This is a genomic window from Halobacteriovorax sp. (assembly GCF_048381875.1).
In the GTDB taxonomy this organism is placed as follows: domain Bacteria; phylum Bdellovibrionota; class Bacteriovoracia; order Bacteriovoracales; family Bacteriovoracaceae; genus Halobacteriovorax_A; species Halobacteriovorax_A vibrionivorans.
In genome coordinates, this window is the sequence record NZ_JBLXBP010000002.1 from 806,299 (window position 1) to 863,969 (window position 57,671).

The 57,671-nt window shown below is 35.0% G+C and carries 50 protein-coding genes (2 of these 50 only partly in view); 23 read left to right on the forward strand and 27 right to left on the reverse strand.

Translation table 11 applies throughout. The annotated features are described in order from the left end of the window. The 3 genes from ACN5L8_RS08185 to groES form a co-directional block, all read right to left on the reverse strand. Nucleotides 1-95: the start of a response regulator gene (locus ACN5L8_RS08185; RefSeq protein WP_419172798.1), read on the reverse strand. Its footprint begins 313 nt before the window's first position; only the first 95 of its 408 coding nucleotides appear in the window; it begins with the start codon at nt 93-95; its stop codon lies off the left edge, out of view. 550 nt (nt 96-645) lie between these two features. Continuing rightward, the gene (gene groL, locus ACN5L8_RS08190) at nt 646-2,289 is read right to left on the reverse strand and encodes a chaperonin GroEL (RefSeq protein ID WP_419172799.1); all 1,644 of its coding nucleotides are present in this window, start codon (nt 2,287-2,289) and stop codon (nt 646-648) included. A gap of 28 nt (nt 2,290-2,317) precedes the next feature. Further along, nucleotides 2,318-2,605, reverse strand: a complete 288-nt coding sequence (groES, locus tag ACN5L8_RS08195; protein WP_115362156.1) for a co-chaperone GroES — start codon at nt 2,603-2,605, stop codon at nt 2,318-2,320. 206 nt (nt 2,606-2,811) lie between these two features. On the opposite strand from groES, the gene ACN5L8_RS08200 reads away from it, so the two are divergent. From ACN5L8_RS08200 to ACN5L8_RS08225, 6 genes are all read left to right on the forward strand, one after another. After that, entirely contained in the window at nt 2,812-4,578 is a 1,767-nt protein-coding gene (locus ACN5L8_RS08200; RefSeq protein ID WP_334678734.1) for a chloride channel protein, read from the forward strand. Nucleotides 4,579-4,717: 139 nt separating this feature from the next. Next, nucleotides 4,718-5,884 (forward strand): hypothetical protein, encoded by a 1,167-nt coding sequence (locus ACN5L8_RS08205; protein ID WP_412474043.1) that lies wholly within the window; start codon nt 4,718-4,720, stop codon nt 5,882-5,884. Nucleotides 5,885-5,947: 63 nt separating this feature from the next. Beyond that, nucleotides 5,948-7,588 carry a hypothetical protein gene (locus tag ACN5L8_RS08210; protein WP_419172800.1) on the forward strand — a complete coding sequence of 547 codons (1,641 nt, stop codon included), beginning with the start codon at nt 5,948-5,950 and terminating at the stop codon, nt 7,586-7,588. Between the two features lie 28 nt (nt 7,589-7,616). Next, nucleotides 7,617-8,138: a hypothetical protein gene (locus ACN5L8_RS08215; RefSeq protein ID WP_412474041.1), complete on the forward strand. Its 522-nt coding sequence runs from the start codon at nt 7,617-7,619 to the stop codon at nt 8,136-8,138. Nucleotides 8,139-8,189: 51 nt separating this feature from the next. Continuing rightward, nucleotides 8,190-10,832 carry a hypothetical protein gene (locus tag ACN5L8_RS08220; RefSeq protein ID WP_419172801.1) on the forward strand — a complete coding sequence of 881 codons (2,643 nt, stop codon included), beginning with the start codon at nt 8,190-8,192 and terminating at the stop codon, nt 10,830-10,832. Next, nucleotides 10,814-11,305 carry a hypothetical protein gene (locus tag ACN5L8_RS08225; protein WP_412474039.1) on the forward strand — a complete coding sequence of 164 codons (492 nt, stop codon included), beginning with the start codon at nt 10,814-10,816 and terminating at the stop codon, nt 11,303-11,305. Before ACN5L8_RS08220 ends, ACN5L8_RS08225 begins: the two co-directional genes overlap by 19 nt. 2 nt (nt 11,306-11,307) lie before the next feature. On the opposite strand, the gene polA is transcribed toward ACN5L8_RS08225, so the two are convergent. After that, the gene (gene polA / locus ACN5L8_RS08230; RefSeq protein WP_412474038.1) at nt 11,308-13,974 is read right to left on the reverse strand and encodes a DNA polymerase I; all 2,667 of its coding nucleotides are present in this window, start codon (nt 13,972-13,974) and stop codon (nt 11,308-11,310) included. A 72-nt stretch (nt 13,975-14,046) separates the two neighbouring features. On the opposite strand from polA, the gene ACN5L8_RS08235 reads away from it, so the two are divergent. Continuing rightward, nucleotides 14,047-14,514 carry a GAF domain-containing protein gene (locus ACN5L8_RS08235; protein WP_115362172.1) on the forward strand — a complete coding sequence of 156 codons (468 nt, stop codon included), beginning with the start codon at nt 14,047-14,049 and terminating at the stop codon, nt 14,512-14,514. Here the strand turns inward: ACN5L8_RS08235 and ACN5L8_RS08240 are convergent. Continuing rightward, nucleotides 14,511-15,008 (reverse strand): RDD family protein, encoded by a 498-nt coding sequence (locus ACN5L8_RS08240; RefSeq protein ID WP_115362174.1) that lies wholly within the window; start codon nt 15,006-15,008, stop codon nt 14,511-14,513. The genes ACN5L8_RS08235 and ACN5L8_RS08240 overlap by 4 nt on opposite strands. A 183-nt stretch (nt 15,009-15,191) precedes the next feature. On the opposite strand from ACN5L8_RS08240, the gene trxA reads away from it, so the two are divergent. The 5 genes from trxA (at nt 15,192) to ACN5L8_RS08265 (ending at nt 18,007) form a co-directional block, all read left to right on the forward strand. Continuing rightward, nucleotides 15,192-15,530 carry a thioredoxin gene (gene trxA, locus ACN5L8_RS08245; protein ID WP_330220808.1) on the forward strand — a complete coding sequence of 113 codons (339 nt, stop codon included), beginning with the start codon at nt 15,192-15,194 and terminating at the stop codon, nt 15,528-15,530. A 64-nt stretch (nt 15,531-15,594) separates the two neighbouring features. Continuing rightward, on the forward strand, nt 15,595-16,176 hold the full coding sequence (gene gmhA / locus ACN5L8_RS08250) for a D-sedoheptulose 7-phosphate isomerase (protein ID WP_115362178.1): 582 nt from the start codon (nt 15,595-15,597) through the stop codon (nt 16,174-16,176). 110 nt (nt 16,177-16,286) lie between these two features. Further along, nucleotides 16,287-16,940, forward strand: a complete 654-nt coding sequence (locus ACN5L8_RS08255) for a MotA/TolQ/ExbB proton channel family protein (protein ID WP_115362180.1) — start codon at nt 16,287-16,289, stop codon at nt 16,938-16,940. Nucleotides 16,941-16,954: 14 nt separating this feature from the next. Next, nucleotides 16,955-17,482, forward strand: a complete 528-nt coding sequence (locus ACN5L8_RS08260; protein ID WP_115362182.1) for an ExbD/TolR family protein — start codon at nt 16,955-16,957, stop codon at nt 17,480-17,482. Nucleotides 17,483-17,497: 15 nt separating this feature from the next. Next, nucleotides 17,498-18,007 carry a biopolymer transporter ExbD gene (locus ACN5L8_RS08265; RefSeq protein ID WP_115362184.1) on the forward strand — a complete coding sequence of 170 codons (510 nt, stop codon included), beginning with the start codon at nt 17,498-17,500 and terminating at the stop codon, nt 18,005-18,007. A gap of 58 nt (nt 18,008-18,065) precedes the next feature. On the opposite strand, the gene ACN5L8_RS08270 is transcribed toward ACN5L8_RS08265, so the two are convergent. The 10 genes from ACN5L8_RS08270 to ACN5L8_RS08315 all read right to left on the reverse strand — a co-directional run bounded on the left by ACN5L8_RS08270 (nt 18,066) and on the right by ACN5L8_RS08315 (nt 33,857). After that, nucleotides 18,066-19,349 carry a hypothetical protein gene (locus tag ACN5L8_RS08270; protein ID WP_419172802.1) on the reverse strand — a complete coding sequence of 428 codons (1,284 nt, stop codon included), beginning with the start codon at nt 19,347-19,349 and terminating at the stop codon, nt 18,066-18,068. 1 nt (nt 19,350) lies between these two features. Continuing rightward, the gene (locus ACN5L8_RS08275) at nt 19,351-20,103 is read right to left on the reverse strand and encodes an outer membrane lipoprotein-sorting protein (RefSeq protein WP_115362189.1); all 753 of its coding nucleotides are present in this window, start codon (nt 20,101-20,103) and stop codon (nt 19,351-19,353) included. 158 nt (nt 20,104-20,261) lie between these two features. After that, the gene (locus ACN5L8_RS08280) at nt 20,262-22,160 is read right to left on the reverse strand and encodes an AgmX/PglI C-terminal domain-containing protein (protein WP_419172803.1); all 1,899 of its coding nucleotides are present in this window, start codon (nt 22,158-22,160) and stop codon (nt 20,262-20,264) included. Between the two features lie 9 nt (nt 22,161-22,169). Continuing rightward, the gene (locus ACN5L8_RS08285) at nt 22,170-22,430 is read right to left on the reverse strand and encodes a hypothetical protein (protein ID WP_115362193.1); all 261 of its coding nucleotides are present in this window, start codon (nt 22,428-22,430) and stop codon (nt 22,170-22,172) included. Continuing rightward, nucleotides 22,427-23,326, reverse strand: coding sequence for a hypothetical protein (locus tag ACN5L8_RS08290; protein ID WP_334678727.1), 900 nt, complete (start codon nt 23,324-23,326; stop codon nt 22,427-22,429). The genes ACN5L8_RS08285 and ACN5L8_RS08290 overlap by 4 nt, the downstream gene beginning before the upstream one ends. Further along, entirely contained in the window at nt 23,326-26,154 is a 2,829-nt protein-coding gene (locus ACN5L8_RS08295; RefSeq protein WP_419172804.1) for a hypothetical protein, read from the reverse strand. Before ACN5L8_RS08295 ends, ACN5L8_RS08290 begins: the two co-directional genes overlap by 1 nt. Continuing rightward, entirely contained in the window at nt 26,154-27,545 is a 1,392-nt protein-coding gene (locus ACN5L8_RS08300) for a hypothetical protein (protein ID WP_120404096.1), read from the reverse strand. Before ACN5L8_RS08300 ends, ACN5L8_RS08295 begins: the two co-directional genes overlap by 1 nt. An 11-nt stretch (nt 27,546-27,556) precedes the next feature. Further along, nucleotides 27,557-28,270 carry an outer membrane beta-barrel domain-containing protein gene (locus ACN5L8_RS08305; protein WP_115362201.1) on the reverse strand — a complete coding sequence of 238 codons (714 nt, stop codon included), beginning with the start codon at nt 28,268-28,270 and terminating at the stop codon, nt 27,557-27,559. 77 nt (nt 28,271-28,347) lie between these two features. Continuing rightward, on the reverse strand, nt 28,348-31,551 hold the full coding sequence (locus ACN5L8_RS08310) for a UvrD-helicase domain-containing protein (RefSeq protein ID WP_419172805.1): 3,204 nt from the start codon (nt 31,549-31,551) through the stop codon (nt 28,348-28,350). Further along, entirely contained in the window at nt 31,551-33,857 is a 2,307-nt protein-coding gene (locus ACN5L8_RS08315; RefSeq protein ID WP_419172806.1) for a PD-(D/E)XK nuclease family protein, read from the reverse strand. The genes ACN5L8_RS08310 and ACN5L8_RS08315 overlap by 1 nt, the downstream gene beginning before the upstream one ends. Nucleotides 33,858-33,939: 82 nt before the next feature. Between ACN5L8_RS08315 and ACN5L8_RS08320 the strand changes: the two genes are divergently transcribed. After that, nucleotides 33,940-34,788 (forward strand): Hsp33 family molecular chaperone HslO, encoded by an 849-nt coding sequence (locus ACN5L8_RS08320; protein WP_115362207.1) that lies wholly within the window; start codon nt 33,940-33,942, stop codon nt 34,786-34,788. Between the two features lie 3 nt (nt 34,789-34,791). Here the strand turns inward: ACN5L8_RS08320 and ACN5L8_RS08325 are convergent, their stop codons facing one another. Continuing rightward, entirely contained in the window at nt 34,792-35,634 is an 843-nt protein-coding gene (locus tag ACN5L8_RS08325) for a hypothetical protein (protein WP_412474032.1), read from the reverse strand. Between the two features lie 261 nt (nt 35,635-35,895). Between ACN5L8_RS08325 and ACN5L8_RS08330 the strand changes: the two genes are divergently transcribed. From ACN5L8_RS08330 to ACN5L8_RS08350, 5 genes are all read left to right on the forward strand, one after another. Further along, nucleotides 35,896-37,926 (forward strand): heterodisulfide reductase-related iron-sulfur binding cluster, encoded by a 2,031-nt coding sequence (locus tag ACN5L8_RS08330; protein ID WP_419172807.1) that lies wholly within the window; start codon nt 35,896-35,898, stop codon nt 37,924-37,926. Then, on the forward strand, nt 37,907-39,847 hold the full coding sequence (locus ACN5L8_RS08335; protein ID WP_419172808.1) for a hypothetical protein: 1,941 nt from the start codon (nt 37,907-37,909) through the stop codon (nt 39,845-39,847). Before ACN5L8_RS08330 ends, ACN5L8_RS08335 begins: the two co-directional genes overlap by 20 nt. Next, complete coding sequence (locus ACN5L8_RS08340; protein ID WP_419172809.1) at nt 39,834-40,883, forward strand: hypothetical protein; 1,050 nt, start codon at nt 39,834-39,836, stop codon at nt 40,881-40,883. Before ACN5L8_RS08335 ends, ACN5L8_RS08340 begins: the two co-directional genes overlap by 14 nt. Continuing rightward, a complete protein-coding gene (locus tag ACN5L8_RS08345) occupies nt 40,880-41,638 on the forward strand; it encodes a hypothetical protein (protein WP_419172810.1) in 759 nt (252 codons plus the stop codon). The genes ACN5L8_RS08340 and ACN5L8_RS08345 overlap by 4 nt, the downstream gene beginning before the upstream one ends. Before the next feature lie 117 nt (nt 41,639-41,755). Next, nucleotides 41,756-44,422, forward strand: a complete 2,667-nt coding sequence (locus ACN5L8_RS08350; RefSeq protein ID WP_419172811.1) for a valine--tRNA ligase — start codon at nt 41,756-41,758, stop codon at nt 44,420-44,422. Nucleotides 44,423-44,447: 25 nt separating this feature from the next. Here the strand turns inward: ACN5L8_RS08350 and ACN5L8_RS08355 are convergent, their stop codons facing one another. From ACN5L8_RS08355 to ACN5L8_RS08380, 6 genes are all read right to left on the reverse strand, one after another. Continuing rightward, the gene (locus ACN5L8_RS08355) at nt 44,448-45,401 is read right to left on the reverse strand and encodes a hypothetical protein (protein WP_419172812.1); all 954 of its coding nucleotides are present in this window, start codon (nt 45,399-45,401) and stop codon (nt 44,448-44,450) included. Between the two features lie 36 nt (nt 45,402-45,437). Then, complete coding sequence (locus ACN5L8_RS08360; protein ID WP_419172813.1) at nt 45,438-45,950, reverse strand: hypothetical protein; 513 nt, start codon at nt 45,948-45,950, stop codon at nt 45,438-45,440. 92 nt (nt 45,951-46,042) lie between these two features. Further along, nucleotides 46,043-46,579 carry an N-acetyltransferase family protein gene (locus ACN5L8_RS08365; RefSeq protein WP_419172814.1) on the reverse strand — a complete coding sequence of 179 codons (537 nt, stop codon included), beginning with the start codon at nt 46,577-46,579 and terminating at the stop codon, nt 46,043-46,045. A gap of 51 nt (nt 46,580-46,630) precedes the next feature. Next, nucleotides 46,631-47,563, reverse strand: coding sequence for a hypothetical protein (locus ACN5L8_RS08370; protein WP_120404091.1), 933 nt, complete (start codon nt 47,561-47,563; stop codon nt 46,631-46,633). Continuing rightward, nucleotides 47,544-48,278, reverse strand: a complete 735-nt coding sequence (locus ACN5L8_RS08375; RefSeq protein ID WP_115362226.1) for an EI24 domain-containing protein — start codon at nt 48,276-48,278, stop codon at nt 47,544-47,546. The genes ACN5L8_RS08370 and ACN5L8_RS08375 overlap by 20 nt, the downstream gene beginning before the upstream one ends. 3 nt (nt 48,279-48,281) lie before the next feature. Continuing rightward, nucleotides 48,282-48,692: a DUF309 domain-containing protein gene (locus ACN5L8_RS08380; RefSeq protein WP_120404090.1), complete on the reverse strand. Its 411-nt coding sequence runs from the start codon at nt 48,690-48,692 to the stop codon at nt 48,282-48,284. Nucleotides 48,693-48,822: 130 nt separating this feature from the next. On the opposite strand from ACN5L8_RS08380, the gene hisC reads away from it, so the two are divergent. The 5 genes from hisC (at nt 48,823) to ACN5L8_RS08405 (ending at nt 53,477) form a co-directional block, all read left to right on the forward strand. Beyond that, nucleotides 48,823-49,956 (forward strand): histidinol-phosphate transaminase, encoded by a 1,134-nt coding sequence (gene hisC, locus ACN5L8_RS08385; RefSeq protein ID WP_115362230.1) that lies wholly within the window; start codon nt 48,823-48,825, stop codon nt 49,954-49,956. Beyond that, nucleotides 49,953-50,957 carry a fumarylacetoacetate hydrolase family protein gene (locus ACN5L8_RS08390; protein ID WP_120404089.1) on the forward strand — a complete coding sequence of 335 codons (1,005 nt, stop codon included), beginning with the start codon at nt 49,953-49,955 and terminating at the stop codon, nt 50,955-50,957. The genes hisC and ACN5L8_RS08390 overlap by 4 nt, the downstream gene beginning before the upstream one ends. After that, nucleotides 50,957-52,063: a homogentisate 1,2-dioxygenase gene (locus tag ACN5L8_RS08395; protein ID WP_233500258.1), complete on the forward strand. Its 1,107-nt coding sequence runs from the start codon at nt 50,957-50,959 to the stop codon at nt 52,061-52,063. The genes ACN5L8_RS08390 and ACN5L8_RS08395 overlap by 1 nt, the downstream gene beginning before the upstream one ends. Nucleotides 52,064-52,065: 2 nt before the next feature. Then, nucleotides 52,066-52,695 carry a flavin reductase family protein gene (locus tag ACN5L8_RS08400; protein WP_120404088.1) on the forward strand — a complete coding sequence of 210 codons (630 nt, stop codon included), beginning with the start codon at nt 52,066-52,068 and terminating at the stop codon, nt 52,693-52,695. Between the two features lie 131 nt (nt 52,696-52,826). Continuing rightward, nucleotides 52,827-53,477 carry a hypothetical protein gene (locus tag ACN5L8_RS08405; RefSeq protein ID WP_419172815.1) on the forward strand — a complete coding sequence of 217 codons (651 nt, stop codon included), beginning with the start codon at nt 52,827-52,829 and terminating at the stop codon, nt 53,475-53,477. 34 nt (nt 53,478-53,511) lie between these two features. On the opposite strand, the gene ACN5L8_RS08410 is transcribed toward ACN5L8_RS08405, so the two are convergent. The 5 genes from ACN5L8_RS08410 to pssA all read right to left on the reverse strand — a co-directional run. Further along, nucleotides 53,512-54,258 carry a hypothetical protein gene (locus ACN5L8_RS08410; protein ID WP_419172816.1) on the reverse strand — a complete coding sequence of 249 codons (747 nt, stop codon included), beginning with the start codon at nt 54,256-54,258 and terminating at the stop codon, nt 53,512-53,514. A 95-nt stretch (nt 54,259-54,353) separates the two neighbouring features. Then, nucleotides 54,354-55,634, reverse strand: coding sequence for a trigger factor (gene tig / locus ACN5L8_RS08415; protein WP_120404085.1), 1,281 nt, complete (start codon nt 55,632-55,634; stop codon nt 54,354-54,356). Between the two features lie 111 nt (nt 55,635-55,745). Further along, the gene (truA, locus tag ACN5L8_RS08420; protein WP_120404084.1) at nt 55,746-56,510 is read right to left on the reverse strand and encodes a tRNA pseudouridine(38-40) synthase TruA; all 765 of its coding nucleotides are present in this window, start codon (nt 56,508-56,510) and stop codon (nt 55,746-55,748) included. Continuing rightward, on the reverse strand, nt 56,497-57,468 hold the full coding sequence (locus tag ACN5L8_RS08425) for a hypothetical protein (RefSeq protein ID WP_120404083.1): 972 nt from the start codon (nt 57,466-57,468) through the stop codon (nt 56,497-56,499). Before ACN5L8_RS08425 ends, truA begins: the two co-directional genes overlap by 14 nt. Beyond that, on the reverse strand, nt 57,449-57,671 hold the 3' portion of the coding sequence (gene pssA / locus ACN5L8_RS08430; protein ID WP_158536883.1) for a CDP-diacylglycerol--serine O-phosphatidyltransferase. Its footprint extends 539 nt past the window's final position; the window shows 223 of its 762 coding nt (coding positions 540-762); the start codon falls outside the window, past its right edge — the gene reads right to left on this strand; the stop codon is at nt 57,449-57,451. Before pssA ends, ACN5L8_RS08425 begins: the two co-directional genes overlap by 20 nt.

Sequence of the window (57,671 nt, forward strand, 5' to 3'; positions counted from 1 at the left end):
TTAGTAATTCCCATATCACCAAGCAGGCTTAAGAGTGAACTTCTGATATAATCTAGATCATCAACCACTAAGGCCTTAATATTTGAATAGTTCATTTTTGATTCCCCCAAAAAGAATAGAACGTAATAAAAATTATATCGGAATTCTGGAAAATAACTTTATTTAGTTTAATTAAAGCGTGTAATGCGTTGAAATGATTGAGATTGAAAATTAAGTGTAAAAACATTTTACGCCTCTGGGGGTGGGCGTGGGTTCGATTCTCCGATGTTCGGCTACTTAAGAGAGGTTTTTGCTAACTTTCACTTCGTGAACATCTTGCGGCAAAAGTGCCCCAACGGGCAGTTTTGAAGCAGAGATGGATGTGACTCAAGAAACAAAGAGCGTAGCTCGCGTGTTTCGGTTATATGAGAAAGTATTTTACTCATTTTCACTTCGTGAAAATATCGTTCTTGTTTGCGGATGCTTTCCCATTGCTCCAGAGACAACAGTCAGCTCCGGCTCCTGCCTCTCGCTGACATACAATTCATCCTGAACATAAAAGCCTGCATAAATGCAGGCTTGTTGAAATAGTTTTCTAGCTAAAGACTGGGGAGCTAGCGCCGCAAACAATAGACTGGCCTTAGCCAGTCAATTTTGCGGGGGCGCTTACATCATCCCTGGCATTCCGCCCATTCCACCACCCATTGGTGGCATTGCTGGACCATTATCTTCTTTTGGAAGATCAGCGATCATTGTTTCAGTTGTAAGCATAAGTCCTGCAACTGAAGCAGCATTTTGAAGAGCTGAACGAGTAACCTTAACAGGATCAATGATACCTGCTGCGATTAGATCTTCATATTTTTCTTCACGAGCGTTGAATCCATATTTTGCATCTTCATTCTTTTTAACTTCGTTTACAACTACTGAACCTTCAAGGCCTGCATTTGTAGCGATTTGTCTAAGAGGAGCTTCAACAGCTCTTTGAACGATCTTAATCCCATGCATTTCTTCTTCTCTATCTGTCTTAAGACCTGCAAGAACGTTTGCAGCTTTAACAAGAGCAGATCCACCACCAACAACAATACCTTCTTCAACAGCAGCTCTTGTTGCATTTAGTGCATCTTCAACACGGTCTTTCTTTTCTTTCATTTCTGTTTCAGTTGGAGCACCAACGTTTACAACAGCTACACCACCAGAAAGCTTTGCAAGTCTTTCTTGTAGTTTTTCTCTATCGTAATCAGAAGTTGTCTCAGCAATTTGTCCCTTAATTTGAGAAACACGAGCTTCAACTGCAGATGCTTCACCAGCACCGTCTACGATAGTTGTATTTTCTTTATCAATTGAGATCTTCTTAGCTGAACCAAGGTGTGCAAGGTCAGCAGTCTCAAGGCTCATTCCAAGCTCTTCAGAGATAACTGTACCACCAGTTAGGGCAGCAATATCTTTAAGCATCTCTTTTCTTCTATCACCAAAACCTGGAGCTTTAACAGCTGCAACGTTTAATGTTCCTCTTAGCTTATTAACAACAAGAGTTGTAATTGCTTCACCTTCAACATCTTCAGCGATGATTAAAAGTGGCTTAGAAGTTTGAACAGCTTTTTCAAGGATTGGAAGAAGCTCTTTCATATTTGCAATTTTCTTATCAGTAATAAGGATATTTGCATTATCAAATGAAACTTCCATCTTTTCAGAATTAGTTACGAAGTACGGAGAAAGGTAACCACGGTCAAATTGCATACCTTCAACAACATCTAAAGTTGTTTCAGCAGTCTTTGATTCTTCAATTGTGATAACACCATCTTTTCCAACTCTATCCATAGCTTGCGCAAGAAGTGTTCCGATTTCTTTATCGTTATTTGCAGAGATTGTTCCTACTTGTTCGATCTCTTCATTTGTTTTGATCTCTTTAGAAACATTTCTAAGTTCTGAAACGACTTTTTCAACAGCTGTATCAATCCCTCTTTTAAGATCCATTGGGTTGTGACCAGCAGTTACAAGTTTTGCACCTTCTGTGTAAATTGCTTGAGCTAGAACTGTTGCAGTTGTTGTTCCATCACCTGCATCTTCATTTGTTTTTTGAGCAACCTCTTTAACCATTTGAGCGCCCATATTTTGGAAGTTATTTTCTAATTCAATTTCTTTTGCAACAGAAACACCATCTTTTGTGATGTGTGGAGCTCCAAATGATTTTTGGATTACTACGTTTCTACCTTTTGGCCCTAGAGTAACTCTTACTGCATTAGCAAGTTGGTTAACACCGTCTAGGATTAGTCCTCTTGCTTCTTCTGAATACTTTAATTCTTTTGCCATAATTATCTCCTATATGTAATCGATTCGATTAAACTAAAATTCCTAAGATATCTGATTCTTTCATAATAAGGTACTCTTGACCTTCAAGCTTAACTTCGCTTCCTGAATACTTTCCAAAAAGAACCTTATCTCCTTCTTTTACAGCAAGTTCTGCTACAGATCCATTATCTAAACGGTAACCTGGACCAACAGCAATAACTTCTCCCTGAGCAGGCTTCTCTGAGTGGTTATCAGGAATAATAATCCCTCCAGCTGTCTTCGTTTCGTCTTCAACTCTTTTAATAAGAACTCTATCTTGTAATGGTTTAACTTGCATAATTCCTCCAGTTAAATACATTTTTTGTTTAATTCATAATCTTTATACATAACTTGGTAGCAAACGGATACATGTCAAGGTTATGTATCAACTTTTTTTGATGGCACCAAGCACAATTTCCTTCACGGAATCTTAAGAATATGAGATATTGCGAGAAATTAACAAGTTATCCTATAAAAATAAGGATTGAGACCGATAAATACTGTATGAAGCTAAAGTTTAACCAAAAACTTTTAGGCAAATTCCTGCAGGATGAAACTGCAGAAGAGAGAACATTTTTTGTCCTTACGCTAATTACAGGCGTTTTATCAGCTTTCGTGGCCGTAGGCCTTCAAAAAGGAGTCCACTGGCTCCAACATATACTAAAAACTGATTCAACTTTTACATGGGAATCCGTTCTTCTTGGAGGTGTGGCCCTATTTATATCTGGCTGGATAACCACAAGAAAGTTTCCATTCACAGAGGGTTCTGGAATTCCAAAAGTTCGAGCGGCACTAGTTGTTGATCATGGAAAAATTAGCCTTAGAGACACTTTCGCAAAAACAATTACAACATTAATGGCCCTTGGCTCAGGTGTTTCACTTGGACGAGAAGGACCGACTGTAACAATAGCGGCCGGAATTGCATCTCGCTTAGGTTTTTCATTTCATCTTTCTAAAAAGAAAATAAAGGCCCTCGTTGCCGTAGGTGCAGCTGGTGGTATTGCTGCCGCTTTTGCAACTCCAATTTCCGCTGTTGTTTTTACACTTGAAGAAGTTGTGGGTGATCTAAACGCAAAAGTACTTGGTTCAATTGTTATCTCTTCTGTTGTTGCCTCTGTTACAGGACAGATCTTAACAGGACAAACTCACATGTTTGAGCAACTTTATTATAAGATGCATGATCACCGTGAGTTATTATTCTATTTAACAATTGGTATTGTGTGTGCCTTTATTGGACCACTGTGGATGAAGTCAGTTCTTACCTTTAGAGAATTTAATCGAAAATATATGAAAAGCCATAAGCTAACATATATGATGATTGTCTTTTTAATCATTGCACTTATGACCCAAGTTCACTCTAGCGTAATTGGTAGTGGTCACGGAACGATTGAAGATACTCTACTATCGTTAATTCTTGATCCGAAAATTCTCTTTATCATGTTCTGTCTAAAGTTTCTTGCCACATCACTTTGTTATTCAGCTGGAATATCTGGTGGTCTATTCATGCCAACACTTTTAATGGGAGCAACTCTTGGGAGTTTAATTGGTTCACTTGCCAATGCCTTTTTTCCAGAGATTACAACAAACACTGGAGCTTATGCATTAGTTGGAATGGGAGCTTTTTTTGTAACAGTTATTAGAGCTCCATTTACTTCAATACTCATCGTCTTTGAATTGACGAGAGACTACAATATTATTCTTCCACTTATGATTGCAAATATCATTGCCTATATGCTCTCTTCAAAACCAACAGAGAACGAATCAATCTATGAACAAATATCTGCACAAGATGGAATTCATCTACCAACAAAAGAAGACCTAGAAGTTCTTGATCAACTACATGTTGAAGATGCAATGATTAGAGATATTATTACCTATGGTGCAAGTCTATCTGTTGCAGAAACACTTAAAGACATTGAAGAGCACAATCCAAAACTACAAGGATTTCCCGTTTTAAAAAATGGAAGACTACTTGGAATGATGTCAACATCAGAGCTTCGAGTTCAACACGCTAAGGGCAATGGTGAAATGAAAATTGAACATTGTTGCGAAAAGAAAATTATAAAGATTTATCCTGATCAGAGTTTATATATTGCACTTCATAGACTCAAAAGATTCCATATCTCCCGTCTACCGGTCGTCTCAAGACTTGATGAAAAAAGAATCATTGGAATCCTAACCCCAAAAGATATCGTCAAACAATTTGGTTACCAAATTACAGAAGCGAAAGAATCGGAAGAAGTCTCTAAAGAAAACCTTCAATCTAGTTAAGCAATTCTTAAAAGGCAGTTAATTAAAGTCAAATTCACCTTTCCTAACCTTGACCCCTATCGACTTTCAAAAATTGGGTTGCTACAAATTTCTTCATCAATATTTTTTGTCTAACAACCTAACTAAAAAGGAGAGGGTAATGAAGAAACTTCTACTAGCATCCGCTATGTTTCTAACAACATTCTCGTCGCAAGCGGCGCGAGTACAATTCGATTTTGATGTACTATCATCTGGTGCATCGATTTATCCATGTAATGCTGGTTTAAAGCACAAGCCTCAAAGAGGAAAGATTTGCTACAATCCAGAAACGTTTCAATCTTGTAATCCAGATGGCAATGGTGTAGCTGGTCAGCCAACTAGTGGTCAAAATGGTGGAGGCTTTCCATTCCCAGGCGGTGGAGCAACTGGTGGTCAATTCCCAGGTAATGGCCCATTCCCAGGACAAGGTAACGGACCAGGTCTATTGGCAGATATTGGCTTACAAGAAACTCCTCCACCATCGAATAATTGTGATCCACAAACTGGTGTAGGCTGTGACTGTGTATGTACAGGAGATATGGATGGGGATTACGACAATACTCTTGATGTAATGAAAGCTACGTATACAGCATGGAGAGACCATGGCGACCCAACTTTTGGAATCGATAGAGACCTAGAGGTAATCGCTGGAACTCATAGTTACAATGAATTAGAAGATGAGTATTTTACTGGAAACAAATTTGCAGCAAGACTTAAAGAACTTTCGTTCAATCTAGGTTCAGAAAAGTATGGTTCTAAATACTTTGTTGATATTTGTTTCAGAGCGACTCAAATTGATTACTTAACTGAAAATCAAGATGAATCATTTAACATCAATGTTGATGAAATTGTTAAGTATGCAGATAACAATCAACAAGAGTCTCTAACTCCATTCTACAAAGCAGAAAGAAAAGTTACAGCAACTGACTTAGCAGGTTCTCCTACTATTGATCTAAACTGGGACTTAAACAATGGACCAATCGTATGGTCAGCACACAGCTACCAGTCACTTGCAAATCTACATGTTAAAACAGTTCTATACTGTAAAGACAAAAATGGTGGAAGTATTTTCGTAGATGGGCCATCAGCTTCTCTTGCTAATAATTCAACTGTTAACTTTCCAGATCTACAAGGTCCAGCAGACCTTAGAGGATGTGTGGTTCGTTATGTTTTCAAAGAAAAAAGCGGACACTCTCCTAACATGATTGATCGAGTCAGAAGATGGAAAATGCATGGTGCAAATATTTGTACTGACACAGCAATTACAAGTCTAAATGGCGGATTATAAGAAATAGTTTATTGGGTGAAGTCTAGGCTTCACCCTTTTTTATCAATTTGTGAGGGGGGGAATATGAAAGGAATACTTCTTATATTAGTAACTTTAATTAGCTTTAGAAGCTATGCATGCGTAAATATTAATGCTCCAGAAGCTATTAATGTTTCTCTTTCATTAATTGATAAAAAAGCGATGATTTTTGATGAAGAAGGTATTTTTCAAGATGAAATGCCCTCTCTTCTAGCATCCTCATGTCAAAAGGCTGCAAGCCAAAAAAAGTTCATGATGTTTGCAATTGGTATAGAGAATTTTATATTATCTGATGAGTTTTTATCTTTCAGTATAAATGACACTCTAACGTTTGGCTCCAAAGATCAGTGTAGAATTGAGAATGTCGAAAAAATCAATGGACTAAAAAAAGAAGATCGAAATAAAAGACTTCAAAGAAGAAGATATCTTATTAATCATTGTGTAAGCTTTGATGTAGAAGATAAATCAAAAACAGGATTGGAGCTTCCAGAGGAAGGCCAACCAGGCTGTAAACTAAATCGCATTGATAAAAACAGGGCTAACTTCTTTGGGTTTTTCTGCTTTTTTAAACCAAAGCCAGATTCTCAATTTAAAATTACTCCAAAAATAGCTCAAAAATGCCTTGAAAAAGAATTCTACGATGAGAATAAATTTGCACTACAAGATATCATGGGAACACTTGAACTTTATGCCGCAGGAGATGCCACGGGAAGGTCTGCAAAACTTGAGTTTTTGGAAGATATAAAATTTAGATTTACTCAAAACCCAGATCCTATAGTACCAACAAATAAATCTCGTTACGAGGATATTCCGAAGTGGCCAACACAATGGAAAATAAAAAATACAACAGTAGGAAAAATAAATATAAACAAAATATCGGATGAACTTATAACAATTAAAGCTCCGATTTTGGTCAACAATCAATGTGAAGAATCCAAATGTTTGAATGGAGTTTGCACTTCTTCATGTGATTACAGCCAACCAGTTGCAAGTGAATATGCTCTTTTTGATATCACAAACCCAAAAAAGAAAGAGTATATAAAGTCATGGTTTGATGGTGGTATAGCTCCAGCAGATTGGATCGGAATGATAAGTGGTTTAGGAATATCTCTTAACAAAAACTCTCTTGAAAAAAACCGACGCTATCGTCTTGAAGTCGATATGAACGATATCGAGTATAATTATATGATGTTTAAGGGACAAATTGAAAGTCGCCTGCTCTTAAATCCTAATACAATTCCTAACATTGCACGAGAGGGGCAAACTATTGGTTCAATCAATCCAATTGGAGAAATTCAGCGCTATAATAGCTTACCTAGCTTTCCTGTTTTCGACACAATTAGGTTTACCGGTGAAAACCATGTAGGAGTTAAAAACTCCGTTAACTCAATAAGTAGAGTCTTTAAAAATACAGTATGGCCACCATACTTCACAGACTACTGTGAAAATGGGCAATGTATTCTTAAAAAAGATCATCGTTTATTATTTGCACTAGAGTTTAATATAGATATCGACAAGAACGATAAATATATTATTGAAAATGTTTCATATAAAAAAATATCTAATCATAACAATCAAACAACAATACAGAACTTTAAAGGACCATATTTCACGTGTGAACCTCCTGGATCAGACCAAGATGACGATGGATGGGATGATGATGACTTTGGGGATATTGATTTCTAAAAAAGACTTACTAAAAGAGGAGAATGAAATGAAAAAGTTATTACTAGTATTAATGATTATGACTACTTCAGTATTTGCAAATGATGTCGATGACATGTTTGGGGGAGGTGAAGACCAATTTGAATTCGAAAAATTTTCAAATGAAGAGATATTACTAAAAATTGAAGAAGACATTAAAGTCTCTTGCCGAAAAGGTCTTTGTACTTTATTTGCTTCTGAAAATAAATTTGGAGGATTTGAAGTAGGATTTAATATCGGAGAGGGTATGAATCAGCAAGCTGGTAGTGGTGTGAATATCTACACAGGAGGATACGGTGGACAAATCAATGGTGAATACTGGGGAGTTAACGTTAGATACTACAACGGGAAATGTACTCAGCGCATCAAGGTACCTAAGTCTGTTTATATTGCTATTAATCGCTACATGTATGGCCTACTTGATACAGATGGCAATACTCGCCGCGGTTTCACTCCTGCCGATGAAGCAATGATCCTTTTCTATACGACAATCATTGGAAAATCAGGAAATTGTGGCAAGAGTAATCAATAATTAACTTTTTCTTTAATTGTTAAGAAAAACTCAAAATTATAAAACCTCTCTATGAAGAGAGGTTTTTTTATTGCTTTTATATTTTGGGTCTCACTAAGTACTCTTGCTGGTACGAAGTGGAATGAGTGGAAAAACTTAGATCTTAATGATCTTGATGTGGAGTTAAGTAAGGTTCAGTTAAGAAATCGTGCTTCATGTGCTTTTGATTCCAAAAAGCCAACACGATCCATGTTTATTTTTCTAAACAATACGATTGCAGCAAAGGCGGCATATCGTCTTGCCAATAGAACAGGACAAGATAGAGCAACAATTACCAAAGAACTTATACGAGACTTTCGAAATAAAACAACAAGACTTACACAAGAGATTCATGAGAAATTACTTTCCGGCCAGCTTCCACTCCTCCCACATCTTGATAGTGAAAATAATATTCCTGTTAAGTACCGAACAATGCTTAAAGAATGTTATGGAAAGTTACAATGCCCGCAACTTAATTATTATATTGAAAATATTTGGACTTCTTCCCATCGATTAAAGCATCGTCTTTATGACAGTTTTGAGGATAGTAACTACTTCAACTCTAAGTACATTAAAGATAGTAATACGTACAAATGTTTAAAAGTAAAAAAATTTGGCCCATTACAGGCAAATCTCTTTGGACAAAAGCCAAGTATCCAAGACCTGAATAGGATTGCAAAACAACTTAGCGACATAGGTGAAACAGTAGACGAATGTCGCATGGATGGAATTGATACACTTGAGAACTTACAAGTAGCTGGTTATCAATTTGATATTAAAAATATAAAAGAGCGTTATTGGGATAAAAAAGTTGGCTTTGATTACTGGAATTCGATGAAACTCTACTTTGCATGGGCAATGAAGAATCTGAAAGTCGAAAACACAAAATATGAAAATATAATTCGCAATTCAAACACTCAAGATTATATTCTGTTTTCTCCTAATGGATGTCGTAGTGATATCATGCCTACTTGTAATAATAAGAGACTTGCAGAGAATTCATTCCGCGAGTTTTCTCGTAGAAACTTTGAAAAAGAAGCGCTTGAACTCGATATTCTATCCCCTATTTCAGAAGGCGTTCAAAATGATTTATTAAAAGATCCATTTGCTAATGTTAATAAAGATATCTTAGACCTTGGCTCTTACGATGATGCAGATGCCTGGATTCAACATATATTCAAAAACCAAACACAGACTAAGAATTATGTAAAAAACAAGCTAATTGATGCCTTAACATTTTATACCCTAGTAAGAAAAAGGCTCGATCCAAAAGAAGTTAGAGATCAATTAGATTTTTACTTTCGAAATCTTGATGGAAATATTATTAAAAATGACCTCTACTATCTTTGTGCAGAGGCATCTGTTATATCTGATGATATATTCAGTTTTACGAAAAAGCATATTGAAGGACTTAAAGGAACTGAGTTAATTGATAATCTCGACATTCTCTTTACAGACTCTCCCTACAATAAAATCATTGATTACTACAAAGAACTAATGGATGAGACGAGATCATATTGTAAAGGTCTTAAGCAAAAAGAGATTTGGGATGAAAGTTTTGAAATAGAATATGAAGGTTTTCATCAATGGTATATTGACAAAACTCGTGCTGATCAGTCATTTGAAACCTTTCCAGACAAGCATTATGAAAGTGACGCTCTTTCACAAGACTTCATCATCTACAAAAATGGTGACATTATTTGTCGATCAATTAGTCACTGTTTAAGAAAATCAATCATCAGTATCATTGAAACATCTCGTGCTACTTACTATGGTGACTTATTTTGGAAATCAAAATTCTCACAGCCATCTTCAGACCTCTTCAATCCCTATGCTGAAAGGGTTGCTTGTAAAGTCTACGACCCTTACTTTAAAACAAAACAAGTTATGACTCGATTTGTATCCGATATTGGCCAAGGACTCATGAGCTGGTTTACTCCAGGTGTACTTTACACTCGTGTAAGTCTAACTCCTGGTTACGTTACTTCATTTAATAAAATGATCGAAGATGGACAAATTGAATTTAATAAAGAATATGAAAAATCTAAGGTTAATGTAGAATTGATTACTGAATTTGGTCCTCTAATTGGTGTACCATGTGCAGTATCAATTACAGGAAGTAATAAAAGCCCTACAAATCTATATCACTTTCGAGGAATATCAGTGGGTGCATGTGTTGACCGCCAAGGTGGTGATATTATCGCCAACAGTGGTTCCGATATTAGTGATAAACAAACAGATGGTGTCGCGGCATGTGCTGCATGTAGAATTAACTTTGAAGGTATTTCAAATACACTAACTTACTTCAACTCTAAACTTGGTCCATTTTTCTATATCGCTCGGGCACTATACAGCCTCTATCAGGGACTCACTGATTTTGATAATATTCCAAGAAGATGGGAACTTGACCTGAACAAATTAAAAACGACATACCAACGCTATGGCGAGATTCCAAAAAGCTGCCGTTCAACTCTTTTAAATGGTCGAAATTGTCTTAAAGATAAAGAAGAACTCGCAGCTGTCGAACTCATACAAAGGAATGAATTAACAATCCTAGCATCTAAAAAGATTATAAACGGATATAAGTTTAAGGTTCAAGAATGTAACAATGAACTTACCGTCATGATTGATAAACATTTCACAAGGCTATTTTCAAAATGCAAAAGAAAGCATTAATACTTCTATTCATGCTTCTTACAATCTCAAATGCTTTTGCAATAAAGCTTGATATTGTTTGGACAGAAAATTTTGAAAAAGAAATACATCTTGAATGTAGGGAGCCGGGGTGTCTTGATGGTTCGAGTCGAGGTATCATTTTCGAATCAATATGCGATGAATGTTTTTCTGACTCTATTAATGCAACTTTCATCTTTAATGACATCACAACGTATCTACATCGTGGTGAACTTATAAGCACAGATGAATTTATTAATTATTTATTTGAAGAGGAATACATAACTATCCAATACGATACTCCATACGATGTTGTATCAAGTAGATCTAAAGAAATCAAAAAGCTCCTATTTCAAAACTTATGTCCAAATGAATATGATGCTATTATTTTCTTTGAAAGAGGCTATGGAAATATGTTTTCCTCCCCACAATTAATTTACTGTGGAGAGGAAGTTTACTCGGCTTTATTATTTTAGAGTTATTTTAAGTCGTACCAGTTAACACCAAGAGAAGGCTCAACTTTTAATGGTACTTTAAGCTTAACAACGTTTTCCATTCCCTCTTTTACTAATGTCTTCATTTCATTTAATTCGTTTTCAGGTACATCAAATATAAGCTCATCGTGTACTTGAAGAAGCATTTTCGATTTTAATCCACGCTTTTGAATTTCTTCATGGATATTAATCATTGCACACTTAATTATGTCAGCAGCAGTACCTTGAATTGGTGAGTTAATCGCCATTCTTTCAGCATTTGCTTTTACCGTACGATTATTAGAGTGAATGTCTGGTAAAAAACGCTTTCTACCATACATTGTAATCGAATACCCTGTCTTTTCTGCATCTTCCTTAAGCCCATCTAAGAAGCCCTTAATTTTAGAAAATCTTTCAAAGTATTTTTCAATATAGGCCTTAGCATCTTTTCTTGAAATCTTAAGTGCTGAGGCCAATCCAAAAGATGATTGTCCATACATTAGACCGAAGTTTACGGCCTTGGCCTTCGATCTTTCATCCGAAGTTACATCTTCTAAAGCAATATCATTAATTTCACTTGCTGTTTGTGCGTGAATATCTTTGTCCTCATTAAATGCCTTTATCATTGTTGGGTCTTCACTGTAATGAGCAAGAATTCTTAGTTCAACTTGAGAATAGTCGGCAGCTAGTAGCATATTTCCAGGTGTTGCGATAAATGCCTTTCTTACAAGTCTTCCTGTTTCTGAACGAATAGGAATATTTTGAAGATTCGGATTCACACTAGATAATCTTCCAGTTTGGGCAACATGCTGATTAAAACTTGTATGCACCTTTCCAGTCTTCTCATTAACGATTTCAGGAAGAGCCTTAACGTATGTTGATAAGATCTTACCTAGTTCACGATATTGTAAAATCAAGCCTGGTACTTCATTTATATTCTTCGCTGCAAGTTCTTCTAAAACCGAAGAGTCTGTTGAGTAGCCAGTTTTTGTTTTCTTTACAACAGGAAATGATAATTCGTTAAATAGAAACTCTCCTACTTGTTTTGGAGAATTTAAATTAATCGTGTCATTTACAGAGAATGAATCAACTTTCTTTTGAATAACTGAAAGCTTCTCCTCTAAGTCTTTCGCCATATCATAAAGGAATTCTTTATTTAGACACACTCCCTCGAACTCCATCTCTGCAAGAATAGGAATTAGCTTATTATCAATATCTTCATAAACAGAAACAAGCTCTTTTTCTTTAAGCTCTTCTTTTAAAAGATTTGCTAGTCTAAATATAGCAATTGAGCGAAGGCCACTATAAGTAGATCTTTCTTCAATTGTTTCAAGAGAAGTTATATATGGATTCTTCTTATCAAGCGTTGTGACATTAACATTTACATTAGTGCAAATAGCCTCAATATTATGCCTCATACTTGGACTTACATTATAATGGGCTTGAACGATATCAAAATTCTTTGCCTTAAATGAAACCTTATGCCTGAATAAATGCGAATAATCCCTCTTTGAATGTTCACTATAAACTTCTTTTGAGTCATCACTATAAATTAACTCTAAGTATTCTTTTTCATTCTTTTGGTCAACTTCGAGAAAGTACGACTTGTTATCATCAAATGAAAGGTTTAAGGCCACGAGATTACGAGCATGAATATCTGAACTATCAAACTCAGTCTGCACTGCAAGTTTCTTGCTCTCTTTAATTAACTTTTTAAACTCATCTTCTTTAATATCTTTTCCAACAATTAGATGTTCGAAAGGAGATGCGACTTCACCTTCTTCACCTTCACCATCAGCAATAGAAAGCTGATACTTTAGATCCTCCATTCTTTTAATCATGGAATTCATTCCAAGCTCTTTTAAGAATGCAAGTAACTCATCTGTAGGATAGAACTTTAATTCGGAATCTTCTGACTTACATTTTAAATCGATATCTGTAACAATCTTAATTAAATCACGTGATAATTTTGCATCATCAACATATTCAGTAAAGGCAGTTGTTAATTTTTTACCTTTAAACGTATCTGAAATCTCAAAGCACTTATCTAATGTATCGTGTTCTGCCAGAAGCTTTGCCGCTCCCTTTGCTCCGATCCCACGCATACCAGGGATATTATCTGATGTATCTCCAACCATTGATAAGTAATCTACAATTTGGTCAGGGCGAACACCCATCTTTTCAAAGACGCCTTTTTCATCGTAGGTAACATCTTTCATCGTATCCAGCATCTTAATATTGCCACCTACAAATTGCATTAAATCCTTATCACCTGAGGCTATAAGAATTTCATCAAAATCATCCTTCCACTGAGTCACAGATGAGCCGATAATATCATCAGCTTCATAATTTTCATCTGCAACATTTAGAAGTCCCATTTTATCAATTAACTCTTTAATAAGAGAAAATTGAGGAACTAAATCCTCTGGTGGTTCTGAGCGATTGGCCTTGTACTCTTCATACATTTCATTACGAAATGATCCTCCCGATGTATCTCGAGCTAAGAGCATATGAGTCGGCCTATAATTGGCCATAATTTTAAGAAGCATTGAAAGAACACCATACGTTGCATTAACAGGTGTACCATTTGGTGCCGTCATTGGACGGATTGCGAAAAACGCACGGAATATAAAGTTACTGACGTCGACGACGATTAATCTTTTCTTTGACATATAATCTCCAATTTATGCTATAAATCTAGCCAATTATGTTGAATCTGTTAATGATTAATATAGGACCAAGTTATGGACAATGCACAAAAACAAGAGCTGTATAATAATGTAAAAAGAGATATCTTTGCGATTTGCGAAGGTGAATCGAATACAATTGCAAAAATGGCCACAATCTCTTGTGTATTAAAGCAGGCTTTTCCACACTTTTATTGGTGTGGGTTCTATAATGTTGATAACTCAAAAGAATCTGAACTCGTTGTTGGCCCTTATCAAGGAACTCTTGGCTGTTTACGTATTCCATTTGGTAAAGGAGTGTGCGGAACAGCTGCTCAATCTTTAGAAACACAAATTGTTGAAGATGTTTATGCAATTGAAAATCACATCACTTGTGATCCTAAGAGCCAGTCTGAAATTGTCGTGCCTGTTTTAGAAAATGGAAAGCTAATCTCAGTGTTAGATATTGATAGTGATGTGAAAGCAAGTTTCAATGATATAGATAAAGAAAACCTCGAAGAGATAATTAACAGAGTATTTAATTAGGTTGGAGTTCCTTGATCTTCAAACCAATTCGCCTGTCTCTTTTTAATAGCGAGCATCGTGTCATCATTGGCCATAACTGTAGTATCGGCCATAACATCACCTAATCTGTGACCTGAATCTAGTTTATATAAAAGATATAATTCAATTCCGACCATTGGAATACCAATTATCACGGCCATAAACCAACCCAGAACTGGAATAATGGCAAAAATAAGTGGAATAATAAAAGGCAGATTACGAACAAAGCTCTGCTTCAATGAACAAGGTGTTCCATCAACAAGAGAGATAACGCGAAAGCCAATAAACTTCTTTCCTACCGATTGACCATTTTGGATCGCATCTGCAAAAGTTAAATAAACAATGGAAAAAAGAATACCGATTGGATAGAGAAATAGCGACAACACAAGAACAATAAATAGGTCTATTGCCTTTGCTAATATCCTTGAAAAACGTGCAACCTTTATGGCCGACTTCAATAAGTACTTTCTATCCATAATAAATATCTTATCCTATGAATTTTATTAGAAAACAAGGCATTTTTTGCACCACGTTCAAATAAGGAATATTAAGTAAAGAAATACTTTAACTTCTCTATAGACCAATAGATGATCACTAATAGCCAAAAATAATATTTTAAGTTATAAATGTAGACTGAAAGAAAGAAGAGCAAAAAAGCTCTGGAGGATAATTATATGAGTACTGTTGGTAAAACTGACGTAGCAAATTTTGAATCTGATGTATTAAAGAACGCAAAGCCAGTTCTAGTTGATTTTTGGGCAGAATGGTGTGGACCTTGTAAAACTCTAGGGCCAGTTCTAGACGAAGTTGCATCAGAAATTGGTGAAGGTGCAAGCATCGTTAAAGTTAACGTTGATGATAATGGTGAGCTTGCTCAACAATATGGAATCCGTGGGATCCCAACAATGATTTTCTTCAAAGATGGACAAGCAACAAAGACACTTGTTGGTGTTCAGACGAAAGAAGAAATTAAAAAGTCTTTAGAAGAATTAATGTAATATAAAGCCTCTATCAAAGAGGCTTTTCTTTTATCTTTATCAAGGATCGAAAAGGTATTTAATAATGAATGATTTTATTTCTCACGCTTTTAATCACGCTCAAGAAACATTAACAAAGTTTATTGCTAACGAAGATAATTTCAAAGTTATGCAAGATGCAATTGATGAAATGGTTTCAGCTATTAAAAACAATGGCCGAGTAATTAGCTGTGGAAATGGTGGTTCAATGTGCGATGCCATGCACTTTGCAGAAGAGCTGACTGGGCGTTTTCGTAAAGATCGTCCCGCGATGCCAGCAATGGCGGTAGCAGATCCTTCACACATTACTTGTGTTGCAAATGATTACGGATTTGAGTATATCTTTTCAAAATATGTTGAAGCACATGGACACAAGGGTGATGTTCTTCTTGCAATTTCAACTTCTGGAAATTCTCCAAATTGTCTTGAAGCAGTTAAATCGGCTCACGCAAAGGGAATGAAAGTTGTTGGCCTACTTGGAAAAGGTGGTGGAAAGATGAAAGACCTTGTGGACTTCCCTCTTGTGATTGAAGCTGATCTTTCTGATCGAATTCAAGAAATGCACATTAAAATTATTCATACGTTTATCGAAGGTATTGAAAGACAAGTTTTCCCAGAAAACTACTAAACAATTCAAACAAAACCGGCACAAACTTCCAAGTCTTTAAAATCAAGTATTTGACGCGATTATGAGTTAAAATAATCTTAAGTTAGTACACAATTTTAAGGAGCTATATAATGGAAGGCACTGCTGTATCATCCGTAAACACAATCGCTGCTTTTTTTCAAAACGGCGGACTTTTCATGTGGATCATTCTATTCATCTGGGCCGTAGGTCTGGCAATTGGATTAGAGAGATTCTTTAAATTAAGTTTTAAATTTGATGTTGATGGAGCTTCTTTTATGAATGAACTTCGTCGCTACATCATGGCAAATGATGTTGAAGGTGCTTCACGTGTTTGCTCTGGATCGAACGCGGCCCTACCAAAAGTTCTAAGAAGTGGACTTGAAAGAGCGTCAGCAAAACCAGAACAAATTCAAAATGCAATTGATGCTACTGCACTTGAAGTTATCCCTAAGGTTGAACTTAGACTTAACTATCTTCAGTTAATTGCAAATATCTCAACTCTATTTGGGCTACTGGGAACAATTCAAGGTCTAATCGCTTCATTCGCAGCTGTTGCTGCAGCTGATCCTACACAAAAAGCAGAACTACTTGCTAAAGGGATCTCACAAGCGATGAATACGACTTTCCTAGGTCTACTTGTTGCCATCACAATTATGATCATTCACTCTTTCCTAAGTTCAAAGTCTGAAAAGATCATTAATGAAATCGATGAATATTCTGTAAAGCTAATGGATATCCTAAGCACAGAAGAAAGTAAGCAGTAAGAAAGAAATTAATTATGTATAGAAAACCGAGTCGAAAATATAAGAATAAGAAAGTTGAGAGGCTGAATCTAATTCCAATTTTAGATTCGGTCTTCATCTTTATCTTCTTCCTTCTTATGTCTGCTAACTTTGTTAGAATCTATGAGATTGGCTCTGATGTTCCAATTATCTCAAATAGCCAACCTCCAAAAACAGATAAGAAGAGACTTGATCTTACTTTAAAGATCAATCAAAGCAATATTAGCCTCCACTCTGGACCTAATGAAAGACGAATCTTCAGCGCAGGTAAAACCGCCAGCGGAGAATATGATCTTTTCAAACTTCGTCAAAAGCTCATCGAATTAAAGAAAAGCTATGTTGATGAAAAAGAAGTCATCTTTATCCCTAATGCAAATATTACTTATGAAGAACTCATTAAGATTATGGATGCAGTACGCGATCTAAAGAAAACAGATCCAGAGATCTGGACGAAGAGAAATGGCGAAGACACAAAAGTCACTGAGTTATTTAATAATATTATCTTTGGTGACACGCAGTCTTAAGACAATAGGTAAAGTATGAGAAAACGTTCGATAAGAAATAGAGGAATAAGAAGAAAGAAGGAACCACTTGATATTGATATCACTTCCCTTCTTGATATCCTTGTTATCTTACTTGTATTCCTAATTAGAAGTTACGATACAACTGGTGTAATTTTAAATATTCCAAAAGATATTACAATTCCTCACTCAGTTTCTAAATCAATTAACGAGCAAGGAGTTGTTGTACAAGTTTCACCTAAGGTCATTTGGGTTGATGACAAAGAAGTTCACAACACTGAAACTTACAAGGGACGTCTCTACTCTCAAGGCGGAAGATTAATTCTTCCTCTCTACAACGAGTTAGTGGCCAAAAAGAAAGAAATTGATGATATTGCAAAGACGACACCTAATGCGAAGAATTTCTCAGGTATAGTTAATCTCGTAATTGATAAGTCTTTGAAGTACAACTATATCAAAAAACTCATGCATACTGCTGCTGAGGCAGGGTTTCAAAAGTATAAATTCGTTGTCCTTGGACAAGAATAGAATAAAAAAAGGCTCCGTAAAGAGCCTTTTTATTTTCATTAATACTATTTTGATAAATCTAAAAGAAACGAGTTAGGGTAACACCTAATTCATCATCTCCATCTAGGATATAGAGACCACGACGATCACTTTCTGCATCATCTCCAATTGTAACTCCTCTAAAGTTAACTTTGGCCTTCCATGCATTATTTAGGCGTCTCTCATAGCTTAAGTAATACAAAGCTTCACCGTTTCTTTCAAGGTCAATATACAGCCCAAGTGTAAACTCATTTGAATAAGCATCATTTAAAGCAAAACGATGACCGATGAAGAGATCATTTTGAAAAATCTGGGCCTGGCCTCTCTTCTCTTTTCCAACTCCTAGAACGTATTGATATTCAGTATAAAAACTAGAACTCCAATTATTAGCGTAGTTATGAGTATATTCATGACCTATAGAAGCTAATTGATAATCAAAAACTTCTCTCGTTCCACCTGTATAATCGAGAATAGCAACTGAGTCATCTGCATTAAAATCAGAGTAGAGGTATTCAAATTTAAAAGTTTGCTCACCCCAAAAAAATGTTGCGGCCGCTCCAATATCTAAAACATCAACATAGAATGCTTCAAGCGTTGTCGGTGTTGATGGCCTAGCGCCAAAAATAGGTCTCGTTCGATCAATATGATCCATGGCAAATACAGTTAGATCGAGATCTCCAAACTGATGAGCGTAATAGACTGCGAATTGATTATACTGATCTTCTTCGTCACTACTTTTAACTTCATTTCCTGAAACGACATTCTGCCTTACCGGCTCAAGCCCATCAAAAATTCTCATTAATGGATCAGGATAAAAGCCTTCCGTAAAATATGGCATATAGATGAACTTCATCGTACCGATACTTGTATAATGACTGGCAACAATGGACTTCTCACCAAGCTTTTCAAATCGCTCAATATTTCCATCATTTATACGCGAGTTAAGAACATCAACAACATGATATGCCTCTAAGCGAGACCACATGAACATGTGATAACCAGCAGAGAATTGCCAATTACCAAGACTGCGTCCAATATTTAACTCATTAAAGTCCACATAACTATTTTCTTGATATTTTTCATCGGCACGAGCAACTAGAGAAAGATTGTATTCCCACCCTTTCCAATCATCACGTTCCTCAAGACTTAACTTAACAAACTTCAAATCAGTGGGCTGTTTCTCATTTCCCAATAAAACATCAGTATACTTCTTTTGAGTATAGTAACGATAATTTAACGATATCTCTCCCCTGCCATCTGCATATGCAGTTTCAGATACTAGAGAGAGGGCCCCAATAATTACTGTAAAAAATATATTCTTCAATTTACTTCAACTTCCTCTTAGTAAGATCGTTCTCATTTACTTTCTTACCAATAACTCTATTTTTCCATTTAAATATTGATTTCTTCTTATTATTTAAATTAACCATATCAATTTGGTTAGCTCGCCACATCTTTCTTTTTCCAACTGTGTAAGATTTAAACTCACTCATTGTCGAAGTCTTAATATGTTCATTTCTTTTGTTGTAGTACTCAGTTTTTACTGGCGCTAAATACTTCTTTGATACATGTAGAATAACTCTTAGATAAGAACTCTTTCCCTTTGCTTTACGCTCTAGAGTCCAAGTATTCTTATCTTCACTTAAGAACTTATAATTATATTTTTCGATTGTTTGACCACCGATATCTTCGAATGAAAACTCAGATCCCATAAATGAGCTCCCCTTAGATCGAGAGTTGATTTTCTTTACTCTTCTTAGAGAAGGTAAGTATAACCACTGGTCATCATCTTTATCAGAACTCTTCCATGTCCAAGTTAAAAGCTTTGTCCCTTTTACATCTAATGGCTTTCTAAACTCCATAAGACTTTTATCAACGCCTTCAAATTCACCAGATGTACCAAGCATTTCTCTAACAATCTCAACGCCACTTGTATCAACTAAAATAAGCTCCATTGTCGATGTGTCACCGATATAACCTTTATTGGCCGCATCCATCTTCTTTGCAATCTCAAGACCTTTCTCATCTGCAAGAACTGCAAGAGAAAACATTATTAAGAAAAATTTAACAAATTTCATTATCCTACCTCATTATCGTTGGTCTATTTCCACAAGATACTATCATTCACATCACAATGATTGAATATTTAGTATTGATAATAGTAATGGATTCATTAAATAGCTGAAAATATGCCCCTTATTTACAACAAGGGGCGTCATGCATTGATTAAATATACTTAGTAAGAGCTTGGATTTAGGTTAAGAGGTACGTGAACAGCAACCTCAGCTCCACCTTTTGGCCTTGGAAATTGAATTGTTTTAAGGTGATTTGCAACACAATTCTTAACACTGCGTGGCACGGCCTTATCTGCTTTCGTCACCTTAGCTCTTGTAACATTCCCTGATGCACCAATGACAAAGTCCATAGCAAGAACACCTGAAATGGCCTTTTGCTGAACATCTAATTCCTTTTGGTAGCAGTAACGGAATTGAGGAACGTTCTCCATTAGAATTCTCATAATATCATTACGATCCATTGATCCAAGAATAACTTCACGGTAAGGGACACCAGCAATATAAACCTTCTTTTTATGAACTAGTCCATCTGTACCAAACGAAGAAGAAAGTTTTCCTCGAGTCTTACTACTTAGCGAGCCAACCTCTGCTTTAACATCAGCCTTTTGAACTTGGGCCGACTCCCCCGTTGAAAGAGCATTACTATCATCTTTAAAACTTTCAGTCGTACCAGCATCAGCAAAAGAACTTAGTGATCCGCCCTTTGCCATCAAAGAGTTCATTGAAGATGTGAAAGACGGTGACTTATATACATCGACTTTTCCTCTACTCTTTCTGTTATTAGAAAGCTTCTTAACTTTAGAGGCCTTCTTAGTTGTTCGAGAAGGTTTACCTGCTTTTTTATTGGACTTTCTCACAACCTTTTTCTCATTTGTTGGTCCCTTCTTAGGAGCAGCTTTTTTTGGAGTAGAATTTGAAGCCTTAGCAGTTCGGTCCCCCCTACTCTTTGAAGGCTTCTGCTCTTTAGGAGTATTTGAAACCTCTTGCTTAACTGGTGCCTTCTTTTGTACTTTCTTTGGTGTTTCCTTCTTAATGACATTTTTCTTTTTAGTCACTCTAAGCTGTTTTGGCTTATATAAGATTTTTGCAATTCTTTCAGGAACTTTCTCTTTCTCAATCTCTTTATCGACTTGGAAGTTAAGCATTCCCCCCATAAAAACAGCGAATACTAGTACACAAAAAATCAGGTACTTTCTTAATTCCTTATCTCTTCTAAAGATTGGTGCCGATTTTACAATTGGAGGTGCTTCAGTACCTCTGATAAATACTTTTAAATTATCTTTTTCAAAAATATGAATATCATCACGACGTAATGAATTTTTAGCATTTTTATTATTTAAAAATGTACGATGTTCAAATCCAGGAATTCTTCCTACGGCAACATCATTTTTCTTTATATCTAATAGCTCAACTTTATCTTTTTTTCCTAAATATGGAAATTCAATATCATTGCCACGTGGGTTCATTCCAACGAGATTATACTTTCCGTCTTTATGTGGAATATAATCGAGTCCAACAATCTTTCCATTAAAAAGAATAATTACTTCAGCAGCTTCTTTATCGACACTGTATTTAAAGATTGGATAAATCTCATCTGGTTCTTCAAAAATATACTCAGAGAACTTAACATTATCATCCATACTTAAAGGATAATTTAATTGGTAATCACTATCCTTTTGATTCTTTTGAATGACTTCATCGTTAAACTTAGGTTGTTTCGGTAAGTTTCTAACAACTTCTTGTGGATGTATTAATTGCTGAGGAGGTAGTTCACTACTTTCACCAAAGGTAAAAGAGTAATTACCAATTGTAATAGTCTCTCCCCCTCTAAGTTCACACGTTACGACTTCTTCATTATTTATTTTGACGGGATTCTTCGTCGACATACTATATATTGATGTCTTATCTTGTGCGAATTCAATAAGACAATGAATATCATCTATTCCTGCCCCTCTCATTCTTACATCACAAGAGTCACTTGCCCCTAGGATAATTCTATTCTTACGAGGTAGACGTATATCCTTTTTACCTTTTAAATAAAATGATCTTCCTTGATCCACGAGGTCTCCCTATCTAATTCGATCTAATCCCTTCATCATTTCAAGATGAAAATTAGGTTTCGATGGTAGTTTATTTTTAAATTGTCTAAGATAACGACTTGAAACAGTGATTTCGCCAGGAGCACCAAGCTCACCATCGACACTAATTTCATCTAAATTAAATTTCTCAAACTTCTTGTACTTATAAATAACTTTATCGTTTACAGATTTTTGACCAAACGATGCTTGTGACAACAAGATAAATAAGGCCGTTGTTATAATTCTTTTCATATTGTTAACCCTTTAATCTGCTGAAAGATTGTTTTATCTTTTGCATTTAAATCCATATCTTCGATATCTTCTCTTACCCTCTTAGCGTGTTCGCTTTTAAGTTGTTTTAGAGAATAATATAAAGCGATTTTAAGACTTGGAATTTCAAAGTAATCAGAATTCATTTCTTTTAAAATCGTATAAGCAAACTTAGGTTTCCCATCAAACAAATAAGAATAAACCAGCGAATTTATCACATCGCGATCTTTTTTATTAACGCGATATAAGTTCTTAAGCATTGCTGTTGATTTACTATAAAGCCCATACTTGATGTATATATTTGAAAGATTAAACATTGCTGTCTTATTGTTTCTCTTAATTAAAAGAACTTGTTTAAAAGCTGCAATGGCCTTGCGATCTTTACCTTCATCAACTGAGATAACACCAATATTATTAATAGCTGGAATATACTTACTATTTAAAGCGACAGCTTTATTAAAATATACCTTCGCTAATCTCTTATTACCTGTTTTATAAGAGCAAATCCCCTGCTGATTCCAATATGCAGGATTCTTCTTATTTTTTTCATAAAGAGAGTCAAGCTTCGCAAGACCTTCTTTTGTATTTCCAAGATAACAAAGTCCAACTAGGCCTGTTTTCTTCTCATCAATGCTTTCTAATCTTTCCTTAGACACCTTATCTAAAGATTCATCCTCTAAAACATCATCAACTAGATCATTAATAAGATGATAATCGGCATCAGCATTATAACGAACTTGCTTCTTCGGTTTAAAATCTTCATTTGATAGGTTTTCAATTTGCTCAGCTTCTTCGCCACCTAATTTCTGTACAGTCTTTCCACCAGATGCGCATGATGCCAAAAGTAATATCAAAAGAGAAATATTTAAAAATTTCATTACTGATTCCCCCTCTTATCCATTAAGACAGCACCTGTCATCGATGGAAGGCTTAACCCCTGTCGAGAAAGTGTTCCAAAGTTTACTGTTAGAACATCATTCTTATTAATCAAAGAATCTAGTTCTCTTTTTAATTGTCTTGATTTTGAAGCGAGGTTTGCTGATACATTTTGCATACTTCCCTTAAAAGAGTTTACATATTCCTGAGACTTCCCAGTCGGTGTAAAAGTAGCGACATCTTTTGAGAACTTATCATATGAACTAATAAGTAATGAGTAACTCTTAACCATCGCTTCACCAGAGCCCATGGCCACAATCTTTGTTACTTGATTTTGGATACTTTCAAGACGTGCAAACTTGCCTTTCATAGTGTTATTGAATTTATTCTCAGGAAAGCTTAACTCAATTGCATTAAAGCTATTAACAGCTCTTTCTACATCTGCAACTTCAGCGAGGGCAACTTCATCGATCGTCTCAATTGCAAGGTTTTTCTTATTTTTAACCCTACGATAAATATAATTAAGCTCATTGTTGTAACGAGAGCTATTACCTTGTTCACGAGATAACTTTGCTAACTTTCCAACATATTCAGACTTACGATATAGATTTTTTGTATATGCTGACAATCTTTCACGATAAATCTTATCTGCATTAGTAATTTGTTTAAAGTCTATATAGTAGTCAAAGATTTGTTCATAAGAAGCTAGCATCGTTGAATTATTAAATCGACATTTTGATTGTTGATCGACAAATGCTACGGCCTTGGAATCATTACGAGTTGCTAGTCCCATAACGATATAGTTCTTTAGAAGTTTTTCTTTATTCTTATTATTGATACCACATGTCTTACCGAGTAACTTTTGTGTTAATGACATTCCATCAGCAACTCTCTGTCTCAAAAATAGTTCACTTATAATACTATTAAAAGATTCATAGAATTTTACTAATTCAGTAGTGGTCATTTCCTCAATTGCTCGATCCAACCATTTAGCAGTTAAGCCGACATTTCCTGACTCATAAAAAAGAACGGCAATATTATAAGCAGCGTTTCTCTTAGCATCTGCGGTACTTTCTGGATCTTTATAAATGAAAAGATATCCCTTTAACGCAGTGATCTTATCACCACTTTTATTGGCCTTTTGAATATCTGAAAATTGTGCAACAAGAATAATCTTATTTAGATGATTTACAAATCCTCTCTTTAAAGGAATTCCCTGACCTTTTAGCTCCCCAACAAAGGACATAAGTCCCTTTTTATTTTTTTGGGTTTTATACATGTCTACAATACGGCCAATCATTGCTTCATTTTTAGATATATTTCTTGGATTCTCTTTTGCATACACAAAGAATGTCTGTTTTGCTTTTTCAACATCTTTCTTTTCATCTACGTAGAAAGAAAATAGTTTTTCTACTGCTTTATTCTTTTTCGATTTAGATTCTTCTGTTTTGATATAGTTTGTGAAGATTGTTTCAAAATACTTATTACGTGTTGATTTAGAAATCTTACGATCATTTAGGACAATCATCATCCCCGCTAGAGATCTTTTATAATAAGTTGAACCTGGTTGAGCAGTAGATAAGACTTTATCATACATATAAAGTGCCTCAGGATATTCATTAGCTGCATAATATGACTCACCAGCAAAAAAGAGTGCTCTTTCACTTAGCTTAGGATCAATTTGTTGTGAAATAAAATATAACTCAGCAGCTGTTTTACCCTTAGACTTCATTACCTTGGGACGCTTCTTATTATGAGACATCTCTAATTCTTTTTGGAGTTGTGCCGCTCTTTTCGTAACAAAATATAGTGCTTCTTTCTTTTGTTCTGCATTTAATGGCGACTTTGTTATCGCTCTTGCATATCTAAGGAAATATGAATTATTCCCATATTTATCGTAAATCATTAATAGCTGAACTAATGACATTGCTTTATACTTTGGATTTTTGCCATTAAATGCTCTTCCAAACATATCTGCAGCTTGAGAATATTTTTGTTTTCCTATCAGGATCATTCCCATATCATAGAAGTTTTTCTCGGCATCTGTATTTTGATTCTGATAAAACTTCAGAGCCTTATTTGTTTTACCGCTTTCTGCGTAGAAATAACCGACATCACGTGATGCCATATCTTGTTTATCTATATATTTAGGACTTTTAGAAAGTTCAAAAACCTGCTCCATTTGCTTTACCGCAGTATTTTTTCGCCCTACCCTAAAGTTTGACCATGCAAGGTTATAAAGATACTTCGTATACCATTTATCGTCTCTAATTTTACCAATTGCTGTATTGTAATACTGTCTAGATTTATTAAAATCACCTTCACGATAGTAAATATCACCTAGAGCAAGTCGAGACTTAGTTTCGATGAAGTCACCTTTGGGAGCTGATCTTACTGATTTTACAAATAACGACTTTGCATCTTCCATGTTTACATTCTCTAATTCATTATAAGCAAGAATGTAGTAGATATGAGAGCGGGCCCTTCTGTTAGGTTTTTTCTTTAAAATAGAAATACCTATTCCACGAGCTTTCTTATAGTATGAGTCAGAAACAGAAAAAAACTTTTTTCTATCGATTTGATTCTTTTGTTTTGGAGTTAGTTTAAAAAAGTTTTCATTTTCTTGTTCACGAATGATACGACCTTTTTCAAGGTTTAGTTCGGCCATTCTAAGATCTAAAGTATTATCCCTCTTTGTATAACGCTTCATTCTACTAATTTCTTTAAGTTCCATATCGATAACAGAGACGATACGGTCCCTTTTTGGACTTAATTTAATTCCATAGGAACTGAAGCTTATAAGAGATGCTAGTAATAATACTTTAATCATTATTGACACTCCGATCGAAGAGCAAATACATAGTCACCCATTTCATCGGCCCAAAACTCACCGTTAAATGACCAAAAGTATTGCTTCGAATTTCTTTTTAAATATTTAATATCGCCACGTGCACCTGTATCAGCAATCCCACTATACAACTTAGCCTTTCTTGCATTTAAAGCTTCAAGTCTTAAATAACTTAGACCAATGAATGACTTTTCAAGTTGTGCTGAAACTAACTTAAATGTTCTCTTAGTATATGAACCAATAAGTTTTTGTTGAAGCATCAGAGAGTCTTTAAGGTTTATAGCAAGAATCTTTCTAAGGCGACGATTACGTACTTTTTTGATATTTGATATTTCTCTTAAGCCAGCTTTATAACTTTGAAAAAGCTGTATAAATGCTGGGTCTTTAGAAACATTTCTAAGAACTTTATTTGTTAAAGGATCATAGTATTTCTTTCCATCAACAAATGAATTAATAAAGTTAAAATACCATTCAAGAGAATGCTTACGGGCAATCATCTTATCAATGACTTGTTTAGATTTATCAAACTCCGCATAGTGATCATCAATAATCTTAGACATATCATCGTATAAACAAAGTTTAAAATAACTCAAAGCCTTTAAAACATTAATTTCTGGATTAACTATATAGTTAAGTACCGGTGCTTTATATGTAACTAACTTACCAAGCGTTCTATTGTAGTCACCCTTGTAATAACTATTCCAAGCCTCCTCAATTAGAAGCTCAGGCCAAATATATGATCTCTTATCGACATCAATGAATGATAATTCTGCATCATCTAACTTTTTCTGCTCATATTTAACACGAGCAATACCTGCTAAACAATAGTCATGATTTATTTGTAATTGTCTGGCCCTCACCTCATCATCACTTGAAGTGGACATATCAACACATCTTTCAAAAGCTGAAATAGCGGCGCGGAAACCTCGTTGCATTGTAAACGCCATCCCTTCAAGGTGAAGAGAGAATGCTTTTACAGGATGCCCTGCTGGAATCGTTCCATTTAATGTTTGTAGGGCCTCTTTATACTTTCTTCTCTTTAATAGTTTTTTTGCAAGTAAGTACTTTAAAGTCGGAGAATCAATCTTGCTAAGATATTGCTCAGGTAAAAGAACAAATTGTCTATCACCTACTTTAGAGACAACCTTTTCAAAAAGTCTTTCAAAGTCTTTATTAGTACGTCCCTTATATGTAACCAAGTACTCTTTCACATATGGAACAGCAGTATGATACATTTCCTTTTCGATTAGGAGTTTAATAATATGGGGATATCGTGCGATGCGATTTCGAGATTTGGTTAAGTCTGTCCAAATAGACTCGAGAGCAAAGACTTGCCCCATGAGTAAAAATGCAATGATCGATTTCTTTAACACAACAGCTTCCCTTAAATATCAAATTGAACAGAAAAAGTTAGATCAATATTTGAATATAGTTGATCTGACTCTGATCCCGCTTCTCTAGCAGGTGCCGCTTGATATAAGATTCCGTTAATATCTGCTCTAACACTCCAAGAAGTGTTTACATAAAACTTAGATGAAACATTCCACATTAATCCAGTATGCGACTCATCAACCGTTAGACCAGGGTTTGGTGAACCAGCTCTAACTTCAGGACCATTATTTGTTTCGTTCAGTTTTGCAAAACCAAGACCGAAGATCCAATCAACGTAGACAATAGAGTTAAATGTATTAATTTTTGAATAAAATGGTGACCACAGAGCCATCGCACCGATGTAATCATTTACAATGCGACGAAATGGAATAGACCCACTTCCTCCTCCATTACTATTACGTACTGAAGCGGCCGTATCATTTTCTTCACCTGAGTTAGAAGCGTAAATAAACTCTGCCCCCCACTCTTCATGAAAGAAATAACCAGCTCTTAATTGTAGAGATGTAGAATCAACGAAAGCACCTGATAGTGTTTTCCCAAAACCTCCACTAACGTAGAAACGATTTACTTTTTTAAATTTACGATTTTGTAAAACATAAATTTCTTTATCTTTATCAAGCCATGAAAAATTATAAAGATCCGTTTCTGCCGCGAAAGTTTTCATCGTTAGAAAAGTTAAAAATAATACAAAGATCATCCTAATCATTTTAGCGTCCTGCCTTTCAAATAGTTGGATTTACAGAGATTATTTTAACATAAGATGTTAAGTACTAATTAAGTCGCTTATTGGTGGCATAAATTTCCATACAAACAAGATGAACAGTGCTTAATTCTTTTTCCGACCAAATCACTTAGTGTTCTCCACACTTCGAAGAGATCATTCTCAACATTACTGATTTCAATTTTCTCTTCAATAATTCTCTTCTCATCAAGGGCCAAAACTTTAAGATTTATAGTACTTGCCATATTTTCATTGATTAATTTCAGACCAAAAGCATAGGTTTTTAACTGGAAGAAATATGATCTCAGCTTATCCTCATCAATTAGACCTGACTTAAAATCCCAGATCTCCACTACTTGATTATTTTGATAAACTAAAGCATCTATAATCCCAGTTATCATCTGGCCAAAGAAAGAAAACTTAATTTGATGCTCACTTAGAATCTTTTCATGGGCCGATTTTTGAATATATTCATTTACCCACTCCACAATCTCTTGTTCCTGAGGACTGTTAAATTTTAAGTCCTTGCCCTTAATTAAATTTTCAACAAGAAAATGCAGACGATTTCCACGGTCTACATCAGAAACACCGAATGCAGAAGGAGTTTCAATTTCATTCTCTTTTGTGAATTCTTTAAAGTCTTCATCTAATTTCAATACTTGGTTTAAGTAAAACTTTCGTGAGCACAAGGCCAGTTCAGATAACTTTGTAACTGATAATTCTGAGATTAGTCCTAGCTTTGTAGTTGATTCAACATTTTTAATTCCAAGTGCATCCATGAAATAGATTGGTGGACGATTTGACGAGCTAACTTCATATGCAACTGAAAAGTCATCACATTCTACTTCGTTTAGACGATGAGTCCGAAGAGGTACAATCCAGCTATTATCTGAATGCTTTACTTCCTTCCCATTTACACTGATATCAAAATACTCAATATTTTCAACGGCCCGAGTACAGGCAACATAGAATAGTCGTTTTGATTCTGAAAACTCTTTTTGCTTTTTGATTAGTTTTTCTAGAATTAAATTAGGAGACGAGTTTAACTTCTTTGTATGTATATCAGCTCCCCAAGACAAGGCCCCAGGAAGTGAACCAAACTTTGATGTATCAACAACAGTACGTCCATTAGTATGAATACCACCTAATATAATTGTATCAAATTCAAGACCCTTTGAAGCGTGAGTCGTCATAATTCTTACATTCGCATTAGATAGATATGAAAAGCTTGCACTATAAGAGTCTTTTTCAAGAGACTTCAAGATTTTATAAATTTGATCAATATCTCCTTTAGCGCCGCCGATAATTCCATTTATCTTCTCTGAATTATTCTTATATGTAGAACTCGATAGTCCCAGGTCAAATACAAAAGACCAAAATGCATACTCCACATTACTATTCTTGTACGTACCCTTCATCTTAGCGAGATCTTCAATTGTAAACTCTCGATACTCGTCGTAGTAATGTCGACATACTCCATTAATTATAAAATTATAATAACGAGCAATGGCCTGCAACCTCTTTGAATCCGCCCCTTCTTTATCTGCTTCAATCAAGAAATTAATAAAAGCCTTAAAGATAATTACCAACGGATCTTCACCATATGGAATCTTAACCTGAGCAACAAACGGTATTTTCTTACTCATCAAATTTGAAATCAATTGCTTTGACGGGGCCAGAGTACGATAAAGAATACAAATTTGTTCTTGTGGATTTTCCTTGAACTTCTTTTCAATTAATTCAGCAATTGAGCTGGCTTCAATATCGTCATATACAGTAGAGGTAAGTCTTCCTTCGACCTCCATTTCAAGATCAACAATATGCCCTTTGACACTACCTAGAGCGGACTCTTTCACATCGGCTGGAAAGTTTTGATAATCGACCTTTACACTATATTGATCGTGCCCTTGGTATTTTTCACCCAAACCAAAGATGGTATCAAAGAATTGGTTATTAAATTTAACAACTGCTTCTTCTGATCGATAGTTATTAGACATATAGAGATTTTGAGGAATCAGTTTTTCTGTTTGATTAAAGACGGCAATCTCACCTCCACGAAAACCGTAGATGGCCTGCTTCCTGTCACCAACACACATAAGCTTTTTAAAATTATCACCTATTGCATGACGTATTATTTGGAATTGTCCTGGTGAAGTATCTTGATACTCATCAACAATAATATAATCAAAATTTTCCTGACAGAGCCTTCTTGACTCTTCTGACTCCTCTAAAGATTTCAAAGTTAAATATTCAATATCTGAGAAGTCCATACCGGGGTAATTATAATAATGTTCCTGAATATAATTAAATAGTTCTTTATATAAGATTAACCACTCACGATATATATTTTCATTAGCAAAAAATTGATCGAAGTTTTCACCTTCTTTTTCAACAAACTTTAGTAATTTATTTGCATCTTCAATTAACTCACCAACTTCAAGTGGTATCCCCCTGGATTTACGTGGCTTATTTGCCTTATAGACTTCGCAAAACTTTTTAATATTTTCCCAATCATACTTATTAGAAGAAAAGAATGACTCGCTTGCATTTAAATGCTTCCACCATGCTTTTTTTGCGTGTTCTTCTGAATAGGTATCACTCGAGTAATGACATTTAAAAATTTCGGAACATCCCAAAAGACCTAAAATATTTTCAAAGTATTCTTCTTCATTAAATTCAACATGATCAACATCAAGTGTTTGCCACTCATATCGTAACTCAGGACTAGCAAATACAAATTGCATAGAACTAGTAAGTGCATCAATATTTTTTAGAAATATTTCTATTTTTGGATTATTAAGATTTCGATTAAACCACTGCTTTGTAAGCTCTTCTATTTTTACATTTATTTTAAAGCGATCGACGATATCAAGATTAGCAGGTGCACCAAAGATATAGCCTCTCTTGATTAGTTTTAAACAGAAGCTATGGATCGTTGAAATACCTAAGGATTCGAGGGCCTCATCGATTATTTTCTTCTTATTTTTATCCTCAACATCGTTAAAGCGATCAAACATACGAGATTGAAGCTCACCAGCGGCTTCTTTTGTGAATGTCATAACAACTATTTTAGAAAGATAAGCTTTCAAGTATTGACCAATATCAGGAACCTGTTGTTCTTCCAAAGCCGTATACTTTTCCTCTATTAAATAAGCCAAGTGTTCGATAATTACTCGTGTTTTCCCTGATCCTGCACCAGCGTTTAGAAGAACACCACCATCATGCTTTACTGCTTTTTCTTGTTCTACATTTAATTGAATGGCCATTATTGCATCTCTCCTTTTGCACAGACAGGATTAGCGACACAGAAAGTACATGTTTGATTACTCATTGGTCTTGCAGGCCAAGTCTCTACCGAGCCCATTTCTTTAATAATTTCTTTCATATGATCCTGGAATTCATCAAGATCAACTTCTTCGATCTGTTTAGACTTTGAATGAAACTCTCCAAAGAAAACTTCATCCCCAATAAAGAATGAGTCCTTCAAGTTTTCAAGACAGAGATATCCGCCACCTTTTAATGAATGTTCACGTGACCATGCTCTATAATATGCTATAAGCTGAATTTTTCGATAATCAACGATATCTGTTTTATTAGGTATTGAACCTCCAGATGTCTTAAAGTCATAAATATAAAAGTCATTTCCTTTTTTAATTAGAAGATCAATGAAACCTTTATACTCTTCATTAACTTTTGAAATATCTCTTTCAAAAATTAATTCGACATCTTTGTCTTTCTTTATTTCTAACAACTTTATAATAATAGACGAACAATATGATTCAATCGCAAGCCTTAAACTTTCAATATCAATTCTTTCTGGAAGTAGCGAGTTCTCAACAATAAAACGATTCAATGTGTTTTTAATTAACTCTCTCAATATAGATTCACTAAAGCTTTCATGTTTTTCAACATACGCTTCAATTACACTGTGATTAATTGTTCCAATATATCTTCTATCAATGAACGCCGAAGATGAAACATCAAGATCAACCCCTTGTGCATATTTCAAGTGCCACTTCTTTGGACAATCAATATAAGTTTGAATAAATGAAGGTGACAACTTCTCACCGACACTCGCTTTTTGCTGGGCCCTCTTTTCAAAGCTCAGTCTCTTACTTACTTCTAAATTATAATCGTTAAGATTTACGCCATCAAAAAGAGACTCTGCTATAGAGTTACCGTGGAGCAAACCTTCCTCAAGAATGAGCTTTCCACCACTTTGAATAAATTGTCTTATCAATGATCTCAAACTTGCAATATCTAAGGCCTTACTTTGAAGAGGACCAAAAGCACTAAAGATAACTAAGACATCATTTGAGAATCTTTGTGCTGTTGTTAAAGCTCCTAAGTCATCCTTTGAAATATAAAGATATTTATTTTCACAATCTTCTAAACTTAAAAGATTATCTCTTATTCCAATCGTTCCCGTGTCATCTTTAGTTAAATTAACAACAGATGTTCTTGGAAGATTTAGCCCTAATACTTCTTTAATTAACTTTAGATCTGAGCTTCTGAGTTCTTCGTTAATCGTCGCTTTTTCTGAGTAAGCCTTAATTTCATTTTTAAAAGACAGGATTGTTTTCAATTTAATAAAATTATCTTCATTGAAATTTAGAAGACTTAATTTAGTTAAAAACTTTTGAATATCATCACAACTTAAAACTCCACCATTGAGATTTAGTTGTTCTTGGATTTTTGAAGTAATTTGATCAACGCTACTAAAAAATAATGCAAAATCAGTTTTAAACCTTTTTTCAGGTATCAGTAACGAATTGACTTGAGATAGATCTAAGCTGTTTGAAAAACTAATTAATTGTTTGTCCTGCCTTATCAGTTCACTAAAATACTCTGCACTTCGTCCAGATGGAATTGAAATATATTCGCAATCAATATTTTCAAACTCAATTTCCTCTTTCAACTGTTGCGTCTCTATCCAATTTGGCCAAAAGACTTTACCATCACATTGGTTGAAGACCTCCTTACTAATTGGAACATAGACCTCTGCTTTATTCCCCATCCCTTTCAACATATCTATTTGATTTGCATTAAGGTGATCAAATCCAATAAAGATATATCCGATATTCTCTTCGGCCCTAAATTGCTCACTTACTAATTGATACGATTTTTGTTCATCTACTATATTGAAATTTTCAACATATGTATAAAATCTCATCAGCCCAGCAATACACTCCTTCTCCAGGGTCTCTAACTGACCTAATTCTTCAATAAGATTTTGACTTAGATCATAAGAGCGTACTTCAGTGAAGAGTTCGAAACTAAAATGAAATTTTTCGTAGTCATCATTTACAGCAGACTTCCAAAAAGTCCATAGGTCTACCATTAATTCAGATTTTGATAATTTTGTTTGAGATTCACTAAGTTCTAGGTGATCTGATAAGAATTTTGCAATTGTTATGGTTTCACAAGTGGAAGCGAGTCCGCGACGAATAAGAATATCTCGGTAGAGATCGGCCCTTTGTGGTGAAGGACAGATAATTTGCCAATTTTTAATGTTCTCATTGCTGGCCAGCAATTCATCGAATTGATTCTCGTATAAGTAGAGATTTAACACGTAACGTTACCTTTTTTTAAGCTTCCTAATGACACTTTACTCGAAAAACGATATATAAAGCGCATACAAGGAGAATTTTACTGTGATTAAAGAAAGTCGTCTATTCAACTTCATTAATAAAGAAAAAACATTTGCAATCTCTTTCTTAGAGGGGCAGAAGGTTATTCACGATCTTGCACTAATTCACGGTGTCAACCAGCAAGGCTTTGCATTTTTAAGAGATATTACTCTTTCAATTCTTCCAATGATCAACTTTCTTAAGCCACAGGAAAATATGGGGATCTTTTTAGATTCACAAGAACCATATTTTAGATTCAAACTTGAAATGAATCAGGCAGGCTTCTTTAGAACTCTAATTCTTCCAGAAGAGTTACCAGAGATGCCAAAAAAGATCTCAGGACACCTTAGAACTGCTAAGCAATTTCCTCATTCTAAATCTCCTTATACAAGTATCATTGAAGTTAAAAATAAAAATGTAAATGGAATCATTAATGACTTTTTTAAAAGATCATATCAAATGAATTCAGCAATTATTCTTAGTGAGGATAGTGACCAAGTTGCACTGATAACAAAACTTCCAGAAGTAAATGTCGATAAGGAAGAAGTTATTGAGTCTGTCAGCCTTGATCAATTTCTTGCTGAAAACAAAGAGTCTTTAGATACAATATTCAAAGAAGCACTTAATGAAGAAGGTCCAATTCAAGAGAAGTTTGAATCACTAGGTTATGATTACCTTACTTCAACTGAGATTAAATTTAAGTGCAGCTGTTCTCGTGATCGTATGGTAACAGGAGTGGCCAGTGTTGTAAGATCAAGTGGCTTTGACGATGTTTTCCACGAAGACCTATCGGTAGAAACAAAATGTGACTACTGTAAAACTGCATACCTTATTACAAAAGAAGAAGTTACAAACTTACTTAATCTACAATAGAGCTTAAAACGGTAATGTCGTTTCTTCTGAACGCCAGAAGAAGCGGCGATTCAAGTCAGACTCTAAATATAGTCCACAAAAATTTTCTGCCAAAGCGCCATCTGCCCAAACAGGGGACATTAACTGTGACTTTTTATTTGTAGCGATAGGAATACTTCTCCATTTTTTATTAATTCTTTTCCAATCAATGGCCTTTGGAGAAGCCGAACTAACGACAATTAAATAATCGTTTGTTTTACTAATTCTCTTTCTTACTTGGATAAGAAAGTTATTTAGATTAGACATATAAGAGGTAAACCCTTTCACATCTTGCTTATTCAAAATATTAAGTAATTCGTAATCAACAATATTAATGAAGCGACGATTCGAATCATTCATCGCAGTTAGGACATGATTAAATAAATCTGTTGTTGTTGAGAAGCACTTATCTCTTTTGCACGATTTATCGTAGTAAGTACTGCCTTTTTGATATTCTTTCTTTTGTTGAAAGTGAAAAGTTTCTTTATCACTTGCAACTTTTTCTTTGGCCCCTGAGACGAATAGTCGAGTATTTTTGTAGAAATTTGTATTACATTTATCAATTTCTTTAAATTTAGGAGTTTTGCCACGATAAATAACCGAAGAACTATAGCCAGATCCATTTAAAACATCCCAAATTGCTCTTCTCTGATATTTTTCACAACTATTACTTGGAAGTGAATATCCATTTAGCTGTGTTAGAAGCTGGTCGTCGATGTCTGGAGTTACTGTCATCATATTATAAGACCACATCTTTCCAAAACAAGAATACTTTTCAAGCTCTGTTTGAGCATTGAAATTTAAGTTCTTAAAGTGCAAGTAGCCCATGTGCTCTTCACTCAGGCCAGGTATCTGAATAAAAACTAAATTTGAGGGATAGTTATTGAAAGAATGATTTTTTAAATTAATGGTTTTTACTCTTGAACAAGAAAAAAATAAGCCGAAGAGTATTAATAATATTAAGTTTTTTTTATTGTACAACATAATTTCTGACTCTTTAAATAAGGATACTTATGGTATATTACCATATATATAAGATTGAAATTATTAAAAATGTTATTCACCTACAAAAAGTAAGCGAGGGAAGAAATGAATCAAACTCTTGATGCTGCTACGCGAGAAATATTTTGGAATATTCCATACTCGTTTAAGGTTGTCATGTACATCCTATTTTTTGCAGCGGTCTTTGTTATGTTCAAAGGGCTTTATGAAAAAGCCAAATTTATTACAGGTAAGAAAGGATTCGATGCTGTAAAAGGCTTAAAAGATCTTTTCCCTGAAAAGTTAAACTGGAGTTCGTTTTTCAAAACGATGCTTCTAACAGGAAAAGTGCCTCGTTTCTTAAATGTTGCAATCTTCCACGGCCTTATTTTCTGGGGATTTGTAATTCTCTGGATTGCTACTGACCTAGTTGCAATTCATGCCGATACACCTTTTAAAATCTATAAAGGTAATGTTTACATCGTAATCTCATTCCTCGCTGATATTGCAGGTCTAATGGTTCTTACCGGAATCGCTCTTGCATACAAAAGAAGATATATTGATAAGCCTGACTACTTAAAAGCGACTAAGCCAAAGCAAGAATTATTTATGTACAGTATGCTAATTGCTCTTGTCGTTCTTGGTTACTTAATTGAAGGTGTAAGAATCATGGGAACAGGTATGCCTATTGGTGAAGCAACATGGTCTCCTGTTGGATGGTTCCTTGCTACATTATTCCAAGGCATTCCACTTTCAGAGAAAGCTTGGGCATATACTTATCGTGGAATGTGGATGGTTCACATGGCAAATACAATGCTATTTGTTGCTGCTTGTGGAACAACTAAATTTTCTCATATTTTTGTTCTACCATTTGCTGCCCTTGTTACACCAAAAAGACGCGGGGCCCTTCTTGATCCAATGGACTTTGAAGATGAAACAGCAGAAACATTTGGTTTAGGTAAACTTTCTGAGTTAACAATTAAAAACAAGCTTGATCTTCTAGCATGTGTTGAATGTGGGCGTTGTACACAAGTATGTCCGGCCAATATCGCAGAAAGACCACTAGATCCAAAAACAATTATCACAAAAGCACGTGATCTTGCTTTTGATACAGCAGCTAAAGGTGAAACTGATGCTGATTTCTGGGAAAACTCGACTTACTCAGCAATCGAGCTAGACTCTTGTACAACTTGTGGTGCCTGTATGGAAGAATGTCCTGCAAATATCGAGCACGTTGACATCATCATGGGTGCAAAGAGATATAAGACTCTTACACTTGGTGAAGTTCCAGCAGATGCTGCGACAGCTGTTCAAAAGGTTCAAATCAATGGAAACCCTTGGGGGATCTCACAAGATGATCGCTTTAAGTGGGCAGATGGACTTGATGTTCCTGTAATCGAAGCTGGAAAGAAAGTTGATTATTTATACTATGTTGGTTGTGCTGGTTCATACGATGCATCTAACCAAAAAGTAGTTCAAGATACTGTTAAACTCCTAAAGAAGGCAGGCGTAGACTTTGCTGTAATGGGGAAAACTGAAAAATGTAATGGTGACCCAATCAGAAGAATTGGTGATGAATACTCTTTCTTTGAAATCGCAATTGAGAATATTGCCAACATGAATCAATATGACTTTGATAAGGTTGTAACTCACTGCCCTCACTGTCTTCATACTATTGGTAAAGAATACGCGAAATTTGATGATGGTGACTTCGATACAGTTCACCACACAGAACTTCTCGCAGACCTTCTACGCTCAGGAAAACTAAAGCCAGAGAAAAAAGTAGAAGAGAATCTTACTTTCCATGATCCTTGCTACCTTGGTCGCCATCACGGTGAATACAACGCACCAAGACAAATCCTTGAAGCAACAGGTGTTGAAATCAAGGAAATGGATAAGACTAAAGACACTGCTCTATGCTGCGGTATGGGTGGTGGAAACATGTGGTACGAAGTTGAGGAAGGAAATGATCCTGCCGTTAACAGACTTGCCCATGTTGGAGAGAAGAAAGTTGAGAAATTAGCTACGGCCTGCTCTTTCTGTATGATAAACTTTAAGGGTGGAATTAGCGAAAAGACAGGTACAGAAAACCTTGAGATTGAGGACGTTGCCTCAATTCTTGCAAAAACTATCGATTAAATTAATTATACTAGGCTCAGTACTAACTGGGCCTAGTCTATATGCTCAATCAAATACACCTCAAAAAACAAAAGCCAAATTAACATTACCAGAGAAAGGACTCCTTGAATCATTTGAGGAAAAGCTAAACCTGTATCGTCAGGAAATAGGTCAAAAAATTTTAAATCCTTCTAATGAAGAGAAAATAAGACAAATCTTTAAAGATGAAGAAAGAATTGAACTATCAACACGCCAAATAAATACAATTCTTCTTTATTCACCAGACTATTACAAAGAACTGTATCGTATTAATAATTGTTCAATCTATACTCTATTAAAAAACCGACTTATCAACATTAACGGAACTCCCCTATTAAACGTGGAAGCTACGGTAACAGAAGGAGAGAAAAAGACAAAGGCAATTGTCCCGATTGATTCTTTCTTATCTCACTATTATAAAAGTAACTGTCGACTTTCTTTTAAACAAAGTCGTGTATTTGAAAAAGGACTCCTAGCAGATACTTTCAAAAAAATTACACCAAAGTTTCCAACTTCCAAAGGACAATGCTTAGATCAATATAATAATTTAAGTGCAAATATAAATGTCGATCATATTTGTAGTGCCCCCTATACAATTGATCTTGCCTCTAAACTTAGTCAAAATTTAACAGAAAATGATCTTTCAATTAGAGAAAGAAGTTATATAAACTCACTTAGAAGACAAGCAAAGACTTATACTGAAGAAATTAAGGAAAAAGATCTTCTATACTTTAGAAACTTCTGTTCTAACCTAAATCGAAAAGAAAAATTCTGTAATAATTATGCTCAGCAAGACTTTTGGGCATTAATAAGAAATAAACAAAGATCAAGAGATTATATTAAGCAAAGATGTCAGAACATCTTTAAGAAAGAAGACTTAAAAGATGTTGAATATATAAAATGTATAAAGCTATTAAGACAAAAACCTGAAGTATGTGAAACGAAAGGACCTAGAGAAGGAAGTGTTCTCTATCCGATGCCAGACTGTCAAAAAGTCTCTGAGACATTAATGGTTTCGAGATTAAAAAACAATTTTAATGATTGTCCAAAGTTCATAGGAAATCTTGCCATTGTAAATGGAGCAAGAGTGATAAAGCACTTTGCAACAAATGATATAAAAAGCAATGACTGTGTATTTCCAAGCTATGAAAAGATTTATGGGCTCTATCTTGAGTCAGATGAAGAAGATAAGTGGCCTCTAAAGATTTGTTATACTTCGATAAGTAAGGAGAAAAAATGTCTTCCTTATATTCCAGGTAACTCAAAAGAAAATTACAATGCTTTAAATATGGTTGTAGCTAATATGCTCTATCAAACCAAAACTGTATCAAATAGAATAAAATGCCAAGAAGTTTCCAAAAAAGAATACAATCCCCTTCGCTTAAAATATAAAGCAGGATGTTGGATTGTTCCTGAAGAAGTAGCATGTCGTACTGTATCTTGTAAGTACAAAATCATGTTAGACAATAGAGCGATTAAAGAAATTTGGAGTGAAGGACAATTGACCTTTGATTATTTTAAAACTAAGTATAACTCAACTGATTCCTCAATTCATGATCGAATGATCAATCTTTTAAGACTAAAGGAACAGGAGATTAACTCTCTTTCTTCTCTTAAGTTCTTTTTAGATAAAAAGAAAAACGGAATAATTCACGGAATGGGCTGTGGTGAAGATCTTTACCCATCACATTACCAAAGTACTAAACTTGGAATCTGTACTCCTATGCCATTTATAATCGATGGCCATAAAGAGATTAACAACAATACCTACTTGAGTTTCAGAGGCGCAATTGACGATGTGAACTCCCCAAGACTTATGCTCTGGGCAAACGTCTTCACTGCATTATCACGTTATTCAACCCTATCACCTTTAAAAGCATGGGAGTTTTATGGCATTTACTAAAGCTCTTTTACTTATCTTAATACTATCGAATAGCTTAGTTATGGCCAGGACTAAACTCCTTGAGTTTTCAACAAGACAAAACGTTCATAACTTAAAGCTCGACAGCCTTACAGGTGTTACATTTTATCTAAAGGGTAAGAACACTTTAGCTTATTCAGCAAAGAATAGAGCAAATGTTGTCATTGAAAAGAAGTCTAATAGCGAGTTTGATGTAATTAAAGTTAATGATGATCTTTATATTATCAGTGTGAAAGAGAATCATTTTAAGAATTTTAGCTTCTTTCAAGATTCTGAGATATATTTTTATAATATAAAATCCAACGAACTTAATTTTATCTCTAAAGGCTCATATCCTAAATTCCATAAAAAAAGTGGCTATATTTCATTTACGAAAGAAGACAAAGATAAGCTCTTTATAGAAGTTATCAATACAAGAAACTATTTGGATCGCTTCCAGATCCCACTTAAAACAAGGGATCTTCTCTATCGTCCACAAACGATTATTTTTGATGATAGTCTCATCTACTTCACTGATAGAAATAAAGACTTTTACGAATATGTTTCAATCTATAACAACAGATCCAAAAAGCAGTTTTTATTACATGAATTTGATACGACAAATTCTAAACTTAGTCTAACAAGTGATAATGAAAGAATTTATATTCTTGAGACTGCCATATCAAATAAGTCATATGTACAACTCTCAAGCCTTGAGAAAGGCTCAATCGACTATACTAAAAAGACTCCACTCTTTAATACAACATACGGTCCAGCTTATAATCTTCAATATAACAGTGGTGAATTATACTTCATTTTGACTTTGAAGAGTAAAAATTCAAATCTAATTAATCAAAGAGAGCTCGTCTCATTTGATCTTAAAGAAAAGAAACTTTTTAAAAGAACAGACCTAAATTATGTTTCGACATATACGATTCAAAATGAAAAAGTTCTTATTCCTTATAAAGATAAAATCTATCTACTAACAAATAAAGAAGGGAAATATTCAATAAACGAGGAGATTAAATCACAATTATGAAATTAATTATTTCGTTTCTATTTACTCTTTCAATCCTAGCATCTGCACCTAGCGAGAAGGAAATCAAATTTGCTTCTAATGTAAGTCCATATATTAAAGACCTTATCTTAGAATTATATTTAAATAGTAAAATCACACAAGAAGAGGTCGTTATACTGGGAGAAAACCTTTTGGCCCCTATTGATAATGATTTTATTGAGCTTTCTATCATGGATACTGTTTTAAAAACAAAGACGACAAAAGAATACAAACATATAGATATTTCTCAAGGCCTTTTTAATGAACTGGAAAAAGAAGTGCTTAAGTTAAATCAAGAGATGTATTTTTCTAAAAGAATTGCAAAGAAAATTCTAAAAGACTTGGGGGAGCTACTAACTAACCAAACTCTTCGAGAATATAATGCTTATATAAAAAGTACTGATAGAAATAAAAAAGCTTCAAAAGAGCTTTCCCAATTCATGAATCGCATAAGCTATCTTCAGTTTTGGATTCAGACACTAAGGAAACCAGCTGCAACAAGAAAGCAAACATTACTTGATACAAACTTAGAAGTTTTTAATGTTGTTAACAGAAACCTTCAAGTAGCATCACGAACTGGTAATCAAAATACTAAAGGCCAGTATATTTCAATTAATGACATTGATCTTATTAAGGCACGCCGTGCAGTTGATAAACTCTTTTTTGACACAACTCCCCAGAAAGATCCTGACTATCAAGCACCTGAAGAACTCCCAGATCCCGTGGATTCTTGGTAGATCCCATCAATATATTTTTTGAAATTTCAATAGTTTACCCATCTATTTTTAAAAGAAAAAATGTGTATCATATGATATATAATTTCAAATAGTTAAATCGATAAAAGGAAGAAAGTTGTGACAAAATCATTCGAAGATTTACCGAAGACTTATAGCTCAAATGATGTTGAGAAAAAGTGGTATAAAAAGTGGGAAGGTGAAAAGTACTTCGCTCCAAAAGCCGGAAAGACAGGCAAGTCTTTTTGCGTCATCATGCCACCTCCAAATGTCACAGGTATTCTTCACGCAGGTCACGCTCTTGATATAACAACACAAGATGCCCTTATTCGTTTTAAAAGAATGAAAGGATATGAAACTCTGTTTCTTCCTGGTATGGATCACGCAGGTATTGCAACTCAATCAAAAGTTGAAGAGCTAATTTGGAACGAAGAGAAGAAAACAAAGCACGACTATTCTCGAGAAGACTTCTTAAAGAAAATTTGGGAATGGAAAGAGCAATATGGTGGTGTTATTGCAAACCAACAAAAAGTAATGGGTGCAAGTTGTGATTGGGATTACTCAATGTTCACAATGGACCCTGAGGCAAATGATGCTGTAAGACGTGCATTTGTGACTCTTTATAATGAAGGCCTTATCTATCAATCAGATTATATTGTTAACTGGGATCCAAAACTACAATCAGCAATTTCTGATGCAGAAGTGGATCACAAAGAAGTTAATGGTGCCTTCTATCATATTCTATATTCTGTAAAAGATAGTGATATTAAACTAGAAATTGCAACGACACGACCAGAAACTCTTCTTGGAGATACAGCTGTTGCCGTTAATCCAAATGATGAAAGGTTCGCTCACTTAATTGGTAAGAAAGCGATTGTTCCTCTATGTAATAGAGAGGTTCCAATCGTTGGTGATGAGCATGTTGATATTGAAAAAGGAACTGGTTGCCTTAAGGTTACACCAGGTCATGACTTTAATGACTTTGATATTGGAAAACGACATAATCTTGAAATAATCAATATTCTTAATCTAGACGGAACTCTTAATGAGCACGGACTAGAGTGGCAAGGCCTACCTTGTAAGAAAGCTCGTAAAGGCGTAGTTGAAAAGTTAAAAGAACTAGAGTTATTTGTTAAAGAAGAAAAGCACGTACATCAAGTTGGTCATGGAGAAAGATCAGGCGTTGTTATTGAGCCAATGATTTCAAAGCAATGGTTTGTTGATGTAAATTCTATGGCCAAAGAAGCTGTAGAAAGAGTTGAAGATGATACAACTCGATTCTATCCTAAAGGGTGGGAGAACACTTACTTTGCTTGGCTTCGTGAACCAAAGAATTGGTGTGTTTCACGCCAGCTTTTATGGGGACACCGAATTCCAGTATTTACTTGCAACTCTTGTGAGCACCAATGGGCAGACGAAGAACTTGAACCAAGCTCTTGTCCAAAGTGTAGTACAAAAGATTATACACAAGACCCTGATGTACTAGATACATGGTTCTCTTCTGGGCTATGGCCAATGACGACACTTGGCTGGCCAAATAAAGAAAGAATGGAACAAAGAGGATTCGATAAGTTCTATCCTACCTCAGTACTTATTACAGGTTTTGATATCATTTTCTTCTGGGTAGCTAGAATGATGATGATGGGAACAAAATTCTCTAACAAGGTTCCTTTTGATAAAGTTTATATCCATGCAATCGTTCGAGATAAACTTGGTCGCAAGATGAGTAAATCTCTTGGTAATGGAATTGATCCGATTGAAATGGTTGAGCAATATGGTGCAGACGCATTTCGTTTTACACTAGCAGCAGGCTCTGGTTACAATCGTGCCATTAATCTTGATCCAGAAAGAATCGCAGGATACAGAAACTTCATTAATAAGATATGGAATGCTTTCCGTTTCATCTCACCATTCTTAGATCTTGCAAATAAAGAACTTCCTGCAAAGCTTGATGATCAAGAGAAATGGATACTATCAGAACTTAATGATGCAACGAAAGTTGTCAATGAATCACTCGATGCTTTCCGCTACGACGATGCATGTTCTGAAGTATATTCATTTGTATATGATAAATTCTGTTCTTGGTTTATTGAGCTTTCTAAAAACACTCTTAACGGAGATGATCAAGAAGCAAAAACTCAAAGAGCAACTGTTCTAAAGTACTGCTTTAGAAAGATCACTGCCCTTCTTCACCCAATCACTCCTTTCATCACTGAAGAGCTTTGGGGATACTTAAAAGAAGAAAACGAAGATCTATTAATCTCAGCCGATTACCCAGAATACGATACATCTCTTAACTACCCAAGTGAACAAGTTAAGATGAATAAGTTTATTGAAGTTGTCTCAAGTATTCGCTTCCTAAGGCAATCAGTAAATATTAAACCTAAAGATGAGGTTGAAGTTGTCCTTTTAACAGATGATGAAGAAGCATCTTCTTACTTTGCAGACAATATGGCAGGCTTACAAGATCTCGCTCGTGCAAAAGATGTAGAGATTGCAGCCAAATCTACTGAGAACCCGAAAAAGTGTATTATGAAAGCAACAACTCACACGGATATCTTCTTAAAGCTTGATGGTGTAATTGATCTAGATGCTCAAATTAAACGTCTTGAAAAAGATTATGATAAGACAAAGAAAGAGCTAGATAAAATTGGCAAGAAATTAAATAACGAAAAGTTTATGGCAAATGCACCTGATGAAGTCGTTACAGAAGTTAGAGAAAAAGCCGCAAGCTTTGAAGAAAAAATAAAATCGCTAGAAGAACAAATCGAACAATTCAAATCATAAAAAAGGCCTCTTTAAAGAGGCCTTTTTATTTCTTTAATCGATATATATTTCGAGTTGCTCCTATTGGAGTGCCATCTCTTTTAGCAAATGGTTTCCAGCTCATCTCTCTACTTACGAATATAAACTCACCTAGATCTAATTTCTTATTTGAATAAAACCGATTTGAATCAACAGTAATTTTTCTTGGATCTAAGTCATGAGGTAGTTTCAAAGTACCTTTAGATAATTCACCAGCTTTCTGCGACTCTAATACATCTAAAACTAATCCATTCACTTTAATGGCAACACTTTCAGAGTCAACTTGTGAAAACCTTTCATAATTGATTTCGAAAAATTTTGAGTCTTTATTTTCATTATTATATGATTGAAAATCCTCTAGTAATTCACTCTCAATATCTATTCGTCCACCTGGGCCAAAAGTATTTTTATAATGTCCTAAAGCATTTGCAGAATATTTTATTGAACGACGTAATCCTCTTCTAACTTCAACTTTTTTATCAAATGAGTGAGTTACTAGCTTCTTATTATTTTTGTAATAACCATTTTTAGTAAACGATTCCAACATCTCTTTTGCATTACATCCAACAACACCTAGATACCTTAGGTTTTTATGAACTGTTTTAAATAGATCTTTGACATCATTTCCATAGTAATCGACAACTGCTGACTCTGAATTTATACCAGCACCTATTTGGGCCTGTCCCTTAGCATGAGAAACCCAAAATATCGCCAGGTTCTCCGGATTCTGTAGTTCCTTCCAAAGAGTTACCTGGTCTACCTTTTCTTTGATAACAACTTCATAACCTGAGCCTTCAAAGTGCTTTTTAAAGATTTTCTTTAATGGTCTTTCGATCTCCCAATCTTTCTTATGATACCAAATTCTTGGTGTGTCTAAAGAAGACATTAAGACAACTCGTGCTGCAAGAGCATTCGTCGATAGAGATATAAATAGAATAAATAGATAGATTACTTTCATCATTAAAGTAAATATGGAGGCAGTTGCCTCCATAATTTATTAATCAACCTTTGGAGTTGCTAATGCCTTCATTACTTTAAATGTATTTGGCGATAAGAATTCTTCGTATTCTTGCCATACATCAGCAGCATCTTCATCAGAAGAATCTTTATCTAACTCTGCGATGACTTCACTAAATACAGCGTTTACTTCTTCAATCTCACCATTGTAAGAATCAACTTCAACAGAAGTTAAGCCAAGATCAGCGGCCGTTTTAAGATCTATTTTCTTAAACTCAGCAACACCTGATTCCTCGTTTAAGAAGATCATACCAATAATCCAACCAGCAACCATAGGTGCTAGACAACCTTTTTCACCATCACATAGTGTTTTCTTCATTACGTAAGAACCACCATAACCGACAGCGATAGTTGCAAGACCTGTAAGTGCCAACTTTGAAGCAGCAGCAGGACTAAAAAATGCAGTATAAATTCCAATTGTAGCGTTTGATGAACGTACAGGAATTACAGTTAGAACGAGCGATAGTATCGCCGTTGAGATAACTTTTTTCATTACTTTCCTCCAATTTGATTTGGTGGAAACTACCATGAATATAGTTAATTTATTTCGAATATGAAGTTTTTACAGATAATTTAAGTAATTAATTATATTTCGAAGTAGAAGTACTCTTCTTGGTAAGCTTTGCCATTGAATTCAAATGGAGACTCTTTCAACAACTTAGCACCGTTATTGATAAAAAAACCTTTTGAAGGATTCTCTTTAAATGTACAAAGATAAAAGCAATCATAACCACGGTTTTTAAAATCTTTCACAACTGCTTCAAATAACTGTTTACCCATTCCTGACTTTTGATATTTTTTTAAAATATAAAAATCATAAATTTCACCAGGGATACCATGCTCATGCTCTCTCGCTGGTCCATAATCGATAAATCCAGCAACATCACCATCAGGGCCATGAAAGACAAGTGTCCCCCCCTCTGTTGGGCGTCTTGGAATTTTTCTTTCCCAAGCTTGTTGAACGTCGGAGTATTTAAGTGAGTAGAGATATTCTTTTGAAAGAATGCCTTTGTAATTTTCCCAAAAGCAATCAACATAAATGCGGGCCAGAGATTTGATATCATCAACCTCGACAGGAAGGATTTCAAATGGTGCAAATGTATGATCTTTTGCGGCCGCCATAGGTTTATTTTATCAACTTTCCCACTGGCCCGCAACGTTGGGCCTTTGTGCTTAAGGAACGAGCCTAAGTGACTGATAATTTAAGATATAATCTTCTAAATCAGGAAAAGCTTTCAATGAGATCGTCTCACTTATACCGTATGAAAGAAGAGAGCTTCCGCTAAAATTAAGTCGACCAATTGACTCAGGCATGTACTTCCACTGTGGTAGTTCATCATCTTCGTCACAAATAAGAAATGCTAACTGACCTCGGTTTCGAGACATTTGAGCGATGGCCAGATTATCAGTTATAACTCCATCAAACTCATCGATTCGACAGGCCAAAACATTTGAAGACTCACTAAAAAGGCTTATTGCTCCATGAACTTTAACGGCATCATAGATATCCACGCTTTGTGGGGATATGTAACCATGTAGTTTTATCGTAGGTAAACATTCTGCGATAAAATTAATTTTTTCAATGAATGCTACATCCATTTTATGTGGAAAAGAGATAAATATATTTCTTATATTTTGATGAGTGAAAGAATTATCGATTGCAGGGTTATTAAAGTCACCTTCGACAGCATTTAAACTGCTAACTTTTTTTTCATCAAGAAATTCTCCTGAGAACTCAGGAAGTGAGACCTGATAGAAAAAGCTCTTTGGGCCACCTTGTAATCCTATTTTTATATTTGCTCTAAAGGCCAAACCTAAGAATGCAGAATACATATCGCTAATAAAGTCGATATAGTAATCAGTATTAAAAATATCGTGAAGATTTGCAGCAAATTTATGTGCAGCAAACATTGATTCTGTTTCCTTTTTAGATATTGGATAGGCCCAACAACGAGAAGGTAACCAAAAGTCTTCTAATTCAAGCCCATCATTGTAAACGATGGCCACTTGATTATCTTCATTCTCATTCAATATCGCTTGTACTACAGGTAAAACAGAGGCGAACTCTGTTGCATCTCCTGTAACCCTAAGAAGAAACTTCTTCATTACTTGCCTGCTTATTTATTCTTAACTCACAAAAGATAACAGTAAAAAAGACAACTGCCAGAGGTAAGAAAAATAGATTTAAAAGAGGGATCGAAATAAGAAACATAAAACAAACTCCACCAAGTAAATAAGGGAGAAAGCCTTTTCTTACATCTCTAATGCATTCTGAGACTCTAAGCTCATGTCTTGCCCATGAGTAGTCGATAAAAGAAATTGCTAAGATTAATCCACCTAAAATAAAAGTAACTGGTGGGAAAACAAATCCAAACGCGATGTTTATCACTGATAAAATAACAATGACTCCTACTTTCTTTACTTCGTTTAAAAGAATGCTAGGTAATCTTTTAAATGTAGCAACAAGAGTGTCTGACTCTTTTTTTTGAAGATTATATATAACTTCAACTCTTGCACTTAACATGTCATTAAATGGAGAGGCGATAAAAGAGATAACAAGGAAAAAAGTCCAATTAATAATAACGCCTAATAAGACAATCAACACACCAGAAAAGACAGTACTCACCCATCCTTGATCTGGATACTTTTCATTAATATAACCATGACCCCATGTTGAGACTTCATTAAATGCGTATTGTCCTAAAAAGTAATAGAGAGCAAAGCCAATTATTACCGGACATAATGCAATAAGAATCATCTTCTTATCTGATTTTAAAATATTCATTGAGCGAAAAAAGAAATATGGAATTTTACTTACCATTTTTTATACACCTTGTTTTAATGGAAATTTAAAAGACTTTAACTCTTTAAAGTCTGTAAGCTTTGGAGAATGTGGAATCTTCTTTACTATTCTCTTAAGCCTTTGCCAGTCTAAATATTTATCCATTATATCTGACTCCACGTGATTTTTTTCGATGAAGTCAATTTTACCTTTTGCTTTATTAACCATCCCACTTGCTCCATTAAGGTTGTCATCCTCATGGTGATAGAGTGACGTAGCTAGTTGAATAACTACCCAATAAACATAACGAGCATTATCTCCCATTGCATCCATCCATAGATCTTCAATAACTTCATGGCACATCCAATAGTGCCCAGTGTTATATAATTCTAAACCTTCTTGAATAAGCTCTAGATGTTCAGGGGTAAATTGTCCAAAGTGATATTTCGTCATAAATGATAGTCTAAATCATCCTAATCCTAAGTACATGATGCACCGGTCAAAACTATTCAATTAGCACTAAAGAAGTTAGAATCACTCAGGTTAATATCAATTTAAATTACTTAGAAGAATAGGGAGCAACATGCACCGCAAAGACCTTGTCCCAGAATATTTAAAAAACTTACAAGTTTACCAAGCAGGTAAACCTATTGATGAAGTTGTAAGAGAGAAAGGACTAACAAGAGTTTCAAAACTTGCCTCAAACGAAAATCCACTTGGGCCATCTCCATTTGCTATTCGTGAAATGACAAGAGGACTCTGGGATCTTCATCGCTATCCAGATATGCATGCATATGCTTTAAAATCCAAACTGGCAGATATATACGATTTAAAACTTGAAAATATTATTTTAGGTAATGGCTCTGAAGGTATTATGGCCTATATTGCTCGAGCTTTCCTAAGACCGGATGATGAAGTCTTAACATGTGATAATACTTTCATTGGTTTTTATATTCTTGCACGAAGTGTGGGAGCAAAACTTAATAAAGTTCCACTCACTGAAGACTATCGCTTTGACGTAAAGGCATTAGCTAAAAATATTACCGATAAAACGAAAGTCATCTATATTGCAAATCCCAATAATCCAACTGGAACTTATATTACAAAAGAAGAATTTGATTATCTAATGGAGTACGTACCTCCACATGTTCTCGTAATACTTGATGAAGCCTACTTTGAATTTGCTCAAGATCAAGAAGATTACCCAGACTCAATGAATTACCGATATGATAACGTTCTTACTTTAAGAACTTTTTCTAAAGCCTATGGCCTATCAGGAATTCGCGTCGGATACGGTTTTGGCCATGCAGAGTTAATAGGCTATCTTTCTAGAGTTAAGCTTCCATTTGAACCTAATTTAATTGGACAACTTGGAGCAGTTGGCGCACTTGAGGATCAACCACACCTAGATCGTACACTTAGAAATAATAGAAAAAGATATGATGAACTAATGAGCTTTTTAGAAGAGAGGGACTTCTCTCCTATTAAGTCCATAACAAATTTTGTCACAATTAAAACAGGCAGTAGTGAAGCAAGTGACTTTATGTTTGAGGAACTCCTTAATGAAGGTGTTATTATAAGAAAACTTGTGGCCAATGAAATGCCAGAATTCGTACGCATCAGTATTGGAACGAAGGATGAGATGAAGCACTTCTTTGAAGCTTTTGACAGAATACTACCTGCATATAACAAAAGATTTAGAAAGGATCTCGTATGAAAATTTGTCAGTACATAACTCATGGATCAAATCGACCAGAAGCAAGACTTGGAATTCTCACTGATGACGGTCTTGTCATTGACCCTAACAACGTTTGGGCATGTGATTATGAAAGAGAAGGTTATTTTAATTTTTGGCAAAGGGCCAATCATGTTTGCCCTCCTTCTCTATTAGAGATTCTTCAAACAAAAGATGATCCAATTGACTTCTTAGGGGAATGTTATGGCCTCTATCTATTCTTAGAAAAAGTAGGTGATCTTACTCTTAAAGATGGTACACCAATTGCTTTTAAAACTGATGATGTTAATTTGAGAACTCCTATTGATAAAATTCCAAATTATCGAGACTTCTATGCACATGAAAAACATGTTGCTGCTGGATTCAAAAAAAGAAAAGAGCCAATTCCAGAAGCTTGGTATGAGATCCCTGCTTACTACAAAGGACCAACTCATGGTTTTATTGGCCATCAACAAGAAGTTCTTTGGCCAAGTTATACAGAAATTCTCGATTATGAATTAGAACTAGGAATGGTAATCGCAAAAGATGGAATTAATATTCGTGAAGACGATGCAAAGGATTATATCTTTGGCTTCACTATCCTAAATGATATATCAGCTCGCGATATTCAAAAGAAAGAAATGGCCGTCCGTCTTGGGCCGGCCAAAGGCAAAGACTTCTGTTCAGTTATTGGACCAGTTATTACAACATTTGATGAATTTGATTTTAAAGAACCAAATCTTAAAATGACTGCAACGGTTAATGGTGAGAAATGGTCAGAAGGATTCTCTGGAGACTCTCATTACAGTTGGGCACAAATGATTGCTCACGTCTCTCAAGACGAATGGGTACTATCTGGTGATCTTTTTGGCTCAGGTACAGTTGGTACAGGATGTGGACTTGAGATCGATAAATGGCTAAAGCCTGGGGATGAAATCACACTTGAAGTAGAAGGTATTGGAAAGTTAACCAATAAAATAGGATCTAAAAGAGGTACTAGATAATGGCAACTGATAATAAAATGGAAAGTTTTAAAGCAAGTGGTGTCTACACTAAACAGGCACACGTTGATATCCCCGAGGGGTTATATGAAGAAGAACATGGACGCAATGGCTTCTTTGGGCGAGTCAGCCAACTTTATCACACACAACCACCAGTTAACTGGACAGATATTTCGGGAGACTTAAAACCTAAGAATCTTCCTTCACTTTTTTCACATCCAGATCTTAAAGATGACTTTCAAACGATCTTAGCTAATACAGATTGTGAACTAAGTCTTGGAACACTGACAAAGTCTCTGGACTTCTTTTTAAGAAATGCAGACTTTGATGAACTTTACTTTGTTCACGAAGGTAGTGGAACTTTTGAAACAATTTATGGACACATACCTTTTGTTAAGGGTGATTACATCGTTATTCCTCGCGGTACAACTTATATAATAAAGATTACTGAAGAGGCTAAATTCTTCCAAGTTGAGTCTCGCTCAGAATTTGAAGAGCCTTCACGTGGACTTCTTGGGCCAAATGCACTTTATGATCAGACGGCGAAGTTTACGCCTGAAGCTGCACTAGGTTCTGATCAAGATTGGTCAGAATATAAGGTAAGAGTTAAAAGGCTTGGTGAAATTACAACCATCACTTATCCATTTAATCCTCTTACGGCAAAAGGATGGAAAGGATCAGTCTATCCATGGAAGATTTCAATCTATGACATCTGCCCTATCATGAGTCATCGCTATCATGTTCCACCATCAGGTCACACAACTTTTGTAGCAAAGAACTTTGTGGTTTGTTCATTTGTAGAAAGACCACTTGAGGATAAGAAACATAAGGTTCTTAAAGTTCCTTTCTATCACTCTAATATCGATTTTGATGAAGTCCTTTTCTATCATCAGGGAGACTTCTTCTCTCGTGATAATATCGATGCAGGAGCTCTTACATTTCACCCTCAAGGCGTTCATCACGGGCCACACCCAAAAGCCTTTAAAGCAGGTGAAGATAAATTATACACTGACGAGTATGCTGTCATGGTTGATACTCGCTACCCTCTAAAACCAACTAAGTGGTTTGAAGAGAATGAAAATAAAGACTACTGGAAAAGCTGGATGTAATTATGGCAACTTTTGATACAACAAAACAAGAATTTAAAGATAACTATAAACTACTAATTGGATCAGTCGTTCCAAGGCCAATTGCTGTGGTTTCAACTGTAAATGAAGATGGAACAAGTAATATTGCACCATTCTCGTTCTTCACAGTTGTTAGTGCAAACCCAATGATTATTGGCTTTACTCCAATGATTCGCTCAAGCGATGGAGAGCAAAAAGACACATTAAAAAATATTCTTCGCCAAAAAGAGTTTGTCGTAAACTTTGTTACAAAACATAATTATGAAAAGGTAAATCTTTGCTCAACTGAGCTTGCTCATGGTGAATCAGAATTTGATTTTGCAAAATTAACAGAACTTGATTCAGAAGTTGTCACTCCAAAAAGAATGAAGGAATCGCCAATACATTTTGAATGTAAGTTTAGAGACTCTCTAAGTTATGGTGATGTTCCGGGAACAGGAACATTTGTTACAGGTGAAGTTGTGAGAGTTCACGTTGAAGATGAACTTCTTGATGAAGGGCGAATTGATCAAGATAAGTATGCTCCAATTGGACGTGGTGCCGGAAATGACTGGATTGTCTGTGATCACAGAGTTCAAATTGAGCGCTTAATGAAAGCACAAATTCAAAAATAAACAATAAATTCAAGCCCTTAGGGGCTTGAATACTTTCTTTACACCCCTAGTAATTTTTCCAATTTCAGCCACTTACCTCCCATTATTAGCTATTCTCTTTATAGAAACACACAATTAGAAAGAGGATAAATATGAAGAACTTACTTATTTTAACAATGCTCCTATCAACATCTGCTCAAGCAGACCTATTTGATAATTTAACAGCAAACTTAAACTTATCACCTTCTCAATCACAAAACTTAAGAAATGGACTATCTTCAATTCTTAATGGAGGTGGAAGTTCACAAGTAAAGATTAAAGAAAACCTAAGCTTTAATAAATGTTTTCAAATGCTTGAAGCCGCAAAGAATAAACAAATTAATAACGATAAAGCACTTGTAAATATTGGTTATTCAACGAGAGCATTTTATTCTGATGTAATTGAAGGTGATTTTCGCCAATTCCATATAGAAGATAATCGTCAATTTGGTATTCAATTAATGCGTGGGCTCTCTGATACGAGAAGCATCCATATCAATTCATACTCTTCGGTAGAAACTGCTCCACAAAATGATCGTGATTGTTCAAATTATATGGATATTGAAAAAGTATCAAAAGTTAAGATTGATGGAAAAGTATGTCGAAAAGTAGATCTTGTCTTAAATGCTATCGATCCAAATACTCAAAAGAAGTATAAACAGCAAGCATCTAATATTTTCTGCGAAGGTGAAAATAATATTAAGGCCGATTTCACTGGAAAAGACTTTGATGTAATTTATGAAATGAATGAAATTATTGATTAAAAGATAGCCGCTGAAATCAGCGGCTTTTTTATTTTTAAAATGTATAACCTAAGCTTAATCCGTAAGTAAAATCATCAGAGTTATTCTCTTTATATGAAGAATTCAAGAAAGAGTAACCTGACTCTATTTGAACGTAGGCACTATCAAAATCAAGCCTCAATCCTGGTAAAACAAGAATAACCTCAGGTGACTGTTCTCCATCATACTCAACGGTAGCGCCATCTTTTAAAACACCGTCAACTTTATATTCCATAAAAACAGTATTTAAATAAAATAACAACTCTGAATTAACACGATAACCGATATTTAAAGAAGCTCCTAATGACTTCGCCTTAAGGTCTGTTGTGTATGATTTCGAATCTGTATTTAGTGTTCCATCCTCATGATAGCCAAAGCCAAACTCTCCTTGGAGAGATACTTTAAGACCACTTGTTGAACGATCTCCTCCTACAAATTGGTATTTAACCTTTAATAGATCAGATGTATCAGGGTAGGTTTGAAGTCCAATATCAAGACGAGGCATCAGTCCAACATTCCCTTTAAAAGTTAATAAGGGTTCTGGCCCTGTTACTGATTCCTGTGCCGTCGTTCCACTAATAACAAAGTCATAAGCTTCAGCAAGATCCACGTCGTATCCACTTGCAGCACCTATTGCAACATCAAACTTACCAAGCCCACCAGCTGTTTCCGGACTATCAAGACGAGAAGTTGGGATATTGTAATCGAGTTGAGCACAGCTCATTAATGATAATAAAATAAAGGTAAAAATAATCGATCTCATAAACTCTCCAAAAAAACATATTTAATAATTATATTAGAGATTTGAGATTTTAAAAGAAGGAATAAAAAAAGCCCGCTTTGAGCGGGCCTTTTTAATTATTTGATTTTTAGTTCTTCATGAAGTTTTGCAAAAGTTTTTTCTTCACGGATTGCATACATAAGGTTTGCTTTCATGCGCTCATCTCTTGTGTAGAATTCTTTTACTTGATCAGCTGTAAGTCCTGAAAGACCTGCGCTTTCTTCAATTTTTGCATCAAAGTCAGCTTCAGTTGATTCAATTTCAAATTTAGTTGCAAGATTCTCAAGAATAAGACCTGACTTAACTTGGAAAAGAGCTTTCTCATCAAGATCACCGGCCCATTTCTCAAAGTATTCACCTAGCATATCTTCTGTGAAACCTTGTTGCTTTAGGTTATTAGCAAGATCGTTCTTTAAGTGTTCTTTTTGTTGAGCAACCATTGTTGAAGGAACGTCAAAAGAGTTCTCTTCAATTAGTTTTTCAAGGATTTCTTGATTTAACTTTTCAGCAGCTTGTCTTTCGTTTTGCTTAGTTAGGTTTTCTCTTGTTTTAACTTGGAAATCTTCTACAGATTCAAAACCAAGCTCTTTTGCAACTTCGTCAGTAAACTCTGGAAGTTTTCTTTCTTTAATTTCTAGAAGTTCAACATGGAACTTAACTTTTGCATCTTTAAGTTCTTCTACGTGATACTCAGTTGGGAAAGTAAGTTCAATTGTCTTCTTCTCACCTGCTTTCATACCGATCATTTGATCTTCGAAACCTGGAATAAATTGACCAGAGCCAATCTCTAGAAGGTATTCTTCTCCTTTCATATTTTCTGGTTTTTCACCGTCAGCTTTTTCACCTTCAAAGTTCATTACAGCAAAAAGTCCGTTCTCAAGAGCAGTACCTTCTGCAGCTTCAACCATTTCAGCTTTAGGAGCTAAGTAGTTTGTACGTACTTTTTCAATATCTGCATCTGTTACTTCTACTTTATCTTTTGTGAAAGAAAGTTTTGAGTAATCTTTAAGTTCAACAGTTGGGAATACTTCAACGACAGCATCAAAAGAAACTGATTTTCCATCTTTGTAATCCATGTTTTCGAAGTTAGGGTAACCAACTACTTTTAGATCTTCTTTATTGATTGCTTCAAAAAGTTCTTTTTGTACGAAACGATTTAGAGCATCACCTTCAACTTGTGGACGATATAGCTTTTCAACCATAGCGATTGGCGCTTTACCTTTTCTGAAACCTTTAATAGAAACAGACTTTTGCTTCTCTTTAAGAGCTACAGTAATTTGCTCTGAAAGGTCTAGGTTATCAAATGTAAAAGATAATTTCTTAGTACAGTCATTAACTTGTTCTACTTTATAAGTCATGAATAAATCCTCACTACGCTATGCGACATTATTATAATTAAGAATAGCCGAAATTAGCCAGAATAGGCCAAAAAGTCAATGAATATCAGGGTTTTAGGTGTATAAGATTGGTTAATACTGAACATCAAAGAGGTAAAGACCTTGTGGTGGTGCTGTTGGAGCGATCTTATTCTCACTCGGATTGTTAAATTGATTAAGAATATCTCTCTCTTCAATCTTTCCTTCAGCATATGACCAAACTGCTGACACAACTAGTCGAACCATTTGCTTAAGAAATCCACTACCAGAAACCTCAAAGATGTAAACATCTTCACTTAACCCTGGTCCATAATTTATATTTTCTTTAAAGATGTGGCACTTAGTTATCTCTCTGATAGTCGTCTTAACAGGAGTTCCTTTAGTGGAAAATCCCTCAAAGTCATGACTGCCAATAAAGATCTTACATGCCTCATTCATCTTAGTTAGATTAATATCCTTCCCAATAAAAGAGACCGTATCTTTTAAAAATGGATTGGAGATTTTATTTAAACTAAAGATATAACGATAGGTTTTTGATTTTGCATCATACACAGGCTGAAAGTCATCATGGGCCATCTCAACATGGCTTGCTCTAATACTTTCAGGCAATAAGCTATTTAATGCATTTTTTAAATTATCTTCTTCAATCTTCAGAGGCATTTTTACACGGGTAACTTGTTTAACAGCATGCACTCCTGCATCTGTTCGTCCACATCCTACAACCTGAATATCTTGAGATTTAGAAATTTTTTGAACGACTTTTTCAATTTCACCCTGAATGCTTTTTTGATCTATTTGCTTTTGCCAACCGAAGAAGCCGCTACCATTATATGAAAAAGTAATCTTATAAGTATTCAAAGTTAAAACCTATCCCGAAAGAGGTTCCAGTTACTTTAAAATCTTCTCTTTTAAATCCAGATAATTCCATTGTTCTGGCCACTAAACTAATGCTCATATCAGATACATCACTAAACTTTTTCAAGCTTAGGCCAAACTCAGGGAATATATTATAAATAGAAAAATCAAGAGATGCAGATCCATTAAAGCCATATCCAACTTGTCTTATATCTTTTCCGTCTTCACCATCTTCTCTGTCATCTCGATTTTGCCATATTGGAGCGATAGTTGGTCCACCTTGCAGAGTTAAAGAAAAATAGCGACTCGGATTAATCTTTAAACCAAGATTTAAATCGATAGGAAAAATCCATAAGTTAAATGTCGTTTGAGATAAGGCCCCTGTATTAAAGCTCCCTTTTCCCGAATTAAAAGAGACACCAACATTTCCTTGAAAGAATGTTGAAATATAATTTCTTTGAAAATAGTGCTTATAACTTGCAAATAAATAACCGGCTTGGACTGAGTCAGCTTCTGCTGAGCTATTATTAAAGGTATTTTCGAATGTTCCTGAATTATCATAATAATCAAACGTATCATATATATAAGAGAAGCCAATCTGCGACTTTGTTGCTTGATAGCTATCTTTTAGAATTTCTTCAGTCGTAAATTCTGCGTATTCATTCTTATGAGATTTAAAAAGAATTGAGTCCTCTTCAGAAGCACTTTCGAGCCACTTCTTATCCTTGGCAGACATTTGAGCACCCTTAAGCTCCTCTTCTGTATACTGTTGAGGAACAGAACCAAAAATATTAGGTACAGAAGTATTATCAGATGGTTCACTAGAGTCTGAGTTTTCATAAGGAGAATCTTTAGGATCCAACTCTCCTGAAACGGTATGGCCAGATATTTCAGCAAAACCATTAAATGAAAATAATAATCCTATTAATAAAATATAGAGATTAAGATTCGTTTTCTTCATCATTGTCTTCCCAGTCAAATATTTCAACTTTTGTGTCTTTACTGAATATATTATACACCATACATCCAAGCACATAAGCAGAAATGAGCACGAAAATCATCAGTTTCTCGTAAATAAAGACCATAACAAGGATTAGAAGTATTAAAGCTAGAACCTTTCTTCGATTCTTTCTAACATAATCAGAATTCTTAAAAGAATTAAAC

Excerpts from the sequence above, each read along its gene's own strand:
- groL (WP_419172799.1), bottom strand. The coding sequence starts at position 2,289 with ATGGCAAAAGAATTAAAGTATTCAGAAGAAGCAAGAGGACTAATCCTA.
- groES (WP_115362156.1), bottom strand. The coding sequence starts at position 2,605 with ATGCAAGTTAAACCATTACAAGATAGAGTTCTTATTAAAAGAGTTGAA.
- ACN5L8_RS08200 (WP_334678734.1), top strand. The coding sequence starts at position 2,812 with ATGAAGCTAAAGTTTAACCAAAAACTTTTAGGCAAATTCCTGCAGGAT.
- ACN5L8_RS08205 (WP_412474043.1), top strand. The coding sequence starts at position 4,718 with ATGAAGAAACTTCTACTAGCATCCGCTATGTTTCTAACAACATTCTCG.
- ACN5L8_RS08210 (WP_419172800.1), top strand. The coding sequence starts at position 5,948 with ATGAAAGGAATACTTCTTATATTAGTAACTTTAATTAGCTTTAGAAGC.
- ACN5L8_RS08215 (WP_412474041.1), top strand. The coding sequence starts at position 7,617 with ATGAAAAAGTTATTACTAGTATTAATGATTATGACTACTTCAGTATTT.
- ACN5L8_RS08220 (WP_419172801.1), top strand. The coding sequence starts at position 8,190 with ATGAAGAGAGGTTTTTTTATTGCTTTTATATTTTGGGTCTCACTAAGT.
- ACN5L8_RS08225 (WP_412474039.1), top strand. The coding sequence starts at position 10,814 with ATGCAAAAGAAAGCATTAATACTTCTATTCATGCTTCTTACAATCTCA.
- polA (WP_412474038.1), bottom strand. The coding sequence starts at position 13,974 with ATGTCAAAGAAAAGATTAATCGTCGTCGACGTCAGTAACTTTATATTC.
- ACN5L8_RS08235 (WP_115362172.1), top strand. The coding sequence starts at position 14,047 with ATGGACAATGCACAAAAACAAGAGCTGTATAATAATGTAAAAAGAGAT.
- ACN5L8_RS08240 (WP_115362174.1), bottom strand. The coding sequence starts at position 15,008 with ATGGATAGAAAGTACTTATTGAAGTCGGCCATAAAGGTTGCACGTTTT.
- gmhA (WP_115362178.1), top strand. The coding sequence starts at position 15,595 with ATGAATGATTTTATTTCTCACGCTTTTAATCACGCTCAAGAAACATTA.
- ACN5L8_RS08255 (WP_115362180.1), top strand. The coding sequence starts at position 16,287 with ATGGAAGGCACTGCTGTATCATCCGTAAACACAATCGCTGCTTTTTTT.
- ACN5L8_RS08260 (WP_115362182.1), top strand. The coding sequence starts at position 16,955 with ATGTATAGAAAACCGAGTCGAAAATATAAGAATAAGAAAGTTGAGAGG.
- ACN5L8_RS08265 (WP_115362184.1), top strand. The coding sequence starts at position 17,498 with ATGAGAAAACGTTCGATAAGAAATAGAGGAATAAGAAGAAAGAAGGAA.
- ACN5L8_RS08275 (WP_115362189.1), bottom strand. The coding sequence starts at position 20,103 with ATGAAATTTGTTAAATTTTTCTTAATAATGTTTTCTCTTGCAGTTCTT.
- ACN5L8_RS08285 (WP_115362193.1), bottom strand. The coding sequence starts at position 22,430 with ATGAAAAGAATTATAACAACGGCCTTATTTATCTTGTTGTCACAAGCA.
- ACN5L8_RS08290 (WP_334678727.1), bottom strand. The coding sequence starts at position 23,326 with ATGAAATTTTTAAATATTTCTCTTTTGATATTACTTTTGGCATCATGC.
- ACN5L8_RS08295 (WP_419172804.1), bottom strand. The coding sequence starts at position 26,154 with ATGATTAAAGTATTATTACTAGCATCTCTTATAAGCTTCAGTTCCTAT.
- ACN5L8_RS08305 (WP_115362201.1), bottom strand. The coding sequence starts at position 28,270 with ATGATTAGGATGATCTTTGTATTATTTTTAACTTTTCTAACGATGAAA.
- ACN5L8_RS08310 (WP_419172805.1), bottom strand. The coding sequence starts at position 31,551 with ATGGCCATTCAATTAAATGTAGAACAAGAAAAAGCAGTAAAGCATGAT.
- ACN5L8_RS08325 (WP_412474032.1), bottom strand. The coding sequence starts at position 35,634 with ATGGGCTACTTGCACTTTAAGAACTTAAATTTCAATGCTCAAACAGAG.
- ACN5L8_RS08330 (WP_419172807.1), top strand. The coding sequence starts at position 35,896 with ATGAATCAAACTCTTGATGCTGCTACGCGAGAAATATTTTGGAATATT.
- ACN5L8_RS08340 (WP_419172809.1), top strand. The coding sequence starts at position 39,834 with ATGGCATTTACTAAAGCTCTTTTACTTATCTTAATACTATCGAATAGC.
- ACN5L8_RS08345 (WP_419172810.1), top strand. The coding sequence starts at position 40,880 with ATGAAATTAATTATTTCGTTTCTATTTACTCTTTCAATCCTAGCATCT.
- ACN5L8_RS08355 (WP_419172812.1), bottom strand. The coding sequence starts at position 45,401 with ATGATGAAAGTAATCTATCTATTTATTCTATTTATATCTCTATCGACG.
- ACN5L8_RS08360 (WP_419172813.1), bottom strand. The coding sequence starts at position 45,950 with ATGAAAAAAGTTATCTCAACGGCGATACTATCGCTCGTTCTAACTGTA.
- ACN5L8_RS08365 (WP_419172814.1), bottom strand. The coding sequence starts at position 46,579 with ATGGCGGCCGCAAAAGATCATACATTTGCACCATTTGAAATCCTTCCT.
- ACN5L8_RS08370 (WP_120404091.1), bottom strand. The coding sequence starts at position 47,563 with ATGAAGAAGTTTCTTCTTAGGGTTACAGGAGATGCAACAGAGTTCGCC.
- ACN5L8_RS08375 (WP_115362226.1), bottom strand. The coding sequence starts at position 48,278 with ATGGTAAGTAAAATTCCATATTTCTTTTTTCGCTCAATGAATATTTTA.
- ACN5L8_RS08380 (WP_120404090.1), bottom strand. The coding sequence starts at position 48,692 with ATGACGAAATATCACTTTGGACAATTTACCCCTGAACATCTAGAGCTT.
- hisC (WP_115362230.1), top strand. The coding sequence starts at position 48,823 with ATGCACCGCAAAGACCTTGTCCCAGAATATTTAAAAAACTTACAAGTT.
- ACN5L8_RS08390 (WP_120404089.1), top strand. The coding sequence starts at position 49,953 with ATGAAAATTTGTCAGTACATAACTCATGGATCAAATCGACCAGAAGCA.
- ACN5L8_RS08395 (WP_233500258.1), top strand. The coding sequence starts at position 50,957 with ATGGCAACTGATAATAAAATGGAAAGTTTTAAAGCAAGTGGTGTCTAC.
- ACN5L8_RS08400 (WP_120404088.1), top strand. The coding sequence starts at position 52,066 with ATGGCAACTTTTGATACAACAAAACAAGAATTTAAAGATAACTATAAA.
- ACN5L8_RS08405 (WP_419172815.1), top strand. The coding sequence starts at position 52,827 with ATGAAGAACTTACTTATTTTAACAATGCTCCTATCAACATCTGCTCAA.
- ACN5L8_RS08410 (WP_419172816.1), bottom strand. The coding sequence starts at position 54,258 with ATGAGATCGATTATTTTTACCTTTATTTTATTATCATTAATGAGCTGT.
- tig (WP_120404085.1), bottom strand. The coding sequence starts at position 55,634 with ATGACTTATAAAGTAGAACAAGTTAATGACTGTACTAAGAAATTATCT.
- ACN5L8_RS08425 (WP_120404083.1), bottom strand. The coding sequence starts at position 57,468 with ATGAAGAAAACGAATCTTAATCTCTATATTTTATTAATAGGATTATTA.